53 protein-coding genes (1 of these 53 running past the window's edge) are annotated in these 56,447 nt (G+C 70.5%); 28 read left to right on the forward strand and 25 right to left on the reverse strand.

All coding sequences use genetic code 11. From position 1 onward, the window contains the following. Positions 1-18 precede the first annotated feature (18 nt). From IPI43_28475 to tmk, 9 genes are all read left to right on the forward strand, one after another. Positions 19-771, forward strand: coding sequence for a HEAT repeat domain-containing protein (locus IPI43_28475; protein ID MBK7778005.1), 753 nt, complete (start codon positions 19-21; stop codon positions 769-771). A 51-nt stretch (positions 772-822) separates the two neighbouring features. After that, positions 823-1,662 (forward strand): protein-glutamate O-methyltransferase CheR, encoded by an 840-nt coding sequence (locus IPI43_28480; protein MBK7778006.1) that lies wholly within the window; start codon positions 823-825, stop codon positions 1,660-1,662. Then, positions 1,659-2,711 (forward strand): chemotaxis-specific protein-glutamate methyltransferase CheB, encoded by a 1,053-nt coding sequence (gene cheB, locus IPI43_28485; protein MBK7778007.1) that lies wholly within the window; start codon positions 1,659-1,661, stop codon positions 2,709-2,711. Before IPI43_28480 ends, cheB begins: the two co-directional genes overlap by 4 nt. A gap of 86 nt (positions 2,712-2,797) precedes the next feature. Continuing rightward, on the forward strand, positions 2,798-3,682 hold the full coding sequence (locus IPI43_28490) for a GAF domain-containing protein (GenBank protein MBK7778008.1): 885 nt from the start codon (positions 2,798-2,800) through the stop codon (positions 3,680-3,682). A 2-nt stretch (positions 3,683-3,684) separates the two neighbouring features. Beyond that, a complete protein-coding gene (locus IPI43_28495) occupies positions 3,685-4,059 on the forward strand; it encodes a response regulator (protein MBK7778009.1) in 375 nt (124 codons plus the stop codon). Positions 4,060-4,103: 44 nt separating this feature from the next. Then, entirely contained in the window at positions 4,104-4,724 is a 621-nt protein-coding gene (locus IPI43_28500) for a hypothetical protein (GenBank protein ID MBK7778010.1), read from the forward strand. A gap of 56 nt (positions 4,725-4,780) precedes the next feature. Next, positions 4,781-6,664, forward strand: coding sequence for a PEGA domain-containing protein (locus IPI43_28505; protein MBK7778011.1), 1,884 nt, complete (start codon positions 4,781-4,783; stop codon positions 6,662-6,664). Continuing rightward, positions 6,661-7,137, forward strand: coding sequence for a hypothetical protein (locus tag IPI43_28510; GenBank protein ID MBK7778012.1), 477 nt, complete (start codon positions 6,661-6,663; stop codon positions 7,135-7,137). The genes IPI43_28505 and IPI43_28510 overlap by 4 nt, the downstream gene beginning before the upstream one ends. Further along, positions 7,134-7,787 (forward strand): dTMP kinase, encoded by a 654-nt coding sequence (tmk, locus tag IPI43_28515; protein ID MBK7778013.1) that lies wholly within the window; start codon positions 7,134-7,136, stop codon positions 7,785-7,787. The genes IPI43_28510 and tmk overlap by 4 nt, the downstream gene beginning before the upstream one ends. A 34-nt stretch (positions 7,788-7,821) precedes the next feature. On the opposite strand, the gene IPI43_28520 is transcribed toward tmk, so the two are convergent. The 5 genes from IPI43_28520 to IPI43_28540 all read right to left on the reverse strand — a co-directional run bounded on the left by IPI43_28520 (position 7,822) and on the right by IPI43_28540 (position 15,232). Continuing rightward, positions 7,822-12,111 carry a FecR domain-containing protein gene (locus tag IPI43_28520; protein ID MBK7778014.1) on the reverse strand — a complete coding sequence of 1,430 codons (4,290 nt, stop codon included), beginning with the start codon at positions 12,109-12,111 and terminating at the stop codon, positions 7,822-7,824. Beyond that, positions 12,108-12,653, reverse strand: coding sequence for an RNA polymerase sigma factor (locus IPI43_28525; protein ID MBK7778015.1), 546 nt, complete (start codon positions 12,651-12,653; stop codon positions 12,108-12,110). The genes IPI43_28520 and IPI43_28525 overlap by 4 nt, the downstream gene beginning before the upstream one ends. Positions 12,654-12,760: 107 nt before the next feature. Then, positions 12,761-13,996, reverse strand: coding sequence for a heavy metal-binding domain-containing protein (locus IPI43_28530; protein MBK7778016.1), 1,236 nt, complete (start codon positions 13,994-13,996; stop codon positions 12,761-12,763). Positions 13,997-14,075: 79 nt separating this feature from the next. Beyond that, a complete protein-coding gene (locus tag IPI43_28535; protein ID MBK7778017.1) occupies positions 14,076-14,999 on the reverse strand; it encodes an alpha/beta hydrolase in 924 nt (307 codons plus the stop codon). Positions 15,000-15,040: 41 nt separating this feature from the next. Next, a complete protein-coding gene (locus tag IPI43_28540) occupies positions 15,041-15,232 on the reverse strand; it encodes a TIGR04563 family protein (protein ID MBK7778018.1) in 192 nt (63 codons plus the stop codon). Positions 15,233-15,450: 218 nt separating this feature from the next. On the opposite strand from IPI43_28540, the gene IPI43_28545 reads away from it, so the two are divergent. Further along, positions 15,451-16,749: a S41 family peptidase gene (locus IPI43_28545; GenBank protein MBK7778019.1), complete on the forward strand. Its 1,299-nt coding sequence runs from the start codon at positions 15,451-15,453 to the stop codon at positions 16,747-16,749. 697 nt (positions 16,750-17,446) lie between these two features. Here IPI43_28545 and IPI43_28550 read toward each other — a convergent pair. From IPI43_28550 to IPI43_28565, 4 genes are read right to left on the reverse strand one after another with little or no spacing between them, the layout of a single operon-like run. After that, positions 17,447-17,962, reverse strand: a complete 516-nt coding sequence (locus IPI43_28550; GenBank protein ID MBK7778020.1) for a dihydrofolate reductase — start codon at positions 17,960-17,962, stop codon at positions 17,447-17,449. Positions 17,963-17,973: 11 nt separating this feature from the next. After that, a complete protein-coding gene (locus IPI43_28555; GenBank protein MBK7778021.1) occupies positions 17,974-18,816 on the reverse strand; it encodes a thymidylate synthase in 843 nt (280 codons plus the stop codon). Next, positions 18,813-20,018, reverse strand: coding sequence for an MCE family protein (locus IPI43_28560; GenBank protein MBK7778022.1), 1,206 nt, complete (start codon positions 20,016-20,018; stop codon positions 18,813-18,815). The genes IPI43_28555 and IPI43_28560 overlap by 4 nt, the downstream gene beginning before the upstream one ends. 1 nt (position 20,019) lies before the next feature. Continuing rightward, positions 20,020-20,868, reverse strand: coding sequence for an ABC transporter ATP-binding protein (locus tag IPI43_28565; GenBank protein ID MBK7778023.1), 849 nt, complete (start codon positions 20,866-20,868; stop codon positions 20,020-20,022). Between the two features lie 115 nt (positions 20,869-20,983). Here IPI43_28565 and IPI43_28570 point away from each other — a divergent pair, with 115 nt between their 5' ends. Continuing rightward, the gene (locus IPI43_28570) at positions 20,984-21,508 is read left to right on the forward strand and encodes a hypothetical protein (protein ID MBK7778024.1); all 525 of its coding nucleotides are present in this window, start codon (positions 20,984-20,986) and stop codon (positions 21,506-21,508) included. Between the two features lie 206 nt (positions 21,509-21,714). Here IPI43_28570 and IPI43_28575 read toward each other — a convergent pair whose 3' ends face one another. Together IPI43_28575 and IPI43_28580 are read right to left on the reverse strand one after the other, a co-directional pair. Then, positions 21,715-22,326 carry a pentapeptide repeat-containing protein gene (locus IPI43_28575; protein ID MBK7778025.1) on the reverse strand — a complete coding sequence of 204 codons (612 nt, stop codon included), beginning with the start codon at positions 22,324-22,326 and terminating at the stop codon, positions 21,715-21,717. A gap of 11 nt (positions 22,327-22,337) precedes the next feature. After that, positions 22,338-23,654: a serpin family protein gene (locus IPI43_28580; GenBank protein ID MBK7778026.1), complete on the reverse strand. Its 1,317-nt coding sequence runs from the start codon at positions 23,652-23,654 to the stop codon at positions 22,338-22,340. Positions 23,655-23,714: 60 nt separating this feature from the next. Here IPI43_28580 and IPI43_28585 point away from each other — a divergent pair, with 60 nt between their 5' ends. Continuing rightward, entirely contained in the window at positions 23,715-24,134 is a 420-nt protein-coding gene (locus IPI43_28585; protein ID MBK7778027.1) for an MAPEG family protein, read from the forward strand. 34 nt (positions 24,135-24,168) lie between these two features. Here IPI43_28585 and IPI43_28590 read toward each other — a convergent pair whose 3' ends face one another. The 3 genes from IPI43_28590 to IPI43_28600 form a co-directional block, all read right to left on the reverse strand. Further along, on the reverse strand, positions 24,169-25,734 hold the full coding sequence (locus IPI43_28590; GenBank protein ID MBK7778028.1) for a HAMP domain-containing protein: 1,566 nt from the start codon (positions 25,732-25,734) through the stop codon (positions 24,169-24,171). Positions 25,735-25,753: 19 nt separating this feature from the next. Further along, entirely contained in the window at positions 25,754-26,443 is a 690-nt protein-coding gene (locus IPI43_28595; GenBank protein MBK7778029.1) for a response regulator transcription factor, read from the reverse strand. 85 nt (positions 26,444-26,528) lie between these two features. Beyond that, complete coding sequence (locus tag IPI43_28600) at positions 26,529-27,974, reverse strand: hypothetical protein (protein MBK7778030.1); 1,446 nt, start codon at positions 27,972-27,974, stop codon at positions 26,529-26,531. A gap of 792 nt (positions 27,975-28,766) precedes the next feature. Between IPI43_28600 and nuoE the strand changes: the two genes are divergently transcribed. From nuoE to IPI43_28640, 8 genes are read left to right on the forward strand one after another with little or no spacing between them, the layout of a single operon-like run. Next, positions 28,767-29,726 carry an NADH-quinone oxidoreductase subunit NuoE gene (gene nuoE, locus IPI43_28605; GenBank protein ID MBK7778031.1) on the forward strand — a complete coding sequence of 320 codons (960 nt, stop codon included), beginning with the start codon at positions 28,767-28,769 and terminating at the stop codon, positions 29,724-29,726. 3 nt (positions 29,727-29,729) lie between these two features. Further along, entirely contained in the window at positions 29,730-31,109 is a 1,380-nt protein-coding gene (nuoF, locus tag IPI43_28610) for an NADH-quinone oxidoreductase subunit NuoF (GenBank protein ID MBK7778032.1), read from the forward strand. After that, the gene (locus tag IPI43_28615; protein MBK7778033.1) at positions 31,106-31,675 is read left to right on the forward strand and encodes an NADH-quinone oxidoreductase subunit J; all 570 of its coding nucleotides are present in this window, start codon (positions 31,106-31,108) and stop codon (positions 31,673-31,675) included. The genes nuoF and IPI43_28615 overlap by 4 nt, the downstream gene beginning before the upstream one ends. A gap of 1 nt (position 31,676) precedes the next feature. Next, positions 31,677-31,985, forward strand: a complete 309-nt coding sequence (nuoK, locus tag IPI43_28620) for an NADH-quinone oxidoreductase subunit NuoK (protein ID MBK7778034.1) — start codon at positions 31,677-31,679, stop codon at positions 31,983-31,985. A 10-nt stretch (positions 31,986-31,995) separates the two neighbouring features. After that, the gene (gene nuoL, locus IPI43_28625) at positions 31,996-34,806 is read left to right on the forward strand and encodes an NADH-quinone oxidoreductase subunit L (protein MBK7778035.1); all 2,811 of its coding nucleotides are present in this window, start codon (positions 31,996-31,998) and stop codon (positions 34,804-34,806) included. Beyond that, on the forward strand, positions 34,803-36,434 hold the full coding sequence (locus IPI43_28630; GenBank protein MBK7778036.1) for an NADH-quinone oxidoreductase subunit M: 1,632 nt from the start codon (positions 34,803-34,805) through the stop codon (positions 36,432-36,434). The genes nuoL and IPI43_28630 overlap by 4 nt, the downstream gene beginning before the upstream one ends. Beyond that, positions 36,434-37,903, forward strand: coding sequence for an NADH-quinone oxidoreductase subunit N (locus IPI43_28635; protein ID MBK7778037.1), 1,470 nt, complete (start codon positions 36,434-36,436; stop codon positions 37,901-37,903). The genes IPI43_28630 and IPI43_28635 overlap by 1 nt, the downstream gene beginning before the upstream one ends. 6 nt (positions 37,904-37,909) lie before the next feature. Next, positions 37,910-38,815: a hypothetical protein gene (locus tag IPI43_28640; GenBank protein ID MBK7778038.1), complete on the forward strand. Its 906-nt coding sequence runs from the start codon at positions 37,910-37,912 to the stop codon at positions 38,813-38,815. Between the two features lie 34 nt (positions 38,816-38,849). Here the strand turns inward: IPI43_28640 and tsaB are convergent, their stop codons facing one another. Then, positions 38,850-39,560 carry a tRNA (adenosine(37)-N6)-threonylcarbamoyltransferase complex dimerization subunit type 1 TsaB gene (gene tsaB, locus IPI43_28645; GenBank protein MBK7778039.1) on the reverse strand — a complete coding sequence of 237 codons (711 nt, stop codon included), beginning with the start codon at positions 39,558-39,560 and terminating at the stop codon, positions 38,850-38,852. 97 nt (positions 39,561-39,657) lie between these two features. On the opposite strand from tsaB, the gene IPI43_28650 reads away from it, so the two are divergent. The 3 genes from IPI43_28650 to IPI43_28660 all read left to right on the forward strand — a co-directional run bounded on the left by IPI43_28650 (position 39,658) and on the right by IPI43_28660 (position 42,470). Then, on the forward strand, positions 39,658-40,239 hold the full coding sequence (locus IPI43_28650) for a tRNA 2-methylthio-N6-isopentenyl adenosine(37) hydroxylase MiaE (GenBank protein ID MBK7778040.1): 582 nt from the start codon (positions 39,658-39,660) through the stop codon (positions 40,237-40,239). Between the two features lie 111 nt (positions 40,240-40,350). Beyond that, on the forward strand, positions 40,351-40,953 hold the full coding sequence (gene lepB, locus IPI43_28655; GenBank protein MBK7778041.1) for a signal peptidase I: 603 nt from the start codon (positions 40,351-40,353) through the stop codon (positions 40,951-40,953). Further along, entirely contained in the window at positions 40,950-42,470 is a 1,521-nt protein-coding gene (locus IPI43_28660) for a radical SAM protein (GenBank protein ID MBK7778042.1), read from the forward strand. Before lepB ends, IPI43_28660 begins: the two co-directional genes overlap by 4 nt. 421 nt (positions 42,471-42,891) lie before the next feature. On the opposite strand, the gene IPI43_28665 is transcribed toward IPI43_28660, so the two are convergent. The 3 genes from IPI43_28665 to IPI43_28675 are packed head-to-tail and all read right to left on the reverse strand — an operon-like array spanning position 42,892 to position 44,802. Beyond that, a complete protein-coding gene (locus IPI43_28665) occupies positions 42,892-43,458 on the reverse strand; it encodes a biopolymer transporter ExbD (protein MBK7778043.1) in 567 nt (188 codons plus the stop codon). A 35-nt stretch (positions 43,459-43,493) separates the two neighbouring features. Further along, entirely contained in the window at positions 43,494-43,835 is a 342-nt protein-coding gene (locus IPI43_28670; GenBank protein MBK7778044.1) for a hypothetical protein, read from the reverse strand. Then, positions 43,801-44,802, reverse strand: coding sequence for a glycogen/starch synthase (locus IPI43_28675; GenBank protein MBK7778045.1), 1,002 nt, complete (start codon positions 44,800-44,802; stop codon positions 43,801-43,803). The genes IPI43_28670 and IPI43_28675 overlap by 35 nt, the downstream gene beginning before the upstream one ends. A gap of 575 nt (positions 44,803-45,377) precedes the next feature. On the opposite strand from IPI43_28675, the gene IPI43_28680 reads away from it, so the two are divergent. From IPI43_28680 to IPI43_28700, 5 genes are read left to right on the forward strand one after another with little or no spacing between them, the layout of a single operon-like run. Next, positions 45,378-46,208 (forward strand): hypothetical protein, encoded by an 831-nt coding sequence (locus IPI43_28680; protein ID MBK7778046.1) that lies wholly within the window; start codon positions 45,378-45,380, stop codon positions 46,206-46,208. Positions 46,209-46,262: 54 nt separating this feature from the next. Beyond that, positions 46,263-47,192, forward strand: coding sequence for a TIGR01777 family protein (locus IPI43_28685; protein ID MBK7778047.1), 930 nt, complete (start codon positions 46,263-46,265; stop codon positions 47,190-47,192). A gap of 13 nt (positions 47,193-47,205) precedes the next feature. Beyond that, positions 47,206-48,198 carry a calcium/sodium antiporter gene (locus IPI43_28690; protein ID MBK7778048.1) on the forward strand — a complete coding sequence of 331 codons (993 nt, stop codon included), beginning with the start codon at positions 47,206-47,208 and terminating at the stop codon, positions 48,196-48,198. A gap of 4 nt (positions 48,199-48,202) precedes the next feature. Then, on the forward strand, positions 48,203-49,177 hold the full coding sequence (locus IPI43_28695; protein MBK7778049.1) for a bis-aminopropyl spermidine synthase family protein: 975 nt from the start codon (positions 48,203-48,205) through the stop codon (positions 49,175-49,177). Beyond that, positions 49,174-49,863, forward strand: coding sequence for an NUDIX hydrolase (locus tag IPI43_28700; protein ID MBK7778050.1), 690 nt, complete (start codon positions 49,174-49,176; stop codon positions 49,861-49,863). Before IPI43_28695 ends, IPI43_28700 begins: the two co-directional genes overlap by 4 nt. A gap of 18 nt (positions 49,864-49,881) precedes the next feature. On the opposite strand, the gene IPI43_28705 is transcribed toward IPI43_28700, so the two are convergent. The 7 genes from IPI43_28705 to IPI43_28735 form a co-directional block, all read right to left on the reverse strand. Next, the gene (locus IPI43_28705; protein MBK7778051.1) at positions 49,882-50,337 is read right to left on the reverse strand and encodes a cyanoglobin; all 456 of its coding nucleotides are present in this window, start codon (positions 50,335-50,337) and stop codon (positions 49,882-49,884) included. Then, positions 50,334-51,296 (reverse strand): ABC transporter substrate-binding protein, encoded by a 963-nt coding sequence (locus IPI43_28710; GenBank protein ID MBK7778052.1) that lies wholly within the window; start codon positions 51,294-51,296, stop codon positions 50,334-50,336. The genes IPI43_28705 and IPI43_28710 overlap by 4 nt, the downstream gene beginning before the upstream one ends. Then, positions 51,293-52,090 carry an ABC transporter ATP-binding protein gene (locus IPI43_28715; GenBank protein ID MBK7778053.1) on the reverse strand — a complete coding sequence of 266 codons (798 nt, stop codon included), beginning with the start codon at positions 52,088-52,090 and terminating at the stop codon, positions 51,293-51,295. Before IPI43_28715 ends, IPI43_28710 begins: the two co-directional genes overlap by 4 nt. Then, on the reverse strand, positions 52,087-53,076 hold the full coding sequence (locus IPI43_28720; protein ID MBK7778054.1) for an iron ABC transporter permease: 990 nt from the start codon (positions 53,074-53,076) through the stop codon (positions 52,087-52,089). Before IPI43_28720 ends, IPI43_28715 begins: the two co-directional genes overlap by 4 nt. 56 nt (positions 53,077-53,132) lie before the next feature. Beyond that, complete coding sequence (locus IPI43_28725) at positions 53,133-54,584, reverse strand: hypothetical protein (protein ID MBK7778055.1); 1,452 nt, start codon at positions 54,582-54,584, stop codon at positions 53,133-53,135. An 82-nt stretch (positions 54,585-54,666) separates the two neighbouring features. Continuing rightward, complete coding sequence (locus tag IPI43_28730; GenBank protein MBK7778056.1) at positions 54,667-55,485, reverse strand: SDR family oxidoreductase; 819 nt, start codon at positions 55,483-55,485, stop codon at positions 54,667-54,669. A gap of 24 nt (positions 55,486-55,509) precedes the next feature. Further along, positions 55,510-56,447 carry the 3' portion of an alpha/beta hydrolase gene (locus tag IPI43_28735; protein ID MBK7778057.1) on the reverse strand. 121 nt of this gene lie beyond the right edge of the window, so only the last 938 of its 1,059 coding nucleotides appear in the window; its start codon lies off the right edge, out of view; the stop codon is at positions 55,510-55,512.

Raw genomic sequence — 56,447 nt, forward strand, 5'->3', positions numbered from 1 at the left:
GAGGCTCACCCCGAGTCCGTGTCCGACTCCCTCGCGGGCCTGTCCTTCGACTGGCCGGGCGCGGCCGTGGTGTGCGAGCTCATGGCGGACATGAACCGCCCGGGCCGGCTCGAGGGGCTGCGCGCAGCACAGGCCTCGGCCAGCGCCCATGTGCGCCGTGCCGCCGTGCTCGCTCTGGCCAAGGTGCACGACGCCGAGTCGGCCGAGTGCGTGAGCCTGTCGCTCTCCGACGACGACGTGAACGTGCGCGTGGCGGCGGCCGAAGCGCTGGGCGTGCTCGGACGGGCCCTCGGCGTGGACGTGCTGCACGGCTCGCTGCGGGTGGCGCTCGAGGCCGAGGCTCCCGCCGTGGTGGCCGCGGCGGCTCGCGCGCTGGCCCTGGCCGGTGACCGCAGCGCCATCCCCACCCTGCGCGAGAAGCTCGGCAGCGAGCGGGCGGGCGTGGCGCTGGCCGCCCTCGAGGCCCTGCGCGTGCTGAAGGAGCCCCTCGAGGCGTTGCTCCCCATGCTGGCGCGGCACTCCGATGAAGAGGTCGTGAAGCAGGCGCTCGGGCTGGTGATCGGGAGCAGCTCCCAGGCAGCCCTGGCCTGCCTGCGCGACGCGCTCGAGCACCCCACGTGGCACGTTCGGGCGTTCGCGGTGACGGGCCTCGCTCGCACGCCGGAGGCCCTGCCGTGGCTGCGCGAGCGTGCCCGCGTGGAGGTCGACCCCAACGTCCAGCGCGCCCTCGAGCAAGCTCTCGAGCAGGCCGAAGCACGAGGGGAGGGCTGAGTGCCGCTGCTCTTCGACGAAGGCCCATCGCTGGCCGTCGAGGACTTCCGGATGATCCGGGATCTGATCAACCGCTTTTGCGGCATCCACTTCTCCGACGACGCGCGCACCATCGTGGCGCGTCGCCTGCGCGAGCGCCTCGAGGCCGTGGGTCTCAGCGACTACGGCGCCTACTACCAGTACCTGCGCTACCACCCCGACGCGTCCATGGAGCTCGAGAACGCGGTGGAGGTGCTGACCACCAACGAGACCTACTTCTTCCGCGAGGAGTACCAGCTGCGCGCGTTCCGCGACGAGATCCTGCCTCAGCTGAAGGACCGCGCCGAGGAGCGCGGCACCCGGCGCCTGGCGCTGTGGAGCGCGGGCTGCTCGAGCGGTGAGGAGGCCTACACGCTCGGCATCCTCATCGAAGACTCGGGGCTCTTCAAGGGCTGGGACGTGCGCATCTACGGCAACGACATCTCGCGCCGCGTGCTGCACAAGGCTCGGCGCGCCGTCTACACCGAGGCCAGCTTCCGCACCACCGACGACCGCTACCTCCAATACTTCGTGGACGTCCCCGAGGGCCGCCAGGTGCACCCGCGCATCCGAGCCATGTGCCACTTCGGCCACCTCAACCTCCTCGATCACAGCCGTACGGCGATCGTGGGGCGCGTGGACGCGGTATTCTGTCGCAACGTGCTGATCTACTTCGACCCCGACTCCCGCAAGAAGGCCATCGACACCTTCTATCACCGGCTCGTGGCCGGCGGGTACCTCTTGCTGGGTCACAGCGAGTCGTTGCTCAACGCCAGCACCGCCTTCGAGCTGGTGCACGTGTCCACCGATCTCGTCTATCGACGCCCCGCCCCGCATCTCTTTCGCACGCCGTCCGTAAGCGAGGGTTCATGAGACATCTCCGCGTCTTGGTGGTCGACGACTCGGCCTACAACCGTCGCACCATCACCGAGCTGCTGACCGCGCTGCCGGCCGTCGAGGTGATTGGAAAGGCCGGAGACGGCGATGAGGCGCTGCGCATGGTGGCCGAGCTCCAGCCGGACCTGATCACGCTGGACCTCGAGATGCCGCGCATGGACGGCTTCACGTTCCTGCGCCTGATGATGGCGCGTCGCCCCACGCCGGTCATCGTGGTCAGCGGCTACTCCGCCAAGGAGAACGTGTTCCGCGCCCTCGAGATGGGCGCCCTCGACTTCGTGGCCAAGCCCACGCGCACCGTCACCAGCGACCTCAGCGGCATCAGCGCCGAGCTGGCCGAGAAGGTGGAGGTGGTGCGTCAGCTCTCTCCCGCTGGCCTCGACATCGGGCGTCTGCGGGGCAGCAGCGACTTCTCCATGGCGCCGCGCCGCACGGGCGTGAGCGATCGCGAGCCCAGCCGGCTCATCGTCATCGGGTCGTCCACGGGTGGGCCCACCGCGCTGGTGGAGGTCTTCCGGCGCCTGCCCACGTCCACCACGGCTTCGGTGGTGGTCGCGCAGCACATGCCCGAGCGCTTCACCAAGACCTTCGCCGAACGGCTGGACAAGACCGGCGGCATGCGCGTGGTGGAGGCCAGCGACGTGCACGCGCTCACGGCCGGCACGGCCTTCATCTGCCCGGGCGGTCGCTGCATCGAGGTGGTGCAGCTTCAGCGGGGCTTGGGGGTGAAGGTGGTGCCGCCCGACTCCTCCGACCGCTACGTGCCGTCGGTGGACCGGCTCTTCGAGTCGGCCGCCAAGGCCTTCGGCGCCAGCACGGTGGGCGTGGTGCTCACCGGTATGGGGGACGACGGCGCCAAGGGCGTGGTGGCGCTGCGTGATGCGGGCGGCATCGTCATGGCCGAGGCGCCCGAGACCGCAGTCATCTACGGCATGCCGGGGGCGGCGGTGCGCACCGGGGCCGTGGACCGAAGCTTGCCACTGCGCGCCATGGCGGAGCGCCTGGCGGAACTCACCAGCGCGTGAACGCCCATGAATACGCCAACATCATGCGCTCTGCGTTCACCCTTCCAATCACGCGTGAACGTCTGATAGTCTGAGCACGGCCGACGATGAGCGATCCCGACTCCAACCGCGCGAGCGACCTCCCCATGGACCTGATCAAAGAGCGAGAGAGTTTCGTGCGTTCGTTCTTGAAGAAGGGGGTGGAGTACACGGAGCACTTGCTCCAAGAGAACGCTCAGCTGCGCGAGGACTACAGTCGGATTCAAGAGGACAACGCCCGCCTCCGCGCTCAGATCGCCAGCGACGACGCCATCCGTGACCTGCTGCGCACGGTGGAGAAGCTCGAGTCCGAGCGCAAGGCGCTGCTGGCGCGCAGCTCCGAGCTCGAGGAAAAGCGTATCGAGCACCAGGGCCGCCACGATGAGATCGAGCAAGAGGTCAATGACCTCGCCAATCTCTACATCGCTAGCTACCAGCTGGGTGCGTCTCTGTCCCTGCGTCGGGTGGTCCGTCATCTCCGCGACATGTGCGGCCAGCTCGTGGGCGCTCACGGCTTCGTCATCTACGTGCTCGACGAGGGCACACGCATCGCCTATCCCATCGCCCACGAGCAGCTGGACGAGGCGTCCATCGTGCCCGTTCCCGTGGGCGTGGGCCCGGTGGGCGAGGCCTGCCTCACGGGCATCCCGCGCATCCGCGAAGACGGCGCGGCACACTTCATTCAGGGTACGCACGAAGACCCGGTCGCCGTGATTCCGTTGATCTCCGATGGCAAGCCCGTGGGCGCCATCTCCGTCATCACCTTGCTCGAACAAAAGAGCCAGTGGATGAACGTGGACCGTGAGCTCTTTCAACTCCTTGGCGCTCAGGCTGGTACCGCCTTGATCGCCGCCAACCTGTACGCCGCCTCCGCTGGGCCGATTCAAGCCCTCGCCGGGGTTCGGCAGAAGCTCGCCGCTGCTGAGGCCGCGTCCTCCGAGAGTACCGACTGAACATGTCCGAATTTTCCTGTCTAGTCGTCGAAGATTCCCCCATGATGCGTCAGCTCTTGGTGTTCGCTCTCGCGCGCATCAAGAAGCTCAAGGTCACCGAGGCCGAGGACGGCGTCGATGGCCTCCGCAAGCTGGCGGGCGGCAAGTTCGACCTGGTCATCACGGACATCAACATGCCGATCATGGACGGCCTGAAGCTCGTGAAGCGCATCCGCAGCGACGAGACCCACAAGGACGTGCCGATCATCATCATCACGACCGAGGGCTCGACCGAAGATCGGCAGCGGGCCATGGCGCTCGGCGCCAACGCCTACATCACCAAGCCCATCCAGGCGCCGCAGGTCATCGCCAAGGTCAAAGAGCTCTTGGCGGTGTAGTTCGCGGCTGGCCGCTTCCTCGGAGAACAGCTAAAACAGGGGTCATGACGGTGAATGTCGACCCCCGCTGGCTCTTCGTGAAGACCTGTCAGGACCTCCTGGGCAAGTCGAAGTCACCCGACTACTACGAGAAGCTGCGCATGGCGGGGCTGGTGAGGCACCTCATCGTGGGGCCGCGCTCCCTCCTGAGCATGGTCAACCGTGAGTCCGAGCTGCCGCTCGAGTTCTGGTTCCGTGAGCCTGGTGAGGACGCCACCGCGTGGCAGGGTCCCATGGGCTTCGACGCGTCGCGCCGCGAGCTGGCCAGCGGCGTGGTGCAGCGCACGGGCCGGGAGGCCTTCCTCGCGTCGCGCGTGGTGCACTGTCACCAGTGGTTGAGCGTGGAGCAGCTGCTCACCACGGTGGCGCATGCCTACGGGGGCTTCCTCAGCGACGTGCCGCACGGCCTCTCGCGCGAGGCTATCGTGGCTGTTGACGTGGCCATCCAGGAGGGTGGGGCGGGCCCCATCTCCATCGCGCTCCAGGAGATCACCGGCGTGGTGCTGCGCGCGCTAATCCCTCTGGCCAACCCCAGCGGAGAGCCCAAGCCGCGGGTGCGCCCGGAGCCCACGGCGGCGGCTGCTGCGGCGCCAGGCTGCCCGTTCAGCGGCAAGCTGCCCACCTGAGCGTCCCCTCGGCGATCTTGCTGGGGAGAGCGCAAACACGCTACACCCAGAGCACGATGGCTCACTCGAACACGTTTGCGAGTCGCTCGGTGCTGCGCGCCGCGGTCCAGGCGCCGCTGGGCGCGCTGCTAGCCGTGCTGCTCACCTGTGGGCTGCCCAGCGCAGCGCTCGCTCAGCAGGCCCAGCTCGCGCTCACCGCCACCAACCCTCCGGCGCAGGGGGCCGCCGTGCGGGTGGATGGCGCCGACATGGGCAACCTGCCGGTCACGCTCGAGGTCGCGCCCGGACGTCACCTCGTGCAGGTGGGACGGCGCGGGTACATCACGTTCAACCTGTGGGTGGACCTGACACCCGGCCAGGTGCTGCAGCTCCCCGTCACGCTGCGCAGCCAGGGCGGCGAGATGGGCTCCATCTTGGTGGCGGGCGACGTGTCGGGCGCGCGCGTGCTGGTGGACAGCGTGGACCGTGGCGCCACGCCGCTGGTGGTGGAGGGCCTCAGCGTGGGGTCGCACCGCGTGCGCGTGCAGCCGCGCGACGCCAGCCTCACGCCCTACGAGACCACGGTGGACGTCCGCGTGGACGAGCGCACCACGGTGCACTTCACCATGCGCCCCACCGTGACGCCGGGCAGCCTGCACGTCGCCGCCAACGTCATGTCCGCGCGGCTCTTCCTCGACGGTGACCCCCTCGGCGTCGGCGGGCGCACCATGGAGAACCTCCCGCCGGGCGAGCACATCGTCGAGGCCGAGGCCACGGGGTACCAGACGGCGCGGCAGGTGGTGCGCGTGGAGGCGGGCCGCCGCGCGGCGGTGGTGCTGGTCATGGAGCCCGTGCCGCAGGAGCCCGGCACCATCGTGGTGCGCGCCAACGTGCGTGGGCAGGTGTTCGTGAACGGGCAGGACTTCGGCCCCGCGCCCGTGGTGCTCGAGGGGGCCGAGCCCGGCAACTACGCCATCCGCGTGGTGGCGGCGGGCCACAGCGAGTTCCGCGAGGTGTGCACCGTGCGCCTGGGCGAGACCTGCACCGTGAGCGCCACCCTGATCCCCGAGCAGGTGCTGCTGCGCGTCACCAGCAACACGCGTGGCGCCTTCTTGTATCTGGACGGGGAGTACCGCGGCCCCATCCCCTTCGAGGGGCTCTTCCCCGTGGGGGCGCACCGCGTGGAGGTGCGTGCGCAGGGTCACGTCACGCACACCGAGCAGCTCATGCTGGCGCCCGGCGGGCCGCGTGACGTGGCGGTGGACCTGCGCCGTGAGGGCGCCCAGACCGTGGAAGAGGAGGTCGAGGCCGAGCACACCGCCACCGAGGTGCAGCGGGGGCTGCGCAGTCATGCTGCGTCGCTCACCACCACGCGCCACTCGTACTTCGAGATCGCCACCGGCTTCCCCTTCCTGCTCGAGGCGCGCATGGGCGGCAGCGTGCACGAGTGGCTGGACATCGGCTTTGGCCTGCGCACCTTCTTCGGTCTCACGGAGTTCGAGGCGCGCCTGAAGACGGCCTACCGCGTGCTTCCGTCGCTGTCGTTCGGTGCGCAGCTGCGCGTGGGCGGCGGCTTCGGTCCCGCGCACGACTTCCTGGATGGCGCGGTCACGCGCGAGTCACCCACCAACACGTTCCTCTTCTCGGTCGAAGCGCTGACGTCGGTGCACTTCGCGCAGGCGGGCAGCGTGACCGTGGTGGTGGGCGTCGACGCGCACTCCGACCGCTACCGCTCGGCCAGCCGGCGCGGGGCGGGGCGCTTGCGCATCGGGGGCATCGCCGAGATCGTGCTCTCGGACGCCTGGAACCTCATGGTGCGCTTCGAGGGCATCGTGGCCGGGCGCTCGCGCCCCATCATGAGCAACCTGGTGGGTGCGGAGCTGATCGACAACGACCCGCGCCTGCTCGGTCAGGTGGGCTTCACCTACAAGTTCGGGCTGCCGTCATGGTCACGCGAATGAGCGGGCGTGGGCGCGCGGCCATCGCGTTCGTCATCGTGGTGGTGCTCGGGCTGGGGTTGGCGCTGCGTCCGCGCGCCACTGACACCTCGGAGGTGGCCACATTCGAGTCCACCGTGCACGGGGAGACGCTGCGCCGCGGAGGCTTCGAGCGAGGCGAGCGCGTGACCACGCCGGCGGGAGGGCGTGTGCTGGTGCAGACCCCTGGGGGCGCGCGGCTCAGCGTGGAGGAGCTCAGCGAAGCGCTCTTCGTGACCGTGGACCCGCTGGTGGTGGAGCTGGTGCGCGGGGGCCTCACGGCCCGCACGGACGAGGAACCGCTCACGCTCACGCGCGGTGAGCACCGCATCCAGCTGCGCGAGGGGGCGGCCGCCGAGCTGTTGGACGGCCCGCCGCGCCTGGTGGTGACTTCTGGCACGGTCACGTTGGATGGTCGGACGGTGACGGGGCAGCGTGTGCTACCGTCCGCGCCATGATCGAGGGCCTCCTCATTGCCATCGAGGGTATCGATGGTGCCGGAACGACCACCCAGACCCGCCTGCTAGCCGACGCGCTGGCCGCGCGCGGTCTCCCCATCCACACCACGCGTGAGCCCAGCGACGGCCCCATCGGCGTGCTCATCCGCCAGATGCTCACCGGCCGGGTGGTGGTGCCCGGGCTCGGCGGCCCGCGCGCGCCCCGCTGGACCACCATGGCGCTGCTCTTCGCGGCCGACCGCGTGGACCACCTGGACGCCGAGGTCATCCCCAACCTGATGGACGGAGTGACGGTCCTCACGGACCGCTACGACTACTCCTCGGTCGCCTATCAGTCGCTCACCGCGGGCGGCGACCGCGCGGACACCATCGCGTGGGTGCGCACGCTCAACGCCCAGGCGCGGCGCCCGGACCTGACCATCGTGCTGGACGTCAGCCCCGAGAACGCGTCGAGCCGGAGGCAGACGCGCTCCGGCACTCGCGAACTCTTCGAGGAAGACGACCTGCAGGCGCAGCTCGCCAACTTCTACCTGCGCATCGAAGACCACTTCCCCGGCGACAACATCGTCCACATCGAGGCCAACGACGGCATCGAGGCCACGGCCGCGCGGGTGCTGCACGCGGTGAAGGTCCTGCGGCGGGAAGCCTGAGCCGCCCGGTCCGCAGGACCTCTCCCGCGCTGCGTCAGCGCACCACCCAGCGGGTCACGATGTCCACGCGTCCCACCACCACGCGCTCGTCGGTCAGCGTGAACGGGATGGAGCGCGTCTCGCTCGGAGTGCGCACGCGGATCTCACCGCGCACGGGCTGCTGGTCGGCGCGCTGCACGCGGCTGACCTCGATGTAGTAGCTGCCCACCGCAGCGCGGCGCAGGCCCAGGCGCTCGCGGCCGGTGCGCGCGGCGTCGTCGCCCACCACGCTCGTGCGGCCGCCCATCCAGCTGAGGCGCGTGCCCTGCGGCGTGACCAGCGTGAGGTCCACGTCGTCGCTGCCGCTCCAGGTGGCGTCCAGCATCAGGTCACCACGCACCGCCTCGGGCGACGCCGGGCTGTCCACCGCGGAGCGCGCGGTCTCCTGGTTGCGCGGCGTGTCCATGCCGCTCAGCAGCCCCTCGGCGCCGGTGGCGTCGCCGAGCGCACGGCGGCAGCGGGCCGCGCTCGCCACGTGGGTGGCGTCGTCGCTCTCCACCTCGGCCAGCGCCACGCGGTGGGAGCAGGCTTGCTCGGTCTTCCCGGCGCGCTCGTAGGCCAGCGCCAGCCGCTCCTGCAGGCCCTCGTTCTCGGGGTTCAGGTCCACGATGCCCGAGAGGTAGCGCAGCGCGCGGTCGCGCTCGCCCCGGCGGCCAATCACGTCGGCCAGGTAGGTGAGCGCCTCGGTGTCGAGCGCGTCGCGGGTGATCCACTGACGGGCCACCTCTTCGGCGCGCACCAGCGAGCCGGCGCGGGAGAGGGCTCGCACCAGCTCACGGTGGCGGTCGCGGCTGTCGGGCTGCTCGCGCAGCGCGGCCTCGGCGGCGGTCACGGCGGCGGTGTCGCGCTCGCGCACGCCGGAGTCCGTGCGGATGTAGCCCTCGCGGATGGAGACCCGGCGCATGCGGCGCATGCTGCCGCCCCGGCCCCGGTCGAAGGGACCGTCGTCGAAGGCCGCCATCTCCATGGGCGCTGCCTCTGCAGACGGCGCCGAGGTGCGGGCAGGCGCCGCCGCGGGCCGACGCTGCGCCACGCCGCCCTCGCCGCCCATCATGTCTGCGTTGCTGGCCCCCATGCCACGCGCCATGGACGCGGAAGACAGGGCCGAGTCGAGGTCACCGAGTGAGCCCACGTCCACGACACCGCTGGAGGTGCCCTCCACGATCTCGCCCTCGCCCGTCCAGGCCAGCGCCGGCCGCGCCCGGTCCACATCGAACGCGCGGAACATGGCCTCGCTCTCCAGCACCAGCATGGAGGTCTGGCTCGAGAGCACCTGGAAGGCCTTGCTCAGCGCCACGATGCGCGCGTTGTCGCTGCCCTTGGCGGAGCGCTCCAGCTCCGTGATGGTGGTGCTCGCGTAGATGCGCGGCACGAACGCGTTGCCCGCCGACGTGGTGGGCGTGAGCGTCACGGGGTAGCGGTTCTCGAAGGGACGCCCGGCCACCGAGCCCGTCAGGCGCAGCTCGCCGGTGGTGGTGGCGCCGCTCGCCAAGCGACCGACCACCAGCACCTCTTGCCCGGCGCGCAGCGTGGGCAGCGACGTGGGTGACACGTCGGTGACGCCCGCGGGCACCTGCAGCGTGGGGTTGCGCAGCGACGCGCCGTAGGTGGCCTCGAGCACCGCGATGGCGGCCTCGGCGATGCGCTGCCCGGGGACGAAGGGCACGTACTGCCCGCCACCCGCTTGAGCGATGACCGAGAGCCCGGCGGCGTCGGCGTCCTGCCCGATGCCCAGCGTGTTGAACGAGACCCCCGTGCGGGCCAGCTCGGTGACCTGTCCGGAGACGAGGCCGGGGCGCCGGAAACCCGCGGAGCTGAGGCCGTCGCCCACGTACACCACGTGCACGTCACGGCCGTCTTGGCCGGTGGCCAGCGCGTCACGGCCGGCGCGCAGCGCCTCCACCACGTTGGTGGAGCCGGCCGGCTCGATCTTGGTGAGGAAGCGCTCGAGCTGCGCCACCGCGTCCGCCGTGGGCGTGGTGGGGTCGCCGAAGCTCTCGCAGCGCACGTCGCACGCCAGCACCGTGAAGCGGTCGCGGCGGTCCATCTCGGCCACCACGCGGCGCAGCAGCTGGCTGGCGCGCTCGAAGCGGTCACCCACCATGCTCTGGCTCGAGTCCACCACGAAGGCGTAGCTGCGCGCTCGCTGTTCCGCCCACGCCGGGAGCTCCGGACGCAGCGCGAACACCACGTAGGGGCGCGTGTCGGCGTGCACGGCTTGCTGCAGCAGAACGCTCTGGTCCTCGGCGCTCTGCCGGTCGCTGCGCGTGCTGTCCGAGCGGCTCGTGGAGCGGTCGCCGGGGGGCGTGGTCGCAGCGCCCTGGAAGGTCCAGTAGCGCACCTCGGCCTCACCACCGGGCAGCTGGTAGTCGATGATCAGGTCGCCCGCGGGGCGGAAGTTGTCGGACGAGAAGCGCAGCCGGTCCGCGCCCTCTTCACGCGTGCTGGCCACTTCATAGCCGCGCGCCTTCGCTTGCGTGCCTTCGCCGGCCACGCGCACGTCCACCTCGAAGTGGCCCACGCGGGTGGAGTCGTCGTCCGCCGCGCTGTGCGCCATGGGGTACACGTAGCGCCGCTCGCCACCCGCCGAGGGGCTGATGGTCTGCTCGTAGGTGATGCGCACGCGCCGCTCGCCATGCGCCGGGATGGGGAAGATGCGCAGCTCGAAGCGCCCGCCGCGCTGCCACTCGAGCAGGGCCGGGTCACGCCAGGGTCCGGGCACCCAGATCCACTCCTCTTGCTGCTGCTGACGCTGCTGCTCGGGGGTGGCGTTGCGGATCACGCCGCGCCAGATGGCCTGCGCGCGGTCACGCCCCACGATGGCGCCCTCTTCCCAGGTGCCGTCGATCAAGAGCTGCAGGCTGGCCACGCGCGCGTCGGGCGGCATGGGGAAGCGGTAGACGCCCTCGAGCGTGTCGTCGCCGTCGTTGCGGAAGGCCTCTTCCACTTCGGTGCGGGCCACGTTGCCCACGATGCGCACGGACACCTTGTGCTCCGAGATGGCGAGCGGGCGCTCCTGCGCCTGGCGCTCACCCGGGCGATGCGCGCGCAGCTCACCGATGCCCGGCACCGGCATGTCTTCGTCGCCGGCCACGTCGCCCAGTTCGCTCCAGCCCACCTGGGACGCGAGGTGCATGGCGGGGGTCACGGTGGCGGCCACGCTCGGGCGCAGGATGCCCTCTTGGCCGGCCTTCACTTCCACCGAGCCAGCGGCGCCGTGCGCACGCACCTCGCCGCGCAGCACCTGCACGCTGGCCATGGCCGCGTCGGTGGTGAGCAGGAACTTGGTGCCCAGCACCTCGATGTGCCCGTGCGCCGTGTAGAGGTTCGCATTGGGGCCCGCCGACAAGTGCGCCACCTCGGCCAGCAGCTCGCCACGCTCGAGGCGCAGGTTGCGTGGCCCGGTGGTCTCGAGGGTGACCTCGCTGTCGCGGTTGATGGTCAGCTGGGTGCCGTCGCTCAAGCGCAGCAGCGCCCGGGTGCGAGCGTCCGTGCGGAACGTGGCGCCAGCGGTCACCGTCACGCCCTGCGCCGCCGGCAGGAACGCAGTCGCTCCGGCCATGCGCACGCTCACGCCGCTCTCGGTGGACTCGTCGGCGGCGCGCAGAACGGTGACCACCTCGGCGTTCCAGCCCTGGGCCGCCACCACGGGCGCCTCGGGGTCACCGCCGAACATGTTGCCGCCCACGTAGGCCAGCGTGGCCACGGCGGCGATGGCGAACAGCGCGCCGCCGCCCACCACCAGCGCGAGGCCGGAGCGCCGCACCCCCGCGCGGGGGGCCGCCTCGGGAGCACGCTCGTTGGTGTCAGCCACCGCGCTGGGCCGCTTCTTCTCGGGCACGGTGTCCACCGCCGAGCCGAACGCGTCCGCCTTGTCCTTGCGACCGCCGGCCCACGGGCTGTCGAGCGGGTCGGGCGTGCCCACCTGCGTGCTCACGGGCGCTGCGGCCACCGCGGCCACCGGAGCGGGCTGCGTCGGCACCGAGGCCACCGCCACGGGCACGGGAGCAGCTGCGGGGGCAACCTGGGCCCCGCCACGCGCGTCGAGCGCGGCCAGCACGCGGGCCTCGAGGCCCGGCTGCGGCACGAAGTCACCGCCGGCGTCGCCCACGCGGCTCGCCACGCGCTTCGCGTCGAAGAGCAGGTCGCGGGCCTCGTCCGACTCGGCCAGCAGGTCCGCCGCCGCCTGCAGTGCGTCGGCGTCGCCATCCACGGCGGCCGAGAGGTCGTCCAGGAAGCGCGCGTGAACGTCGCTGATGGGTCGCTTGTCGTCATGGCTGGTCATCGCATCACCTCGTCGGTCAGGGTCGTACGGAGCTGGAGGAGCGCACGGCTCACGCGCTTGCGGGCGGCCGGCTCGTCGATCGCCATCAGCTCGGCGATCTCGCGATACGGCAGCCCGCTCTCGTAGCGCAGCACCACCGCCTCGCGTTCGCTGGGCTTCAGCGCCTCGAGCGCGTCGCGCACCCGCATGGCCCGACGCCGTCGATCGAGGAGATCGGCGGGCGTCTGAGACTCGGGGCTCGCGTCGTGCACCAGCTGCAGCCGCCGCTCACGTCGCACCAGCGTCGTGAGCCGCTTCGCGCACAGGCGCCGGGCGATCCCGAACAGAAAGCCGCGCACGCTGCCCTCACCCCGATACTGGGGAAAGGCATCGAACGCGGCGATCAGCGTCTCTTGGGTGGTCTCTTCGGCTTCTGCGGCGTCCCCCAAGAGGGCCATGCAGAAGCGCCCGAGAGCGATTCCGTGGTGACGAGCGGAGAGTGCCACCGCGTCGCGATAGGCCCCTTGGCGAATCGCATCAGCGATGGGATCAGGCTCGTTCATGATTGTTGCGTGCGCCTCCATCGAAGAGAGGTGCCCATGAGCCCCCGCTTCGTGACCAACTATTTTCGATGACCCTGACGAACCTCATTGTTGCGCCAGGAACGGAATCAGCCCCGAGAGGCAGCAGCTGAACAGCAGCGCCCCAGGAGCCCGATGATCAGCCCGATGGCTCGTGACCCGGCGGAGTTGCCCGCCTGGTGAGCCCGCGCCATGGGCCCGCCCAGCGGTGCCCCCAGCCCGGTCACGCTCTCGTCCGGCTTGCGGGTGCTCTTGTCCACGATGACCGCCTGCGGGATCAGGTGAGGCGTCGCGGGCCGCATGCCCTCGGGGGCGCGCTTCACCGCTGTGCCCAGCGCCACCACCTCCACCAGGCCCGAGCCGATCTCGCGGATCTGCAGCCGGTTGCCGATCACGCGGTCCGCGCCGATGGCCTGCGCCTCCTTGCGAACCAGCTCGAGCGCGTTCTCGCGCGCCTGATAGATGAGCTGCGTGACCTCGGGCAGCTCGCCGCGCTGGATGCTGCGGAACAGCGCGCCGATGCTGGCCGCGACGCCCAGCGAATACACGCTGGTGGCCATCACCAGCTGATGCGGGACATACCCCATGGCGGCCAGGTTCCAGAGCTCCTCGCCGCTCAGCTCGCTGGTGACCACCTGGTGCTGCGGCACGGGACCACTCGACAGCAGGGGGTGGTGCGAGGCCGTCCCCGTGAGCAGCAGCTCCACCGTGCCGGGGCCGTAGGGCAGCATGCGCACCTGCACGTCCACCACGGCGTTGGCGCCCGCCGCGGCTGCCTCACGCCGCAGGCGCTCGAGCGCGGTGTGGCGGATCTCGTTGTACATGGAGGAGAACTCTTTCACCTCGCCACGCGCCAGCGTGCGCACGCTGCCGGTCAGGCCGCGCCCGATGCCGAGCGCGTAGGCGATGTTGCCCATCACGAACTTCACCGGCTGGTAGCCCGCGTCGAGGTGGCAGTAGAGCTCGATGCCGCTGGCCGCCGACGAGAAGAACGGGACCCCGCGGTCCGTGTGCACCGCCGTGCCCTGCGAGAAGAACTCGGTGAAGCCCGCCAGCGTGCCGAGCGTGGTCTCCACCCCGGTGATGCCCTGCGCGCCGCTGCGCTGCGCCTCTTGTTCCATGCGCGAGATGGCCGAGTGCCGGCCGTCGCTGATCATCTCCGTGATCTGCCGGATCTCACCGCCGGACACGCTGCGCCCAATGGCCCCGAGCGCGCCGCCGAGGCCCATGGAGTAGACGCTGTTGCCGACCGCGATCTCGCCGGGAGAGAAGCCCTTCTGCGCCAGGCAGTAGATCTCGTTCCCCGACATTCCGCTGATGAACATGCGCGCGCTCCGTTCGTGTCCGAGCCGAGGGGGACCCACCCGCTCGGTGCTCGCCGTGAGCGTACCGCAATGCGCGCCGTCAGGTCGCGCTGGTCGTGTGGGCGGGCGGCGCTGCCGTGAGCTCCACGCGCTCGCGCAGGAACTTCTCGATGCGCAGCTGGATCTCGACCGGGTGCTCCACGGGCGCGCCGTGGCTGGCGGCCCGCACCAGGAAGTGCTCGGCGCCCGGGATGCGGTCGGCCATCTGCTTGGCCAGCTCCGGCGGCGTGAAGGTGTCGCCGTCGGCGGCCACCACCAGCGTGGGGGCGGTGATGTTCGGCAAGAGGTCCTCGGCGCTGTGGCTGCCTGCGGCATCCAGCAGCGTCAGGAAGCGGTCCGGGTCCATGGTGGCGATGTGGTCCCAGTAGCGCTCGAAGTCGGCCAGCCGGAACGTGCGCTTGTCGATCTCGCCCGAGAGGGTGCCCAGCCGGTAGGCCACGCTCGCGGGGATGCGACCGAACACGCCGCGCGCGGCGCTCCGGTTGCGGGCCACCAGGGTGCTCACGGTGGGCAGCACGCGGTGCAGCATGTCGCCGCCGTGGAAGGTGTGCGTGATGCGCCCCGAGCTGCCGCACAGCAGCACCAGCCCGGCCACCCGGTCGGGCGCGAGGCGGTAGGCCTCGAGGGCCACCTGCGTGCCCATGGAGTGGCCCAGCAGCACCGCGCGTTCGAGGTGCAGGCCGTCCATCACGCGCACCATGTCTTCGGCGAGCGCGGGCAGCGTCAGCCGCGAGAGGCTGGCGCCGCTGCCGCTGCGCCCGTGCGAGCGATAGTTCCAGTGCACCACGGGGTGACGCTCGGCCAGCATGGGCATCAGGTGACGCCACGCGAAGCCGTCACAGCCGATGCCGTCGTTCAACACCAGCGGGATGCCCGCTGTGCCCACGCCCGCGCGACCATAGAAGAGCGGCACCCCATCGATGGCCGGCAGGGTGCCGTGTTGCTCGTAGAGCTCGAGGTCCATCGCGCTCACACTGACGCGTCCCGCGCCGAGGCGCGAGCGGATCAGTCGTCCGAGTCGGCGTCGTCGATGTCGTTGACGGACGGCAGCTTGCGAATCTCGGACAGGCCGATCTTCACGCAGCGCTGCACGATCCAGGAGAGGGAGCGGTCGAGCCGCGCGGCCTCGTGCTGGATGTCATCCAGCATCGACTCCGGAAAGTAGAGACTTTGCTTACGCTTATCTGACCCAGACATGTACCTGCCTCCAACGAGCGCACCTGCGCTTCGGGTGTGGTAATTCCCGTCCTACCTGTAGGATGGCCTGTATGTCAATGCGCATCGCACCCACCTCGTCGCCTTCGTCCCCCCCGCACGGACCTGGCCCCACACGCCGCAGTGCAAGAATCGCACTATGGGCAAGGGGTTTCCGACGTGTTTCGGGGTATCTGGCGGCCGCGATCTTGGGTGGCCTGGTGGCCATCGCGGCGGTGCCTTTTGCGTCTGCAAACAGATCGTCAGCAGACGGAAGCGAGCCGAGCCCCTTCGCCAACCTGGGCATCTTCGCCCGCGCGCTGGCCCACGTGGAGGTCAGCTACGTGGAGCCCGTGGACAGCGAGCGCCTGGTCCAGGGGGCCATCCGCGGCATGCTGGGCAGCCTCGATCCGCACACCACGTACCTGGACCCCGAGGAGTTCGCCATGCTGCGCAACGACGCCGAGGGGCGCTTCGCGGGCATCGGCGTGGAGGTGGGCGTGCGGGACGGCTGGCTCATCGTGCTGGGCGTGCTGCCCGAGAGCCCGGCGGAGCGAGCGGGCTTGCTGCCGGGGGACCGCTTCCTCGTGATCGAGGGGCGGGACGCGCGCGACATGCGGCTCCCCGACGCCATCCGGCTGATGCGCGGCGAGGTGGGCACGCTGGTGCGCGTGACGCTGCGGCGCGAGGGCGAGGCCGCCGACGTGCGCGTGGAGCTGCGCCGGGGCTACGTGGAGGTGGACGCCGTCACCTCGCTGCTGCTGCCCGACGGGGTGCTCTACGTGCGCCTCTACACCTTCTCGGACAACACCACGCCAGCGCTGCGCGAGGCCATCGACACGGCCCTGGCGGCGCGCCCCGAGGGGCTGCGCGGGGTGGTGCTGGACCTGCGCAACAACGGCGGCGGGCTCCTGCACCAGGCCGTGCTGGTGAGCGACGAGTTCCTCGACAGTGGAGTCATCGTGACCACCCGTGGGCGCGGAGGCGTGCTGCTGCAGGAGAGCACCGCGCACACCGCCGGGACGCGCCCGCGCTGGCCCATGGTGGTGCTGGTGAACGGCCTCACGGCGAGCGCCTCCGAGATCGTGGCGGGCGCGCTGCGCGACCACCAGCGCGCGCTCATCGTGGGGACGCGCACGTTCGGCAAGGGCAGCGTCCAGAACGTGGTCGAGCTCCCCGACGGCAGCGCCATGAAGCTGACCGTGGCGCGCTACTACACGCCCAGCGGGCGCTCCATCCAGGCGGAGGGCATCGCGCCGGACATCGAGGTGGCGCAGGTGCCGTCGTCGGTGCTGCGCCTGGTGGGCGGGTCGTCGTTCAGCGAGCGCTCGCTCGAGGGCCACCTCGACGGGCAGGACGCCACCGTCGAGCCCGAGGGCGCGTCTCCGGCACGAGGCGCGGAGCGTGAGGGCGGTCAAGGCGAGCGGGCGCCCAGCTTCGAGCACGACGTCCAGGCTCGCACCGCCCTCGACACGCTGCGGGCGCTCATCCGTGCCGAGGCGGCCGCGGCTCCGCGCTGAGCTGCGGTTGGGTTCCACCACGCCACCATCCGAAAGCACGACGGCAACGTCCCACGGCCAGCTGCCGCCCGTGGAGGGCCAAAAAGTCGCAAAGGAACCTGACAAGTTGGCAGTCCGTGCCACAATCCGCGCATGCGACAGACGGGACTATGGGCCGCGCTAGCGCTTTCGCTGGCGTTCTATGGGTGTGGTGAGGAGGACTCCTCCGCCGACTCTGGTGTGGTGGCTGACGGCTCTGTTGACGTCGGGGTCGCCCCGGACACGGGCACTCCGGTGGACGTGGGTACCCCCGTGGATACCGGCACACCTGTGGACACGGGAACTCAGGTGGACGATTCGGTGCCCTGCGACTGCACTCCCGGGGACGTGTGCTGCGACCCATCGTGTCGATTCCGCCCCGACGAGTTCCAGTGTACGCAGACCCTCACCTATTCGTGTCAGGGCGGCGGCGGTTGCGGCGCGACGCTCGAGCTCAACTCGAACCAGACCTCGTGCAGCGGCAGCTCCGCGCAGTGCAACGGCGCAAACACGTCCAGTCCGCCCATTACTCTGAACTGCGGAGCGGGCAGTCGGTGCGTTCCGCAGACCATCACCAACGGGGACACGAGCGGGTTCGGCACCACCTTCGGCTGCGTCCCCGACGGCTCCTGTTGACGCCAACCCAGGTGCCCCAACGGTGCTATGGGTCGGCGGCGAGCTAGCCGGCCCAGCCCACCAGCGTGGTGGGCACCCGCTCGAGGAACACGAAGGTCACCCCGGGCGTCTCGCCGGCGCGCGTGTCCACCACGCGGAAGTCGTCCTCGGGGTAGGTGAAGAACGTGTCTGCGCCCTCGGCCTCGCGGTCCACCTCGGTGACCACCAGCCAGGTCACCCGCGGCAGCGCCTGCGCGTAGAGGTCGCCGCCGCCGATCAGGTACGGCATGGCCGCCTCGCCGCTCACCGCCGCGAGCGCCTCCTCCAGGCTGTGGGCCACCGTGACCCCCTCGGCGTGGAACTCGGGGTTGCGCGTGATGACCACGTTGGTGCGGCCGGGCAGCGGCTTGCCGATGCTCTCGAACGTCTTGCGGCCCATGAGCACCGGGTGCCCCATGGTCTCGCGCTTGAAGTGCTGGAGGTCTTCCTTGATGCGGAAGACCAGCTGGTTGTCGCGGCCGATGGCCCCGTTGTGCTTGGCGCGCGCCACGATGAGACCGAGCGGCGCGAGCGTGCCCATGCCGTCCGCGCTCATACCGCGACCGGCGCCTTGATGCCCGGGTGCGGGTCGTAGTCCAGCAGCTGCACGTGCTCGGCGGTGAAGTCCTCGAGGCGCGTGACGCTGGGGTCGAGGCGCAGCGTGGGCAGCGGGCGCGGCGCACGCGAGAGCTGCAGCGCGGCCTGCTCCACGTGGTTGTTGTAGAGGTGCACGTCGCCGAAGGTGTGCACGAAGTCCCCCACGCCGAGGCCCGTGACCTGCGCGATCATCATGGTGAGCAGCGCGTAGCTCGCGATGTTGAAGGGCACGCCCAGGAACACGTCGGCGCTGCGCTGGTAGAGCTGGCAGCTGAGCTTCCCGTCGTCCACGTAGAACTGGAAGAGCGTGTGGCAGGGCGGCAGGGCCACCTGGTCGGCCTCGCCGGGGTGCCAGCCGCTCACGATCAGGCGCCGGCTCTCGGGGTTGCGCCGAATCTCGGCCACCACGTTGGCCAGCTGGTCCACGCCGTCGCGCGCGTAGCTTCCATCGGGCAGGCGCGTGGCCCCGAAGTTGCGCCACTGGTGGCCGTAGACGGGGCCCAGGTCGCCCGCTTCCCGGCCGAAGCGGGCCGTCTGCTCGGGCGTGGCCCACTCGTCCCAGATGGTGACGCCGCGCTGCTGGAGCCACTCCACGTGCGTCTCGCCGTGGATGAACCAGAGCAGCTCGTTGACGATGCTCTTGAGGTGCACCTTCTTGGTGGTGAGCAGCGGGAAGCCCTCGGCGAGGTCCACGCGCAGCTGGTAGCCGAACACCGAGCGGGTGCCGGTGCCGGTGCGGTCGCCCCGTGGCTTGCCGCGCTCCACCACGTGCTGGAGCAGCTCGAGGTAGGCCTTCACGGGTTCTCGTCCACGGCCTCGATGGCCTCTTCGAGCGGCGACACGGGGGAGGGCTCGGGCGGAGAGCCCGACTCGCCGATGGGCACGGCCCGCACGGGGCGACGGGCTTCGTCGCGGCGCACCGAGTAGCGCACCAGCGCGCGCAGGATCTCGTTGCGCTCGAGGTCGCCCACCAGGCGCTTGATGTCCTCGTAGATGCTGGGGTCCTGCAGCAGGCCGCCGATGGTCCCGCGGCCGGCGCGCACGTCCGCCGTGATGGCCGCGATGTCGTCGCTCGCGCGCGTGAGGTTGGCGATCAGCTCCTCGCCGGCGTTGCCGTAGATCACGTCGTGCGCGGTGCCATCGCCGGTGCGCACGGCCTCGAGCAGCGTGGCCACCTCGTCGGTGGCGCGCCCGATGTTCACGAGCGCCACGCGCCCCTCGTCGCCGTAGATCAGCGCGTGGGCCGTGCCGTCGCCGCGCTCGATCTCCTCGGCGATGCGCCGGATGCTGCGCGAGGTGCGGGCGAACTCGTCGCTGGTGGCGCGCAGGTTCCCGAGCGTGGCGTCCAGCTCGGCCGCGGTGGCCTCGTCGGTGAGCAGGTGCTGCACGGCGCCGTTGCCGTCGGCCATCATGTCGGTGATGCGCGCCACGTTGGCGGCCACGCGCGCCACGTCGCGGCTGAAGACCTGGTCGCGGAACGGGTCGGTCGCTAGGCGCAGGTTCTCGGCGGTGCCCTGCACCTCGGCCATGGCGTTGCTGGCCGCCGTCATCAGGTCGCCCGAGGTGGAGGCGGGCAGCGGCTGCTCGGGGTCCCACAAGGGCAGGGCGCGCAGGCCCACCGTGATCTGCATGAGCTTGTCGCCCAGCATGCCCTTGCTGCCGATGGAGACCTGGCTGGTCCCCTCTTCGTAGGTGCCCGCCGTCGCGCCCGCGCGGCCCCGAATGAGCGCGGCGGCGTCGTTCACCACGCTGAAGCGGACCTCGATGCGCCCGTCGTCCATGAACTCCACGGAGTCGATGGAGCCCACGTTCACGCCTGCCACCGTGACCACGCTGCCCGGCCGCAGGCCGTCCACGGTCTCGAAGATGGCCACGAACTCGGTCTTGCGCGTGAACAGGTTCTGCTGGGCGCCGACCACGAACGCCAAGAAGGCGATGAGGGCCAGCGCGAACGTCACGAAGAGCCCGACGCGGAGCTGAGTCTTGGAGTTGGGTTGCATATCAGATGGCGTTTCCGGACTGGGCCGCGCGCGGCGGCTCCTCGACGGCGTTTCCCTCGATGAAGTCCTTCACCATCGGGTCCTGGCAGGTGACGATGGCGCGGATGTCCCCGCTGAAGATGATGCCGCCGTTGTTGATCATGGCGATGCGGTTGCTGACGCGGATGGCGGTGTGCATGTCGTGGGTGACCACCACGGACGTGATGTTCAGCGTGCGCTGGAGGTGCAGGATCAGGTCGATGATGCGGTTGATGTTGACTGGGTCGAGGCCCGTGGTGGGCTCGTCGTAGAGCAGTACTTCCGGACGCATCGCGATGGCCCTGGCCAGCCCGACACGCTTCTTCATACCGCTCGAGAGGCCCCCGGGCCACAGGTCCTGTTTGCCCTCGAGGCCCACGTAGCTGAGGCTCTCGGCCACGCGCTCGCGGATCTCCGGGTCACTCAGCTCGCCCACGGAGCGCAGGCCGTAGGCCACGTTCTCGCCCACCGTCATGGAGTCGAACAGCGCGGCGGCCTGGAACAGCATGGCGATGCGGCGCCGGATGGGCAGGTACTCCCGCTCGCTCAGCCCCGAGATGCGCTTCCCGTCGAACACGATCTCCCCGCCGTCGATGCCGAGCAGGCCGATGAGCATGCGCAGCATGACGCTCTTGCCCTGGCCCGACCCGCCGATGATGGTGAGCGCCTCCCCGGCCTCGATCTGGAGATCGAGGCCACGGTAGATGACCTTTGGGCCGAAGGCCTTCTTCACGCCGCGAAACTCGATGAGCGCCACGCGCGGGAGTCTAGCAGCTGGGGCGCGGGGGTCGCGCTCCTCCTTCCTCCATGGCGGGACGGTGGCGTCATCGATCGGAGGGCGACGGGCATCGCTCGCGCTGGCGGGGGCTCGGCTGCGCTCACCGGAGCGGGTGGGGCCGGTGGGGGCGGGGTGGTGCCGGTGATCGGGATGGGATAGGTTGCTGGCGGTGAGCGAGCTCGAGACGGCGGCGCGGGCTGTTCCCCGGGTTGCCCGCGGGGTGGCGGCGGCGCTGGCCCTGCTGGGGCTGGCTTGTGGGGAGCCGGCGGAGGACTCCTCGCGGGTGTTGCGGTCGCGGGCCGAGCCTCACCTGCGCGAGTTCGAGACCTTCGATGCGTGGGCGCGGCGCAGCCTGGACGCCGATCTCGCCCTTCGGGATGAGCGGGCGCTCGAGGAGACGGTCTTCGCGCCCATCCGCCGGGAGCCCCACATCGTGGCCGCCTGGGTGGAGCGCGCAGGCGCGGACCCGCGCAGGGTAGGGCTGCGGACCGAGGCACCCCTCACGTTCGACTGGGTCGAGCTGCGCGGGGTCCCCATGCTGGCTCGTCTCGAGGCCGCCGACGCGGAGCTGCCGGACGCCCGCTCCCCCCAGGGGCCGCCGGTGCGTGTGCTGGTCTTGTCGCGGGAGGCCGACTCGGCGCGTGGCGGTGGCGACGTGCGCGTGACCGTCGCGTTCGAAGCGCCCGCCGAATGACCCCCGCCACCCGGCTGGGGGCGAGGGCTGCGACGCGAACGACGTCTATCCACCGAGCGCGCCCGCCGCGGATGGGGCCTACCACGCGTGCGTCGACTACTCCGACGGCCGCGTGATCTCTGCGCACTGCACCGCCAATGGCGACTCGCGCGCGCTCCGCTACGAGCTCGCGGTGGGGCGTCAAGAGGCGCCGTAACGCGCGCTCGCTAGACGATGATGCCGAGCGTGGCCAGCGCGTCGAGCCCCGCCTCCATGGAGAAGCGTGTCTTCTTCAGGGTGTTCTCGCCGGGGTGGATGCGGTAGCCGTGCGCGGTCGAGAGGTCCGCCTTCACCAGCTTCGTGCGCGAGAAGACCGCGTCGCGCAGGTCGCTCCCGCGGAAGCTGGCCTCGCTCAGGTCGGCCCCCGTGAAGTCCGCCTCGTGAGCGACGCAGTCCACCACCTCCACCTTGCGCATCTTGCGCCCGGCGAACACGCCGTAGCTCAGCACGCAGCCCTCGAAGCTCACGTCGAAGAGCAGGTCGCGCGCCACCGACCAGTCCACGCCCATCAGCTTGGTGTGCTCGAAGCGCACGTCGCGGAAGCTGCACTCCGCCACCTTGGCCATGGTGAGGTCGCAGCGCACGAACACGCACTCGTCCAGGATCACCGCCTGCAGCTGAGCCTCGTTCATGGCCACGGCCTCGAAGCGGCAGCGCGCGAAGCGCTTGCGACGCAGGTCGATCCCCGGCAGCGCGCCACCCGTGAAGACCTCGTCCTCGAAGTCGTTCTCGCCCAGCAGCCGCTGCCGCAGCGCGGTCGTGTCTCGGTCGTCGCCCATGGCCGCCTCCCTCAGCGCGGGTCGCTGACGCGGCCCAGGAAGAGCACGGCGCCCGTCTGGCGGTCCATCAACAGGAACAGGAACGGGTGGTCCGCGATGAAGCGCGGCGGCTCGGGGCGGGGACGCGCGCTGCGTGTGACCATGACCACCGCGGTCGCTGCCGCCGCCTCGGTGCCCTCTTCGTTCACCTCGATGAACGCCTTGTGATAGACCTCGGAGATGTAGAGGCCCCCTGGCAGCGTGGCGATGCCACCGAAGTCGGCCTGCGCGTCGAACGCGAGCGGCATGCCCAGGGCTTCGAGGTGGTCGGAGAGACGCGCGGTGGGGGGCTCCATCCGGAAGCGCGGGATCTGCACCTGCACCTCCACCTCTTGGAGCGCGCTGCGCCAGCGCGAGAGGCTCGCTTGCGAGAGCTGGGCCTCCACGGCCGGAAGGGCTGCTGCGCCCGTGCGCTCGGCGGGCAAGACGAACACCATGCTGAGATCGCCACCTGCGTACGGCATCTCCAGCACGCGCACTCCGTCGGGGTGGTTGGCCCACGCAAAGCGTCCCTGCAGCGTCATCGCGGGCACGTCGACTTCCGTGCGTCCATCCACCTGGAAGCGCCGCGGCAAGGTGTCACTCGGGGCGAACTGGGTCTGCCACGTGCCCTTGAAGTAGATGGCGTTGGCCAACACCATGCGCGTGAGCGGAGAGATCGACCCCCTCGGAAGCAGGTCGGCGATGCGGTCTTCGGTGCGCTGCTCCACCCACTGGTTGATGGTGAGGCGCGAGGGGTCTGGAGCGCCCACGAAGTCCAGTCGCTCGAGGGGCGCGCCGTAGCGTTGGCCCGTGAGCCTCACGAAGCTGTCCTCCACCGGCACGCTGCGGTCCGCGAAGATGCGGTTGGCCACGCGCAGCGTGGCGGGGCTCCGGCTGTTCCAGCTCCGTAGCGCAGCGCCATAGGCCGCGCCCAGGTCATCCACGGTGGGCCCCACGTGCAGCACAGAGGCCATCTGGGAGGCGGTCTCGCCGCGCGCTCCGGCGTACGTCATCGACAACGCGAGGTGCACGCTGGCGGGCGACATCACCAGGTTTCCGGGGGTCCCCCGCATGCGCGCGTACAGGTCGAAGCCGAGCTGATTTGCGCTCGCGAGCGCCTCACGCACGTCCTGGCTGTCGGCGGCTGGTCCGGTGCCGTCATCGACGGGCGGTTGCTCGATGGGCGGTTGCTCGACGGGCGGTTCCTCCACCGCCGCGCTCGGCTCCGTGGTGGCGGGGGGCTCGCTCGGCTGCGACCCACCACAGCCAACGAGGAGGACGAGCGAAAGGAATAGGAGGCGTGTCACCGCGACACCATAGCGCCCGCGGTGGTTCCCCTTCAATGCTTCACGTAAGCTGCTCGCGTCATGCCCGCACCCATCCTCGCGTCCGTGCTCGCCCTCGCTCTCTGGACCCACGTCATGTGGTCGTGGATGTACGTCACCCGGCTCCCCGCCATCGGCGCGTCCAAGATGAAGCTGGACCCCAACGCGCCGCGCGGTGAGCAGATGGCCACGCTGCCCGCGCGCGTCCGTTGGAAGGCGGACAACTACAACCACTTGATGGAGCAGCCCACCGTGTTCTACGCGGTGGCGCTCGTGACCGCGGTGGTGGCGCCGACCGACTCCGTGGCGGTCATCATGGCGTGGGTGTACGTGGCGCTGCGCGTCGCGCACAGCCTGCTGCAGGCGCTGGTGAACATCATCCCCTTGCGCTTCGCGCTGTTCGCGCTGTCCAGCATCGCGTTGATCGCGCTCACGGTTCGCACGGCCATCGCATTCTTCTGAAGCGGGCGCGCGGTCGGGCGGCCCCGACCACACCTCACCGAGCCGCGAGCGTGAGCAGGAAGCACGCGCCCCAGGGGCCCCCACTCTCGGGTGGCTCGGTCTCGAGCGTCAGCGCCCCGCCGTGGGCCACGGCCACTGCGCTCGCGATGGCGAGGCCCAGCCCCGTCCCTTCGCGCTCGGCGTCGGTGGTGAAGAAGCGGTCGAAGATGCGCGCGCGGTGGGCCTCCGGCACGCCTGGCCCGTGGTCACACACACGGATCTGCGCGGCGCGCGGGCCGAGATCCACGCTGACGCACACCTCGGCTCCTGGCGGCGAGAAGCGCACCGCGTTGTCGCACAGGTTGAGCAGCGCGGTGACCACGTCGGCCTCACGCGCGGGCACACGCACGCTCTCGGGCGCCCGCACCAGGCGCACGGCCACCTCGGGCGTGCTGGCGCGACGCGCCACGTCGTGGGCGAGCGGCACCAAGTCCACCTCCACCTTGCCGTCCTGACTCGCCTCGATGCGGCTCAGCTCCAACAGCCGCGACACCAGGCGATCGAGGCGCAGTACGTCCAGCTCGATGTTCCTCAGGAAGCGCTGACGCGCGTCGGGGTCTTCGGCGGCGCCCTCGCCCAGCAGCTCGGCCGCGCCACGAATGGACGTCAGCGGCGACTTGAACTCGTGCGCCACGTCGGCGGCGAAGTCCGAGATGTAGCGCATGCGGGCGTCCAGCTCGCGCGTCATGGTCGCGAACGACTCGCTGAGCTCGCGGATCTCCCCGCTGCCCACCAGCGGCACGGGCACGTCGCGCTCACCCCGCGCGATGCGCTGCGCCGCGCGGGACAAGCGCGAGAGCGGCCGCGAGATGGTCCAACCGAGCGCGAGGCTGACCAGGGCGGTGAAGACGATGGCCACCGACAGCACGGAGATCAGGCCCTGCCGAATCCGGTAGAGCTCCAGCAGCACGGGCTGGGTGCTGCGCACCACGTAGACCACGGCGACCACACGGCGCGCTTCCATGACCGGCTCGGCGACGAATAGCAGCACCTCGGGTGAGCGCTCGCGCACGCGGGTGTAGCTGGCGCGCTCCCCCGCAAACGCCCTGCGCACCTCTTGCCTCGCGGCCAGCGCGGGCCAGCGCTCGTCTGGGCCCTCGCTCCATGCGGCGCGTCCCCCGTCGCGAGGGCGGCTCGCATCGGCGCGATATGCGCGCGACGTGGGGTCACCCGCGCCCTGCGTGCTCGTGGGCAGCAGCGAAGGCACGCCGGGCTCGGGGCCCTCGGGCGGGCCATCTCGATGCGAGTCCAGCAGCACCTCACCGGTGCGCGTGACCACGCGGATGCGTGCGCGGGTGTCGGCGGCCGCTCGCACCAGCACGTCTTGGTGGAACGCGACGTCCAACGCATCACCGGCGGCGGAGGAGGCCTCCACCATGCGCCTCACCAGCACGGCCTGGTGGCGCATGTCGCGCTCGAGCGCGCCCAGCAGCTGGCGCTCGTACAAGCGCGCGAACTCGAGCCCGGCCACGGGCACCAAGAGCACCACCAGGTTGACGATCAGCAGGCGCAGCCCGATGCGCCCGAGCGTGCGTCGCACCCTCAGCAGCCAGTGGCTCACGGTGCCTCGCGGGGGCACCTCACGCGCCCGCCGCCTTGTAGCCCACGCCGTGCACGGTCTCGATGGGATCGCGCCCCAGCTCGCGGAACTTGGCGCGGATGCGGCGCACGTGTGTGTCGAGCGTGCGCTCGGTCACCAGGTTGTCGAAGGGGTAGGCGCGCTGCATCAGCTGCGCGCGGGAGAGCACCACGCCGGGACGCTCGAAGAGAGCCACGAGCACGCCGAACTCGGTGGCCGTGAGGCGCAACACGGTGTCGCCGCAGCGCACCTCGTGTCGCTCGAGATCGATGCGCACGCCGTCGTGTGTGAGCGTCTCGTTGGCGCTGGCCGTGGGCTGGGCCGCGCTGCCGCCCCGGCGCAGCAGCGCCTTCACGCGGGCCACCAGCTCGCGCGTCCCGAAGGGCTTGGTCAGGTAGTCGTCGCCGCCCAGCTCGAGGCCGATCACGCGGTCGATCTCCTCGCCGCGCGACGAGAGGAACAGCACCGGCGTGGCCGAGTCGCGGCGCAGCTCGCGGCACACATCGAGCCCGTCCAGCTCGGGCATCATGACGTCGAGCACCACCAGATCCACGTCGCCTTGCCGGGCCCGATCGAGCGCGGCCCGTCCGTTGGTCACCAGCGTGACGCGATAGCCCTGGCGCTCGAGGGCGTATTGCACCACCTCGCGAATGCGAGCTTCGTCATCGGCCACGAGGATGTGCGCTGCCATCGCGCGAAGTGTACACGTGCGCGCGGCTTTTAAACGAGGAGAGCGCCCCGAAGGACGCTCTCTGCTCAGGTTGGCCCGTGTTGGGCTACTGGAACTGGGCCGGGTTCTCCATGTGCACGATCACGCCGTTGCACATGATGATCTTGCCCGTGCCGCAGGTGAGCGTGCTGCAAGTGGTGGGGTCGAGACCCAGCGGTGCAGCGCGACCTTCGTCGGAGGCGGTGATGGTGGAGCGAGCGCCGTCCTGAGCGACGGTGGCTGCCGTGGCCGGGACCTGACAGACGATGCTCTGGTAGGTGGCGAAGACGTTCGGGTGGAACGAGCCCGCCGCAGCCGCACCCGACGGGTCGTAGGCGCAGGTGCTGGTGATGGACGAGAGGTGCCCGCTGATGGCCAAGCGGTTCATGCCGCCCATGAGGCCATCGCCGCCGGTGGCTTCGTCCACCATCTGGTTGGCCTTCCACCACAGGTACCCACCCGTGCCGCAGCTGATGAGGAGGATGAGCAAGCAGCAGCCACCCAGGATGAGCGGCAGCTTGCTCTTGGGCTTCTCGCCCTCGGGCGCCATGGGCGCGCCGCCGAAGCCGCCGCTGGGCTGGCTGTCACCGAAGCCGCCGCTCGGAGCTGCTCCGGCCGGAGCGCCGAAGCCACCGGCCGCCGGCGCACCGAAGCCGCCGCCAGCCGGCGCGCCACCTGCGGGAGCGCCGAAGCCACCCGACGAGGGCGGGGGCGAGCCGAAGCCGCCCGCGGACTCGGGCATGGTGGCGCCGAAGCCGGACACCGCGCCGGCCGCCGGTGCACCGAAGCCGCCATCCGAGGGAGGGGGAGCGCCGAAGCCGCCACCCTGAGGGGCGGGCGCGCCGAAGCCGCCACCCTGCGGGGCGGGCGCACCGAAGCCGCCACCCTGCGGGGCGGGCGCACCGAAGCCGCCACCCTGCGGGGCGGGCGCACCGAAACCGCCACCCTGCGGGGCGGGAGCGCCGAAGCCGCCACCCTGCGGAGCGGGAGCGCCGAAGCCGCCACCCTGCGGGGCGGGAGCGCCGAAGCCGCCACCCTGCGGGGCGGGCGCCGGAGCGCCGAAGCCACCGCCCTGCGGAGCGGGAGCACCGAAGCCACCGCCCTGCGGAGCCGCCGCGGGGGCGCCGAAGCCGCCACCCTGAGGGGCGGGAGCGCCGAAGCCCTGCGGGGCCTGTGCCGGAGGCGGAGCGCCGAACGGCGCGGGCGCGCCAGCCGGAGGAGCCATGCCGGGAGGCGCCGTCATGGGCCCCAGCATGGTCTTCTGGAACGCGAGGTCCTTCTTTGCGGCCGGGGGCTGAGACGCACCGGGGGCTGCGGCAGGCGGAGCTGCGGGCGGAGGCGCAGAGGGCGGAGCCGCTCCAGCAGGTGCACCCGGCAGCGCGCCGGGGCCGCTCATCATCATGGTGCCCTTGAAGCGCGCAGCCTTCTTCTTGGCCAGCTCGGTTCCGCAGCTGATGCAGTTGCTCGCTTCGTCAGTGTTCGGTTTTCCGCACGAGGGACAGTAAATGGTCACTCTAGAAACCCCTCCGCCCGTGGGCGGTCATGGACGCAGTTGCGGCCGGATATGGAGGGCCGCGAGGGCGGCCAGAACGTGTTTGCAGAACGTGGTGGATACTCGGTCGCGGCAAGCTTTGGACCCACCGCGCCACGAGCGAGGCACTGCGCACCCCGCTCTCGGCCCGGCTACCCTACCGGGTTGTTGTCGGTCTGCAAAGTACAAATCTCGCGCCCAACCACAGTTCCCACCTCCGCAACCCGCCGGAAACCCACCGTTCTCGGAACGCAGAGAGCTGGCGTCCCCGGACGTCGATACCCACCTCGCGCTGGCTGCCCGTCCCCCCATTCTGCTCGTCGAGCCCCAGCAGATCGCCGTCGGATCCAGTCGAGCCCCAATCGCGCCCCATCGTGTCGGATCTCCGGGCCCCTCCCAGGTCGGACCCGAGACGTTGGCAGCAGCCGGGACGGGGCGGGGGTCAGCAAGGGCGTGGGGGGGACCCAGAAAGCAAACGCAGCGCAGCGAAGTGCCGCTTTCAGGGAGGACCAGACAGGACGCGCCAGCGCGTCCGTGCCCGCCGCGACCCCCGCCCCGCCCCGGCGGATCGATCACGCCTCCGATTCACCACCTCGCACAGCCTGGACATCCTTGACACGGGCCCCCCCGCGGCCTAGCGTCCCCCCGCCCAAGGCCCTTCCCAGGATCCTTCCCCCGATCTCACGGGGGGCCTTCGGAACCCCTGCTGCGTGTTGAGTTTCAACCGCCCGGATGGGCACGTACAGCGGCCCGCTAGGCAAGCCCGAGAGCACTATGGCCTTCGCCCTCACGCCCGAGCGAGAACAACAAGTCGACGACATCATCACCCGCTACCCCACTCGGCGTGCGGCCCTGATCCCGGTCCTCTGGGTGTGTCAGAAGCAGAACAGCTGGATCAGCCCGGACGTCATCGACTACGTCTCGGCCCGGCTCGACATCTCGGCGGCCGCCGTGAAGGGCGTCGTCACGTTCTACACGATGTTCCACGAGCACGAGGTCGGCGAGAACGTCGTGTGGGTCTGCCGCACGTTGTCTTGCGATCTGCGCGGCGCAAAGGCGGTCCAGGAGCACCTCGAGGAGCGCTTCGGCTGCCACGCGGGTGGCACATCCACCAACGGGAAGTTCAGCCTCTTCAAGGCCGAGTGCCTCGCGGCGTGTGGCCAGGGGCCCATGATTCAGATCAACGATCGCTACTTCGAGAATCTGGACCTCACGAAGCTCGACGAGATCCTGAACGCGTACGAGAAGGACGGCGTGGACGCCGCCGAGAAGCGCTACGCGGATACGGCCATCTACAACGGCCACGTGCCGCCCCCCGGCATGGAGCCGCCGCCCCCGCGTGCGTCGCTGCCGCCCGCCGCCACGCGCCCTGCCGCGCCCGCGGTCCCCCGCCGCCTGGCTGCGCGCCGCCCGGTGGCACCGCCTGCGGGTCCGGCCTCGGCGTCTCCCCGCGCCGCCTCGATAGCACCCCCAGCGCGCCCGGCGTCGGTGGCACAGCCCACGGGTCCGGCCGCGGCGGAACCACCCGCCCAGCCGGTCTCGGCGCCACCGCCCGCATCCAGCCCGCCGCCCGTCTCGGTCGCTCCGCCGGCTGCGCGCCCCGCGCCCAAGGCCACGTTGGTGGGCATGCCCGCCGTCACCGCGACGCCCACACCCAGCAATCCACCGCCCGCCGAGACCAGCTCGGCGAGCGCGCCCCCCAGCGACGATGACGCCAAGAAGGGCGAGGAGTAGGACATGGCCGAACCCCAGAAGCTCCTGACCGCGCGCTACGATCTGCCCGAGAGCTGGACGCTCGCCGTGGCCGAGAAGCACGGCGCCTACAAGATCGCGCGCCGCGCGCTGACCATGATGCAGCCGCAGCAGATCAAGGACGAGGTCAAGGTGGCCGCCATCCGTGGTCGTGGCGGCGCTGGCTTCCCGGCCGGCATGAAGTGGAGCTTCCTCGCGCCGAAGCCCACCGACCAGGTCTACCTGGTGGTGAACGGCGACGAGTCGGAGCCCGGCACCTTCAAGGACCGCTCCATCATGGAGCTGGACCCGCATCGCCTCATCGAGGGCTGCATCGTCACCTGCTACGCCACCGGCGCCCACGTGGCCTACATCTACGTGCGCGGTGAGCTCGGCTTCTCCATTCAGCGCCTCGAGGCCGCCGTGCAGGAGGCCCGCAAGGCCGGCTACCTGGGCGAGCGCCCCTTCGGCAAGGCCTACCCGGTGCAGGTGCACATCCACTCGGGCGCGGGCGCGTACATCTGCGGCGAAGAGACGGCGCTCCTGAACTCGCTCGAGGGCAAGCGCGGCGAGCCTCGCCTCAAGCCACCGTTCCCGGCCAACAGCGGCGCGTTCGGCATGCCCACCGTGGTGAACAACGTCGAGACCATCGCGGCCATCCCGGACATCCTCGAGCTGGGCGGAGAGCGTTGGTGCAAGCTCGGCAAGCTTCCCGGCGACGGCGGTCTGCGCTTGTACGGCGTGAGCGGCCACGTGAAGCGCCCCGGCATCTACGAGGCGCCCGTGGGCATCACCATGCGTGAGCTCATCGACCACTACGCGGGCGGCATGCTCAACGATCGTCCGCTGAAGGCGGTCATCCCCGGCGGCTCCAGCACCCCGGTGCTGCGCCCCGATTGGAAGGTGGACGCCCCCGCCGCAGACCATCCGCTGCACGCTTGGCACGGCATGAGCGAGATCGACGTCCCCATGGGCGTGGACACCTACCGCGCGCTCGGCACCATGCTGGGCACCTGCTGCGCCATCGTCATGGACGACAGCGTCAACATGCTGGACGTCACGCGCAACCTGATGCGCTTCTACAAGCACGAGAGCTGCGGCCAGTGCACGCCCTGCCGCGAGGGCAGCGGCTGGTTCGTGGACATCCTCGAGAACCTCTGCGACGGCAAGGGCAAGGTCGAGGACGTGGAGACCATCGCAGGCATCGCGAACAACGTCATGGGCAACACCATCTGCGCGTTCGCCGACGGCATGGCCATGCCGCTGCTCGGGTTGGTCCGGAAGTTCCGCGAGGAGTTCGTGGCCGCCGCCGAGGCGGGTGGCCTCCCCGCTGGCACGCGGCACGACAACCCCACGAGGGCGCTGGTCGAGGGCAAAGCAGCATGAGCACCGCAGGTTTCCTACTCTTCGTTTTCAGCGCGGCGCTCGCCATCATCGGCGCCGTGATCACGGTGGCGTCGCAGCGCCCTCTCCGCGCGGCCATGGGTCTGCTGGTCCATGTGGTGGCGCTCTCGGCGCTCTACCTCACGCTGAACGCGCACCTCTTGGCGGTGCTCCAGCTGCTCATCTACGCGGGCGCGGTCGTCGTGCTCTTCGTGTTCGTCATCCTCTTGCTGGGCCCGGCGGGTCACTTCGAGGGCAACGCCGAGAAGATCGTCGGGCGCGTCATGGCGGGCTGCACGGCTGGCGCCGTGCTGCTGCTCACCGCGTTCTCGCTCTCGCGCCACGACGCCGAATTCGGGCCGGTGTCCGTCGACTACGGCACCGTCGAGGGTCTCGGAAACGCTCTCTATCGGGGGGCCATGGCGCCCTTCGAGATGGTCTCCATCACGCTGCTGGTCGCCGTCGTCGGCGCTGTCGCCATCTCCCGCGTGCGCACCGCCCGTGAGAAGGCCGCGGACGCCGAGGACGCCGAGGCGCGCAAGCTGGCCAACGCCGGGGGGAACAACTGACATGGACGTCGGCATCGGCGAATACTTGGCGCTCTGCTCGGTCCTCTTCGGGATCGGCGCCATCGGCTTCCTCACGCGGCGGAACATGCTGATTCAGCTCATGACCATCGAGGTCATGCTGAACTCGGTGGTGTTCATGCTGCTCGCGTTCAACCGGGTCCACACCGGCACGCAAACGGGTCAGGTCTTCGGCTTCTTCGTGATCGCCATCGCCGCGGCCGAGGCGGCCGTGGGGCTCGCCATCCTGATCAGCTACTTCCGCATCAAGAACTCCGTCGAGACCGATAAGGCCGACCTGCTCAAGCACTGAAGGCGCAACGATGTTGTCGAACGAATCCGCCCTGCTCTTGATCGTGGTGTTGCCTATCTTGGGCGCCCTGATCAATGGCCTCTGGCTGCGTCCCGAAGACAAGAAGTACGTCAGCATCATCGGCCCCGGGTTGGTGGGGCTGTCGTTCGTCTTGGCGCTCTACAACTTCATCCACCTGCTGGGGCTGAAGAGCGACGGGGTCGAAGACCCGCGCATCACGCTGCACCTCTACGAGTGGTTCTCGTTGCAGCTCCCGGGTGGCAGCGAGCTCCCCGTGAACGTGACCTTCGCCATGGACTCGCTCAGCGGGCTCATGACGCTGGTGGTCACCGGCATCGGCACGCTCATCCACATCTACAGCCTCGGCTACATGAGCGAGGAGAAGTCGTACAGCCGCTTCTTCGCGTACCTGAACCTGTTCACGGCGTCCATGCTCATCCTGGTGCTGGCCAGCAACCTGGTGCTCATGTTCGTGGGCTGGGAAGGCGTGGGCCTCTGCTCCTACCTGCTCATCGGCTTCTGGTTCGAGAACAAGAGCTACGCCGCCGCCGGCCGCAAGGCCTTCGTGGCCAACCGCGTGGGTGACCTGGGCGTCATCATGGGCATGTTCACGCTGGTCATCGCCACGGGCTCGTTCGAGTTCGAGTCCATCAACGCGCTCGCCACCAGCAACAGCTCCGCGTTCATTCGCCCGTTCCCCATCGAGGGGCTCAGCATCTCGCTGGCCACCGTGGCCTGCCTCTTCCTCTTCCTGGGCGTGACCGGCAAGTCCGCGCAGGTGCCGCTCTACATCTGGCTGCCGGACGCCATGGCGGGCCCGACGCCCGTCTCGGCGCTCATCCACGCGGCCACCATGGTCACGGCGGGCGTGTACCTGATGTGCCGCCTCTCGCCGGTGTTCCTGCACAGCGACACGGCCATGATGGTCATCGCGGTGGTGGGCACCATCACGGCGCTGCTCGCTGCCAGCATCGCCGTGGTGCAGCACGAGATGAAGAAGATCCTGGCCTACTCCACCGTGAGCCAGCTGGGCTTCATGGTGGCGGCCTGCGGTGTGGGCGCCTTCAGCGCCGGCTTCTTCCACGTGTTCACGCACGCGTTCTTCAAGGCCTGCCTCTTCTTGGGCGCCGGCTCGGTCATGCACGCAGTGCACGCCCATGGCGATGCCGACATCTTCAAGCTGGGCGGCATGAAGAAGTACCTCAAGATCACGCACTGGACCTTCCTGGTCAGCTGCTTGGCCATCGCGGGCATCCCCGGCTTCTCGGGCTTCTTCTCGAAGGACGAGATCCTCTATGGCGCTTCCGCCATGGCCATGTCCGACCACGGTGACGGGCTCTCCACGGGCATCGGCTGGTTCGTGCTGGTGGGGCTCAGCCTGGCGGCCTTCATGACCGCCTTCTACATGTTCCGGCTCTACTTCCTGACGTTCACGGGCACCTACCGGAGCGGGGACCACGGGCACGACGAGGGTCATGGTCATGACGACCACGGTCACGGGCACGACGACCACGGCTACGATCCGCACCCGCACGACGGAGGCTGGGAGATCAACCTGCCGCTCGCGGTGCTGGGCGTAGGCGCCGTCGTCGTCGGCTGGCTCGGGCTGCCGCACGCGTTCCACCTGCCCAACTGGTGGGGTGGCTGGATGGACGCCTCCATCGCGCACATGCCAGGTCACGGTCCGCACGACGAGATCACCAACATGACGCCCGTCTACGTGGCCATGGGCCTCGGCACCATCGCGGGCGTCGGCGGTGTGGGCCTCGCGTTCGTCCTCTACAACAACAAGGAAGAGGACACGTTCACCACGAAGCTGCCCAAGGGCCTCTTCGCGCTCATGTTCGACAAGTGGCGCATCGACGAGCTCTACGGCGCCGTCATCATTCGCCCCATCCGCGGGCTCGCGCGCGTCGTCGGCAACGTGGACCAGACCTTCGTGGACGGCCTCATCGCGGGCCTCACGTCGCGGGTGGTGTCCGTGGCCGGCTGGCTGAGCACGCGCGTTCAGACCGGCAGCGTGCACGTCTACGGCTTCGGCATGACGCTGGGTGTCCTGGGTCTGCTGCTGTGGGCGGTGACCCCCTGCGCCGAGCTGACCGGCGAAGCCAGCGCCGAGAACGCCGACGTCATGCTGCGCGCCACTCCGGGCTTGGGCTACACCTACGCGTTCGACGGTGACAGCGACAACGTGGGCTCGCGCACGCTCATCAACCCCATCGAAGCGGCCGACCGGGACTTCTCGGCGGACCCCAACTTCACCGCGCTCTACAACGAGGCCGACTATGTCCGCTTCGTGCTGGGTGTGCGCACCGAGCATCCGCAGCTTCCCGAGCAGATCGACGTGGGCGAGGGCTGGCAGGTGCTGGACTTCCCCGGTCTCGACTGGCGCACGGACTCCGTGGCACCTGGCGAAGACGAGGTGGCCGGTGCTCTCTGGGACTTCGCGGGCCGTCAGCAAGACGTGCTCATCCGCAGCACCGAGCACGGCATCGAGCTCCGTGCCAACGGCGCCGACGTCAGCGTGGATGGCCACGCGGTGCGCTCGCCCGATGCCGCGGCTCATGGCCAAGCGGACGCCGAAGCCGACGCCAACGACCCGCAGGACGACGGCATCATCACCGTCCAAGCCGGCCAGACCGTCACCGTGGGCCACGTGGACTTCCTGGTCCAAGGCGTGGTCCGCGCCACCCTCCATGTCCGCAACGCCTTCGGCAACGTCTCCACCACCTCGGTGGAGGTCGTCCTCGAGCGCGCCGCTCGGCCCCTTGAAGCCCCCGCCCCGCACGCGGCCCTGACCGTGACGGAGCCAGTTCGATGAACGAGCAACTTCTCACCATCCTCCTCTTCCTCCCTCTGCTGGGCGCGCTCACCGTGGCGTTCCTGCCGCGGCAGTGGGTGCAGTCCATCCGTGGCATTTCGCTCGGCTTCATGGCGGTGGAGTTCCTGCTCAGCCTGCGCCTGCTGGAGGGTGACTTCAGCACCGGCGCCTACCAGTTCGAGGTGAACGTCCCGTGGGTGGAGGCCGTGGGCATCCACTACCACCTGGGCGTGGACGGCATCTCCCTCTGGTTGGTGCTGCTCACCACCGCGCTCACGCCGGTGGCGCTCTTCGCCTCGTGGACCAGCGTGTCCACCAAGGTGAAGGAGTACGCGGTCGCCTTCCTGATGCTGCAGATGGGCATGCTGGGTGCGTTCTTCGCCCTCGACGTGTTCCTCTTCTACATCTTCTGGGAGCTGATGCTGGTGCCCATGTACCTGATCGTCGGCGTCTGGGGCGGCCCCAACCGCGTCTACGCGGCGCTCAAGTTCTTCCTCTTCACCATGGTGGGCAGCTTGCTCATGCTGGTGGCCATCCTGTACGTGGTCTCCACCTACAAGGAGCTCGCGGGGCACTACAGCTTCGACCTGGCCGAGCTCACGCGCGTGGCCCTGCCGCGCACCACGCAGTGCTGGCTGTTCGCGGCCTTCGCGCTGGCCTTCGCCATCAAGGTGCCCATGTTCCCCTTCCACACGTGGTTGCCCGACGCCCACGTGCAGGCGCCCACGGGCGGCTCGGTCATCCTGGCCGCGGTCATGCTCAAGCTGGGCACCTACGGCTTCCTGCGCTTCGCCATGCCGATGTTCCCGCTGGGCAGCCAGTTCCTCGGGCCCACCATCGCGCTCTTGGGCGTGGTCGGCATCATCTACGGCGCCTGGGCGGCGTGGGTGCAGAAGGACGTGAAGAAGCTGGTGGCCTACAGCTCGGTCAGCCACATGGGCTTCATCGCCCTCGGCATCTTCGCCATGACGCGCCACGGCATCAGCGGCGCGCTCCTGCAGATGCTCAACCACGGCGTCTCCACCGGCGCGCTCTTCATCTTGGTGGGCTTCCTCTACGAGCGTCGCCACACGCGTGACTTCGAAGAGTTCGGCGGCATTGCCAAGGTCATGCCGGTCTACACGCTGCTCTTCGTCATCGTGACCATGAGCTCGGTGGGCCTGCCCGGCACCAACGGCTTCGTGGGCGAGTTCATGATCATGAGCGGCGCTTTCCTCTCGCGCGGCGAGATCGGCCTCGGCGAGTACTGGTTCTCCATGACCCTCTTCTCGGCCACCGGCGTCATCTTCGCTGCGGTCTACATGCTGCACGCGGTCCTCAAGATCTTCTTCGGTCCCATCACCAAGGACGTGAACAAGAAGCTGGTGGACCTCACGGGGCGCGAGAAGCTCACGCTGGCTCCGCTCATCGTCCTCATCTTCTGGATCGGCCTCTACCCCTCGGCCTTCCTCTCGCGCATGGACCCCACGGTCGAGGCGTTCCAGGACGACTTCAACTCCCGCTACCGCGCCCAGGTGAGCCTCACCGAGGCGACCCTGATGCCCGCGTCCGCTGCCACGGCAGCCAACGACCTCGCGCCCGCCACTGACCTGCACGCGGCGCTCGCTCCCGAGGGAGTCGAACAATGATGGAACTGCTCCCCGTCGCATCGCTGCTGATGCTCGTCTCGGCCGGCCTGGCCATCATGCTCCTCGACGTGTTCGCCAAGGGGCGCGCCGAGCTGCCCTTCGTGACCACCACCGCGCTGCTGGCGGCGGCGGCCATCAGCGCCGCGGGCCTGTTCTCGCCCACGCCTTCGGACGTGCCCGCGTTCATCACCGACTACCTCTCGGTGGACAAGTACGGCCTCTTCTTCGACGTGGTCATCGCGCTCGGCGCGGCCCTCGCCACGCTGTTGGCGGGTGGGTACCTGCGCGAGCACAGCATGGAGCGCGGCGAGTTCTACGTCCTCGTGCTCTTCAGCGCGCTCGGCGCCATGGTCTTGGCGCGCGCCGTGGACCTGCTCACGCTGTTCGTGGGCCTCGAGACGCTCTCGCTCGGGGTCTACTCGCTGGTGGCGTATCGCCGCACCAGCGCGCGTGCCACCGAGGCGGCCGTGAAGTACTTCCTGCTGGGGTCCTTCGCGTCGGCCATCTTCCTCTTCGGCGCAGCGCTCATCTACGGCGCCACCGGGCACACGGGCTTCGTGGGCATCGGTGAGTCCATCGGCGGTGGCCACGCCCCCGTCATGCTGGTGGTCATGGGCTTGGCCATGCTGGTGGCGGGCCTGGGCTTCAAGGTCAGCGCCGTGCCCTTCCACATGTGGACCCCCGACGCCTACGAGGGCGCGCCCACCCCGACCACCGCGTTCATGTCCGTGGTCGTCAAGACCGCGGCCTTCGCCGTGTTCGTGCGGCTCCTGCTCATGGGCTTCGGCGACCGCCTCAGCGCCAGCCCCAACGGCTGGCCCGCCATCGTGTCCGGCCTCGCGGCCATCACCATGGTCTATGGCAACCTCGCCGCCGTGGGCCAGACCAGCGTCAAGCGCATGCTGGCGTACTCGTCCATCGCCCACGCCGGGTACTTGCTGCTCGGCCTCGCCGCCGTGGCCAAGGTGCCCACCGAGGCCATCAGCGCCATCCTCTACTACCTGGCGGCCTACACCGTCAGCAACGCGCTGGTCCTCGGCGCGCTCATCTGGTCGGGCAGCCACGGCAAGGAGGCCTCCTCCTACGCCGACCTCGCGGGCCTCGGCCGGCGCCACCCGGCGGTCGGCCTGGCGTTCATCGTCGGCATCCTGTCGCTCATGGGCTTCCCGCCCACGGCCGGCTTCTTCGGCAAGTGGTACGTGCTGAGCGCGGCTGTGCAGGCCGACATGGTGGGGCTCACCATCCTGGCGGTGCTCTCGAGCGCGGTCGGCGCCTTCTACTACCTGAAGGTGCTGGTCTACCTCTACATGAAGTCGCCGGAAGAGGGCGCGCCCGTCGCTGTGCCCATGAAGTCGAGCTACGTGGTGGCCGCGCTCGTGCTGGCCTCGTACTTCGTCATGAAGATGGGCCTCACGCCCGCGCGCTATCTGGACGCTGCCATCGAAGCGGCGTCCGGCTTGATGGGCTGAGCCAGCATGGCCTCGGTCGCGCGGTTCACCACGCTCTCCGTCGCGCTGGCCATGCTCACCGTCGGTGCGGGCTGTGGCTCGCGTGACGAGGCCGTTGGTCCAGCGGCGGCTGGCTCCACCGCCGCACCCGAGGGCACGGTCGCTGACACCGAGGCGCCTCGCGCTGGCGCTGTGCCGCAGGGCATGGTGCGCGTCCGTGGCATGGTGCGCCTCGCCGAAGGCTCCGAGCTGCCCGGCTATACCGATGAAGAGATTGGTCGCACTGCGGACCGTCCCGAGGTCCCCGAGGGGTGCTCCCCGGCACGGGCCAGCGACACCCGCCCCATGCGGCTCAGCGACCAGCGCGGCGTGGGCGGCATCCTGGTGACGGCCACGGGCAACCTCGAGCACTTCCGCCAGCTCCCTGCGGTGGCGCCACGCACCATTCCGCTGGGCATCCGAGACTGCCGCCTCGAACCGACGTTGATCGTGGCGGCGGTGGGCGACGTCATCGACCTGACCAACCACTCACCGCGCGCGTTCCTCACCAGCTTCACCACCGACCCGATCAACGAGGCGCAAGCCACGGGTCGCTCGCGTCAGCTCGAGGTCATTCGCCCTGGCGTGCAGCGGGTGGAGTGCACCATCGCCGCAGGCTGTGGCCGCACCGAGGTGGTGGTGCTGGCGCACCGCGTGGCCGTGGTGACCGACCGAGAGGGCCGCTTCGAGCTGGACGTGCCCGCCGGCGCCGAGGTCACGCTGCATGCCTGGCACCCGCTCATGCGGCGTCGCGAGGGCGAGGCGCGCCTCACCATCGATCAGGCCGTCGCCGGGGAGACCCGCACGCTGGACATCCCGCTGTCGCTGACGCCCGTTCCCGAGAACCCCCCCGTGCCGCAGAGCCCGCCTCTCCCGGGCGTGCAGCTCGAGTAAGACGCGTCACGCGCCGCGCCTGGTCGTCGGGCGCTCAGCGCGCCTTCGGCAGCGCGGCGTCGGGAGGCTTCAGGTACTCCGGCTCGAGGGTGGCCAGGTCGCGCGCTCGCTCCGCCACGACCTCGTCGAGCAGCGCGGCAGCGAGCGCTGCGGGCGTCAGCACCTGCAGCCCGGGGGCGAGCGCAATGAACTGCTCGGGGACCGTGAACGACTCGGGATACAGCGCGGCCCCGTCGCCCAGCAACCCCACTGGGCCCACACCGGCGTCTGCAGCGGCCGCCGTCAACCGCAGCGCGGCCGCGGCAGGCGTGGCGTGAAACGGCGCGAGCAGCTCGAGCAGCCCACCGGCCCCCGGTGCATAGAGCGCGGCGTAGACCTCTCCGCGGTAGGCCCGCGTGACCACCCCGATGGCCCCCGCGGGTGACGCGCTCGACAGCACTCCAAAGGCCAGCGCGCGCAGCGACGACACCCCATAGAGCGCGCGCCCCCGACCCAGGCACAGCCCCTTGGCGGTGGCCAGCCCCACGCGCACGCTGGTGAAGCCTCCCGGCCCCAGGGTCACCCCCACGGCGTCGAGGTTGGCGCGGTCCAGCTGGGCCTCGGCCAGCAGCTCCCCGAGCTCGGGCAGGAGCACCTCGGCGTGCTGACCACCGGTGTCACACACGCGCCCCACCAGCGGCTGGCCAGGGCGCACGAGCGCCAGCACCAAGGCTGGGCTGGTGGTGTCGATGCAGAGCAGGTTCATGGCATTCTGGGGGGCTCCCGGCGCTTCCGGGGCGGGCCAGCTTCCTTGACGGGGCAGGGCCGCCACATTACTACGCTTCATCGCTGCGGCCCGCCTGATGTTGAACCTACTGGAACCGACCCCGCCGCATTGGGTGGAACACGCCGCAGCGGATCTGCCCCGGCTGCTGTCGGACCACGCCCACTGCGAGCTCAAGGCCGCGCAGAGCGCGCTCAGCCTGGTGGGCCGCTTTGCGGGCGAGGCGCCGGAGCTGGTGGAGCCCTTGGTGGCCCTCGCCAAGGAAGAGACGCAGCACTACCAGCTGGTGCACCAGCGCATCGTGGCGCGCGGCGAGAGCATGGCGCTGCCGGCCTCGGACAAGTACGTGCGCAGCCTGCGTGACGCGGCCCGCGAAGACCACCGCGAGGCGCCTGCGCTCCTGGACCGCCTGTTGGTGTGTGCGTTCATCGAGGCGCGCAGCTGCGAGCGCTTCAAGCTGCTTTCCGAGCACCTGGCCGACACGGACCTGGCCCAGTTCTATGGCGCGCTCATGGTCAGCGAGGCGCGCCACTACGCTCTCTTCAGCGGGCTGGCCGAGGCACGCTACGGCCGCGACGCACGGCAGCGCATGCAGCGCCTGGCCGAGCGCGAGGCCGCCATCGCCGCCCACCTCCCCCTCGGCCCCACGGTGCACGGATGAGCGAAGATCAGAAGCCCGAGAAGCGCCGCGCGCCGCCCGAGGACGACAGCCTGGCGGCCAACGTCAAGACCATCGCCGGGCGCCATCGCGCTGGCGCTCTTCATCCGCATCGTGTTCTTCGAGGCCTTCGCCATCGACGGGCCCTCCATGGAGCCCTCGCTGCTCAACGGCGACCGCGTGGTGGTGGCCAAGTACCCCTACGGCCTGTTCCTGCCATTCTCGCGCGAAGCCATCCTGACGTGGGGCTCGCCCGAGGTGGGCGACGTGGTCATCGTGAAGAGCCCGCAGGACGAAGAGGACATCGTGAAGCGCGTCATCGGTGTGGCCGGCGACACCGTCTCCATGGTGGACGGGCAGGTGTTCCGCAACGGCGAGGCCGTTCCCACCGTGGAGGTGGGCGTCTGCGAAGAAGACTCGCAGAAGGTGGTGGACCCGGAGTGCCGCGTCTACGAAGAGACGGTGGGCGACCGCTCGTGGCGCACCAGCCACGCGGACCTCGGGTTCGCGAGCCGCGACCTCGCCAACTGGGCGCCGGTCACCGTGCCCGACGGGCACATCGTGGTGTTGGGCGATCACCGCGATCAGTCCAACGACAGCCGCCGCATCGGCCTCATCCCGCTGAGCCGCGTGAAGGGTCACGCGCTCTTCATCTATTGGTCCAACGACCCCGGCCGCGAGCATCGCTGGGGGCGCATGTTCCAGGGGATCCGTTGAGTCACGGCGCGGACGTCGAGGCGATCCGCGCGCGCCTGCGCGACGAGCTGGGCACCCTGGTGGTGGACGCCCCCGAGAGCGTCGCGTTCGTGTACCCGAGCCCCTACCACACGGGCATGTCGTCGCTGGGCTTCCAGACGCTGTATCGGGCCATCAACCAGCAGCCGAGCCGCGCCGCGCACCGCGCGTTCCTGCCGGACGACGTGGCGGCCGCGCGTCAGAGCCGGGCTCCGCTGATCACCTACGAGGCGCTGCGCCCAGTCAGCAGCTACACGGTGATCGCGCTCTCGGTGGCCTACGAGCTGGAGCTCGCCGGGGTGGTGGAGTGCCTCGAGCTGGCCGGGCTGCCGCCGCTCGCGGAAGACCGCAACGCGAGCCACCCCATCGTCATTGCGGGCGGGCCGCTCACGTTCTCGAACCCGCTGCCGCTCGCGCCCTTCGTGGACGTCATCCTCATGGGCGAGGCCGACGAGACCATCCACGAGGCGCTCGACATCGTGTTTGCCGAGGGCGACCGCGCGGCCGTGCTGCGCGCGCTGGCCGACCGCATCCCCTCGGCCTTCGTGCCGGCGCTGCACGGCGACGCCATGCCGCCCGTGGCCAAGTCGAACGACGCGTGCCTGCCGGCGTACTCGCAGATCCTCACGCCTCACACCGAGCTGCGCGAGATGTTCTTGGTGGAGCCCGAGCGGGGCTGCCACCGCGGCTGCGAGTACTGCGTGATGCGCCGCTCCACCAACGACGGCATGCGCACGTTCGACATCCAGAAGGTGCTCTCGCTGGTGCCCGAGCAGGCTCGCCGCGTGGGCTTGGTGGGCGCCGCCACCACCGACCACCCGCACATCGCCGAGCTGGTGGAGCGGCTGTGCGACACCGGCCGCGAGGTGGGGCTGTCCTCGCTGCGCGCCGACCGCCTGAACGACCGCCTGTGCGCGGCGCTGCGGCGCGGCGGGCAGACCGTGCTCACCACCGCCAGCGACGGTGCCAGCCAGCGCATGCGCGACCGCATCCAGCGCCGTGCCCCCGAGAGCGTGCTGGTGAGCGCCGCCGAGTTCGCGCGCGCGCACGGCTTCAAGCGCCTCAAGCTCTACATGATGCTGGGCCTGCCGGGCGAGAACGACGACGACGTGGACGAGCTCATCGCGTTCAGCGTGCGCCTCAGCCAGATCGTGCCGCTCTCGCTGGGCATCGCGCCCTTCGTGGCCAAGCGCAACACACCCCTCGACGGCGCGGGCTTCGCGGGCATCAAGCTGGTGGACGGGCGCCTCGACCGCTTGCGCAAGGGCGTGCGCGGCAAGGTGGACGTGCGCGGCACCAGCGCGCGTTGGGCCTGGGTGGAGTACGTGCTGGCGCAGGGCGGTCAGGCCGAGGGGCGCGCCGTGCTCGACGCGGTGCACAACGGCGGCGCGTTCCGTGCCTGGAAAGACGCCTTCGATGCGCTGCCGGCCGAGCGTCCCACGCGCGCGTTGGTGCGCCCGGGCAACAAGCTGGGCAGGGCGCTGCAGGTGCTGGGGTAGCCTGCGGCTGAAGCGCCGAAGCCTGAGGATTCTACACATCTCGCAGGCGGCCGATTCACCTGCTGCAAGGCACTATGGGCACCCCGGACTGAAGTCCGGGGCAGCATCCCGGGCGCGGACTGCGTCTTTGAAGGTCGGATGGGCGTGCATCATTCACGGCGGGGAGCTCACGTTCCCTGCGGAACCGCCCAGTCCGGGCCGTTAGGGGCTGGACTTCCGCGTCGGTCAGGGCGAGGATGCCTGGCTTTCAAGCCGGGGTGCCAAAGTCCCTTGAAACATGACCGATTCATGCTGACCGGAGCCTGCCAAGACTTGTGTTGAATCCTCAGGCTGAAGCTGTGGGTGCCGACCGTGCCTTCCGGCGAATCGAATCGGCCTCCTCGCGAGCTGCATCGGTTCTTCAGGTTTCAACCTGGAGCTCTCAGCGAGCCGTGCCCGGCGCGATCCAGCGCACGTCCGGGAACAGTGGCGCGCTGACCGGCCCGCGCAGGGCGTCCATCGCGTGGATGACCTCGTCGTAGGGCGTGTCTCCGGTGGCGGAGAGGTCCACGCGCTGCCCGGCCGCGAGCGAGCCTCGCAGTGCCGTCGCGCAGCTCCGCAGCCCGAGCCAGTCGTGCTGGCCACCGACCAGCGGAACGGTCACGGCACCATCGCCTTCCGCCGTGCACCCGGGAGCCAGCCGCTGGCCATCCAGAAACACGTGCACGCCGTCATGCCCGAGGTGCACCAACGGCGGAGCGGGAGGCACGGGCGCGCGCGGGGAGACGCCCGACCCGCGCGTCTCGGGCACCTCGCTCGGCACCTGCGCGAGGGCGAGCGTGGCGGTCACCGTCATCAAGAGGAACATGATGAGGTTCACCACCACGTCCAGGAACGGGACGATGTTGAGCTCACCGTCGGCGCTCTCGGCGCCGGCTTCGGCGCTGGCGCGCAGCTGATGGTCGACCTTGCGGAGCAGCCGGCGCTGCCGGAACGTGAGTGTGCGCATGGCGATAGGACACCGCGCACCCCATTTGGTTCCGGCTACGCGGCTTCTTCTTCGCGGACCGGCAGGGCGCTCTTGTAGGCGCGCACGAAGCCGTGGGCGGCCTTGGCCCAGCTGTTGTCCAGCTCCATCACGCGGCGCTGCAGCGGCAGGAAGGCGTCACGCTGCAGGTACGCGGCGATGGCGCGCTGCGTGGTGGCCAGCAGCGACGGGGCGTCCAGCGCGTCCGCCAGGAACACGTTGCCGCTGCTCAGTGTGCCGTCGCAGTCCACGAGGGCGTCGGCCACGGGAGCCGAGCGCGCGAGGATGGGCAGGGTGCCGTAGCGCTGCGCTTCGCGCGCCAGGTCACCCATGGCCGAGAGCGAGAGCAAGAGGTCCACCGAGCCCACGATGGCGTGCGTGAGCGCGCGCTCGCTGCCGGTGCGGATCTGGAGGCGGTCCGGGAAAGCGGTCCCAGAGGTCCTCGAGGCTGGCCACGACTTCGCCGCTGCCGTCGGCCTGCACCACGATCTGCACGTCGTTGCGCAACAGCTCGGCGGCGGCGGACACGAACGCGGCGAGCGCGCCGGTGTCGCGGGCGCTAGCCACGACGCCGATGAGCGGCACTTCGGGGCGCACGGGCAGGGACAGCTCACGCTGCAGGCCGGCCTTGCTGCGCGCCTTGCCGCTGCGGTCGATGGGGTCGAAGCGCGACGAGAGGTGCGAGTCGGTGAGCGGGTTCCAGAGGCTGGTGTCCACGCCGGTGGCCACCACGCGCACGGACTTGCCGGCGCGGTCGTCCACGTGACGCTCGGCCAGCACGCCCAGCACGGCCTCGGCTTCCGATGCTGTGGACGCGATCAGCGTGGAGGCGAGGTCCAGCGAGCGCGCCAGCACGTCGGCGTCGGCGCTGAGCACGCGCGGCGTGGGGTGGTCCATCTCGGCCAGCTCACGCAGCGCCGCGGTGCCGCCGGCCCCGAGGCCATGCACGATCTCGGCGCTGATGGTGATGTCGTCCCGCACGAACGCAGCGGCGGCCTGAGCGAACACCGCGACACGGCGACGCACGGTGGCCTCGTCGCCGTCCGTGAGGTCGGCCGCCTTCGCGAAGATCTCCGGGTGGCCGATGTAGACCTGCTCCACCCCGTGGATGTTGCGCCCCGTGTACAGCTCGCAGGCGAACCGCTCACCGTCTACTTCGGCGCTGAGCTTGACGAGCCGTCGAGCCAGCGCGCGCTGGTTGGGGTCGATGCTCTTGTAGAGCGGGGAGAGCGTGGTGACGCGGTGATCGAGGGTCCGCAGAGACTTGGTGAGCGCTGCGGTGAAGGGGTCTTCCTCGAGTCCGCCCGTTAGGACGAGGATATTCATCAGGCCGCCACCATACACCGGGTTGTCGCGGGTCACCACCCGACTGCTCCCGTTGCTGTGAGGGAGGCGTGATCGATCCGCCGGGGCGGGGCGGGGGTCGCGGCGGGCACGGACGCGCTGGCGCGTCCTGTCGGGTCCTCCCTGAAAAACTGCACTTCGCTGCGCTGCGTTTGTTTTTGGGGGTCCTCCCCACGCCCTTGCTGACCCCCGCCCCGCCCCGGCGGTGGCTGACGTCTCGCGCTCGCGCGGGGAATCCGTCGGGGGATGCGCCGCTCCTGCGGTACAGGGGCTCGACTGAGCTCAGCGGGGGAGGCACGCCCCCGTCACGCCATCGTGACCAGTCTGTGCCGTGAGGTGGTTGGGCAGCGTGGCTCGATACACCGGGTCGTCGGGTCACCACCCGACCGCCACTCCTGCCGTGTGGGACGGGTCGCGGCCCAGGGGACCGATGGGCTTCTGCCCTCGCCCGTAGTAGTCAGCACCATGCGCCTGACTCCAGTCACCCCTTCGAATCGCTCGTGGTCTGCGCTTGTCCACCCCCTCGCGCTCGTGCTCGTGGGCTGCGCCGCCGCGGCGTGACGCCCACGACGCCCTCGGTCGTCACGAGCGACGTCATGCCGCGGCCCGTGCGTGCGGACTTCTCCTTTCCCTACGACGGCTTCACGGGCATCTCGTGGTGCGCTGTAGGGGAGCGGTACGAGCCGTGCGGCGAGCCCGCAGCGGACGGAAGCGAGCGCGTCCTCGGGGCACTCGTCGCCCCGCTGCTCGGTGACACCAGCATCGATGCGCCGATGCACCGGTCGGAGGTGGAAGTGTGGGTGCTGGAACGGAGGGGGATCGCGCGACGGGACTACGGGACTGCGCATCACTCCGGGGACGAAGAGGGGGTTGCGATCACGGACTACGTGCATCTCGATGCGCTGCCGAGCGGGGGAGAGGCCTTGCGCCTCGTCACCATCACGTGCTCGCCCGAAGCGCTCGAGGCTGATGCAGAGGGTGATCTGGACATCGACGATGAAGACCCCGATGCCTGTCGTGGCTGCCAAGACACCGCGCAGACGCGGTACGTCTATGCGGCCGACGGTAGGCTCATCCACCGTCAGGAGTTCTCGGAGAGCTGCGAGTGCGTCGACAGCCGCTTCACAGACACCGAGTTCCAGTATGAAGCGGGTATGGTCTCCGGAGTCCGGCACGTGGACTACGTGCACCCGACCTGCGTTGAGTTCGGTGAGGGATGGGACGTCGCCCAGATGCGCTACGCCAACGGGAGTCTGCCGGCGGAGGACCACTGGCTCGAGTGCCCCCTGACGCGTGACCATTCTACGCGCCCGCTCGAGCTCAGCTGCCGAAGCGATCTATCGGGCACCGAGACGTGGGGCCGTGTGGTGTTCCACTACGCCGACTGAGACGGCCGATGGGGCGAGGCCAGCCTCTCACCGCGATTTGTGGCAGGGTGGGTGATGACCGAGAACGTGCGTGAACCTTCGACCGTCGTGATCACCGGAGCCTCGGGCATGGTGGGGCGCGCGCTGTCGCGCTCGCTCCAGCAGGATGGCGTGCGGGTGGTGCGGCTGGTGCGGGGCCGCGGCGAGGTCGGGGCCGACGCCCGCTTCTGGGCTCCGGGCGACGGCGTGCTGGACCCGGCGCACCTGGCCGACGCCGATGCGGTGGTGCACCTGGCTGGGGCCAACATCGGTGACAAGCGCTGGACCGCCGCCGTGAAGCGTGACGTGCTCGAGAGCCGCGTGCAGGGCACGCGCTTGATCGCCCAGACGCTCGCGGGCATGACGGGCGCGCGGCCGGCGGCGCTGATCTCGGCGTCGGCCGTGGGCTACTACGGCGACACGGGGGCGCGCACGGTGGACGAGGGGGGGCCGCTCGGGACCGGGTTCTTGGCCGAGGTGTGCGAGGCGTGGGAGGGCGCGCTCGCTCCCGCGCGGGACGCGGGCGTGCGCGTCGCGGTGGCCCGCCTGGGGGTGATCCTGGACGGTCAGGGCGGTGCGCTCAGCAAGATGATCACGCCGTTCAAGCTGGGCGTCGGCGGCGTGGTGGGCTCGGGCAGGCAGGGCTTCCCGTGGGTGTCCCTGCACGACGTGGTGCGCGCCTTTCGCTTCTTGCTGGCGCACCCGAAGCTGCGCGGGCCGTTCAACGTGGTGGGCCCCGAGCTGCTCGACAACGCGGGCTTCACGCGCACGCTGGGGGCGTTGCTGCACCGGCCCACGGTGCTGCCGCTGCCGGGCTTCCTGGCGCGCGCGGGGCTGGGCGGCGAGATGGCCACCGAGCTGCTGCTGCAAGGCCAGCTCGTCACGCCCACGGCGCTGCTCGATGCGGGCTTCGTGTTCGACGACGCGGAGCTGCGCGCGGCCCTCACCCGGGCCCTGGCGAAGTGAGGCGGTCCACCCCATGACGTTTCCTCCTCTCGTGCTCGAAGGCCTCTCCATCCTGGGCGGCATCGCCTTTCTGGTGTGGGGCGCCGACCGCTTCGTGCTGGGTGCGTCCGCGCTCGCCAACAACATGGGCGTCTCGCCGCTGTTGATCGGCCTGACCATCGTGGGCTTCGGCACGTCGGCGCCGGAGATGCTGGTGTCGGCCGTGGCGGCGTCGCAGGGCTCTTCGGGCATCGCCATCGGCAACGCGGTGGGCTCCAACATCACCAACGCGGCGCTGGTGCTGGGCGCCTCCGCGCTGGTGGGTCCGCTGGCCGTGCACAGCAAGGTCATCCGTCGCGAGCTCCCGGTGCTGTTGCTCGTGTCGCTCGGCGCCTACGCGCTCATGTGGGACCGCCACCTCGGACGCGGCGACGGAATCGCCCTGCTGCTGTGTCTCATCGGCATGGTCAGCTGGGTGGTGCGCGAGGCGCGCATGGAGGGCAGCGAGGTCAGCCCCGACGCGCTGAGCGTGGAGATGGAGGACGAGATCCCGAGGGACATGTCCACGCCCGTCGCGCTCTTCTGGGTGGTCTTCGGGCTCGCGATCCTCATGGCCAGCAGCGACCGCTTGGTGTGGGGTGCCACGGGCGTGGCCCGCCACTTCAACGTCCCCGATCTGCTCATCGGGCTCACGGTGGTGGCCGTGGGCACCAGCTTGCCCGAGCTGGCCGCGTCGGTTGCGGCCTCCCGGCGTGGTGAAGACGACATCGCCATCGGCAACGTGGTGGGCAGCAACATCTTCAACCTGCTGGGCGTGCTGGCGCTCCCGGGCATCATCGCACCGGGTGGCTTCGACGAAGCGGTGCTGCGCTTCGACTTCCCCGTCATGATCGGGCTGACCGTGCTGGTGCTGGTGCTGGCGCGCGGCTTTCGCAACGAGCGACGGCTGACCCGTGCGCATGGCGCGCTGCTGGTCGCGTGCTTCGTGGCGTACAACGTCTATCTCTTCACCCAACACGCAGGCTGAGCCCATGCACGAAGGTGCCTTTCGAATTCTGCGCGCGCTTGGCGACCGGCAACGCAAGCGGCGGCCCGGCTTGGCCCGCTCCGCCGGGGAGGCCGAGTCGGTGGTGCGCGAGCTGCTGGAGCGCTACCCCAAGTGGTTCGACGAGGACCCTGACGGGGTGCGTGCCACGGACGTGGGCCTCGCGGCGCTGGCGACCGAGTTTGCCGCGCGCCGGCCAGCGGCACTCGACGCCGCCCAGACGGATCAAGACGCCACGGCGTTCGGGGCACTCGCCGAGGGCCGCGCGCCCCTGCGCCCCGAGCTCGATCAGGTGTGGGCCACCCCGGCCTCGGTGCTGGCCCGCGCACGCCACCTGATCACGGCGGGCGAGGTGCAGCGCGGGCTGGTGCTGCTGGGGGACGACGACCTCACCAGCTTGGCGCTGGGGCAGCTCGGGGCATCACGCGGCGTGCACGTGCTGGACGTGGACGACGCGCTGCTGGGCTTCCTGCGCGCACGCAGCGCGCAGCAGGGCTTCGCCGTCGAGACCACGCATCTCGACGCGCGGGAGCCTCTCCCGGCCGCGCTGCGCGGGCGCTTCGGCGCGCTGTTCACCGACCCCCCGTATGCCGAGGAGGGCTTCGCGCTGTTCCTGAGCCGCGCCATCGAGCTCACGCGCCCCGACGCGCGGCTGTACGTGTGCTTCGGCTCGAGCCGCCGCGCGCCCGAGCGGGGCCTGCAGAAGCAGCGCCTGATCGCCGAGGCGGGCCTGCTCATCACGGCCGTGCTCCCCGACTTCCACGAGTACGAGGGGGCGGAGAGCATCGGCTCGCGCAGCGCGCTCTACGTGCTGGAGAAGACGCCGCAGACGCGCGCGCTGCTGGCGGCCGACGCAGGCGCGGGCAGCGGCCCGCTCTACACGCGGCGCACGCCCAACCCCGAGGGCACCAAGCAGGCGCGCTCGAAGTTCAAGCAGCGCCCGCGCGGAGGTGGCGCGTGAGCGAGCCCGTCATCGCCCAGCCCTCGGCCACCGTGGTGCTGTTGCGTGACGCTCCGTCTCCGGACGGTGGCGTGGAGGTCTTGCTCGGCCAGCGCGGCGCGGAGCTCGACTTCCACGGTGGCGAGTGGGTCTTCCCGGGGGGCCGCGTGGACCCCGAGGACTGCCTCGGCGGCTGCGCCCGTGACTCGCGCGAGGCGGCGCTGCAGGCCGCGGTGCGCGAGTGCATGGAGGAGGTGGGCGTGGCCGTGTCGCGCTCCGCGCTGGCCGCGTGGTCGCACTGGACTACCCCGCTCGACCGCCGCAAGCGCTTTGCCACGTGGTTCTTCCTGGCGCCGTTCGAGGGCGGTGAGCTGCGCGCGGACGGCGCCGAGATGCAGTCGTGTCGCTTCATGAGCCCACGCGAAGCGCTCGCCGCTCAGGCCGCAGGCGAGCTCGGGCTGCCGCCGCCCACGTACGTGACGCTGGCCGAGCTGCTGCCGTTCGGGAGCGTGACCGAAGCGCTCGCGGCCGCCTCGGTGCGCACGCTTCCGGTCATCCTGCCGCGCCCACAGCAGGTGCCCGACGGGATGGTCTCGCTCTACCCGGGCGACGCGGGCTACGCGAGCGACCTGCTGGAGCACGACGGTCCGCAGCACCGGCTGATCATGCGCACCAGCGGCTGGCGCTACGTGTGCGACCTGGGCTGAGGGCGCAGCGTTCGTGCGTCAGCCCTCGATGTTGCGCAGGAAGTTGGCCACGTGCGCGAAGCGCTCGTCCAAGAACGCGCGCAGCTCCCCCGTGACGCCGCAGTCGGTGAGCGCCTGGTCCATGCAGCGCAGCCACGCGTCGCGCATGGCGAGATCGATGGGCACGCGGGCATGGCGCATGCGCAGGCGCGGGTGGCCATGGCGCGCCTCGTACTCCGCCGGGCCACCCAGCCAGCCCAGCAAGAACAGCGAGAAGCGCTCGCGGCTGCCGGCGTCCACCTTGCCGCGCTCGTCGCGCGCGTGCAGCAGGGCCAGCGCGGGCTCGCGCTCCTCCATCACGTCGTAGAAGCGCTGAGCGATCTGGTCCACGCGGGCGCGGCCCGAAGCCAGGTCGCCGCCCGCGGAGAGGGCCAGCACGTCGAAGGGGGTGAGCTCGGCGCTCTCGTCGTGGCTCGGGTCTGTGGGGCTGCTCATTCGGGTCTCGGCTCCTGAGAAGGCGAAAAGGTGGGTGCGCCGTGCACCAAGGCCCGCAGCCGCTCCGCGCACGGCAGCATGCCCAGACCCGGGTCGTTCAAGAGGCCGCTGGGCAGCTCCACCACGCGCGCGCCTCCTTCCCGCTGACACGCGCGCAGCGTGCGCAGGCCATCGCGCTCGCACAAGAGCCGCCCCGTGCCCTCGTGCACCACCACCACGTCGGGGTCCAGCTCCAGCACCTGCTCGGGCGTGAGCTCGGGCCAGCTGTCGAGGTGCGCCACCGCGTCGCGCAGGCCCGCCGCTTCGAGGACATCGTGGTAGCTGGTGTGGTTCGCGCCGCCGTACAGGCCCCGCCCGATGACGCCCAAGTAGAGCCCGCGCGGGCGTGCAGTCTGCGGCACGTCGGCCGCCACCATGCGCATGCGCTGCGCCAGCCGTTGACCCAGGGCTTCACCCACTGGGCCCTCGCCCACCAGCCGCGCGATGTCGTGCGCGTCCTGCAGGAAGCTCTCGATGCCGCGCATCTCGCCCATGACGAAGACCTGCACCCCTGCGTCGCGCAGCTGCGCTACCTGGCCCCCGGCGGACATCCCACTCACGATGACCAGGTCGGGACCGAGCGCCAGCACCTGCTCCACGCTCGCACCGTCCACGCTGTGCAGCGACTCGAAGCGGTGCGGACCGAGGCCGTCGCGCATGCTCCCGGAGACACCCACCACGCGCCACGCGGCGATGGTCTCGAGCAGGATGGCGTCGGCGATGGGCGACATCGAAGCGACGCGACGGTAGGCGTGCACCGGCACGGCGGTCCCTTCGGCGTCGCGGACTTCGCGCGCCGCCGCGTTGGGGTCAGGCGTCGAAGGCGGCGTGGGGGCGTCCGTCAGCGCGATGGCCACGCACGCGCCCACGGCCATCAGCAACGCGGTGCCGTTCAGCACGTGCGTGCGCGCCACGGTCATGGCTCGGCCCCCGCGCGGCCCGCGCTCTCCACGGGCAGCGTGAAGCGCAGGCCGGCGCGCTCTTCGGTCTCCACGCCGTACACTCGCCGAATGGTCTCGCGCGACAGCACCTCGCGCGACACGCCCAGCTGGTCCACGCGGCCGTCGTGCAGCAGCAGCGTCCGGTCGGTGTGGCGAATGACGTCGTCGAGCGCGTGCAGCACCACCACGATGGCGTAGCCCTCGCCCGCCAGGCGCTGCAGCAGCTCCAGCAGGCGCAGGCTCTGCTCGAGGTCGAGCGCCGCCGTGGGCTCGTCCAGCAGCAGCACGCGCGCACCCGTGGCCAGCGCACGCGCCATCAGCACCCGTCGCTGCTCGCCGTAGCTCAGCGCCGTGAACGGCCGCGCCCGCAGCGCGCTCGCGCCCGCCTGCTCGAGCGCCGCGTCGATGTGCTGGCGGTCTTCGCGCCCCAGCCGGCCGAGCGCGTCGCGGTAGACGTGGCGGCCCTGCTCCACCACGCGCGCCACCGGCAGCGCGGCGCTCAGGCTCGAGCGCTGCGGCACGTAGGCCACCTCGCGAGCCCGCAGGTGCGCCGGCGCGCTGGCCGAGACCCCGCCCACCTGCAGCTGCCCCGTGAACGGCCCCAGGCCCGCGATGGCGCGCAGCAGCGTGGTCTTGCCGGCGCCGTTGCGCCCTGCGATGCACAGCACTTCGCCGTGGTGGGCCGTGAAGCTCACGTCGCGCACGATGTCGCGCGCGCCGAGGCGCAGCGTGACGCCGGCCGCCGTCACCGCGGCTTCGCGAGCCGGGCTCACGCGTCGCGCTCCATGCGCCGCTGGCGCAGCAGGAGCCACAAGAACACGGGCGCCCCCAAGAGCCCCGTGACCACGCCCAGCGGCACTTCGGCGCGGGTGGGGAACGAGCGCGCCGCCACGTCGCACAGCACCGCGAACGCGCCACCCAGGAGCGCGGCTGCCGGCACCAGGCTGCGGTGGGTGCTGCCCACGATGGGGCGCAGCACGTGCGGCACGATCAGCCCCACGAACGCGATGCTGCCGGCCAGCGTGACCGCCGCCGCGGTGAGCACGGACACCCAGATGACCACCCACGAGCGCGTGGCGCGCACGTCCACGCCCAGCGTCTTGGCCTCCTCTTCGCCCGACAGCAGCACGTCCAGCGTGCGTCCCCATGCAAACGCCATGAGCGTGCCCACCAGCACCAGCGGCGTGCACAGCGCGATGACCCGCAGCGACGTGCCCGTCACGCTGCCGAGCGCGAAGGCCACCACCGCGCGGCCCACCTCCCAGGACTCCTGCGCGATGCTGGTCACGAAGCTGGCCACGCTCAGGAACAGCGACCCGAGGATGAAGCCCACCAGCAGCAACACCACCGAGTCCGAGTCCTGCCGCACGAAGACCAACAGCAGCGCCAGCGACAGCGCAGCGCCCACCAGGCAGCCCAGCGGCAACAGCACGTCCGCCGACAGCGTCCCCGAGCTGGCCACCAGCAGCGGCTGGAACGCCAGGATGGCGAGCCGCCCGCCGAGGTTGGCGCCCGCGGTGGTGCCCAGCAGGTCCGGGCTGGCCAGCGTGTTGCGAAACAGCCCCTGCACCAGCACGCCCGCCACGCCGAGAGCGCTCCCCGCCAGCATGCAGGCCAGCGCGCGCGCCCCGCGCAGAGACAAGAACACGTCGCGCAGGGCTGCGTCGCTCAAGTCACCCGCGCCCACCCACAGCGACAGACCGAAGGCCAGCGCGGTGAGCAGGGTGAGGGTGATGTAGACGGTCGCGCGGCGCGCCATGTGCGGGGGGTGTCAGGCCTGCGCAGCCAGCGCAAGCCGGGGCGCGCCCAGCACGCTCACTCGAAGATGATGGTGCCGCAGGGGAAGTTGATGTCCAGCTCCGACTCGCCGTCCTTCCACGTGTCGCAGGCGTCGCCGTTCAGCCGGATGGTGGTCGGGTTCAGCAGGATCCAACCGTTGCCGTTCTCGTCGGCGTCGAGCGGCAGCGTCTGGTTGCCGCCGGGCGCCTGGAGGATGACCGTCCCCGTGTCTTCCTCTCCGGCCGGCACCGAGCCGTTCAGGGTCACGTCGCAGGAGATGCGGTCGCGCAGGATGCCCGAGAGGGCCGTGTTCAGCGCCGTGACATCGTTGGCCGAGAAGAACTGCGCCCGCGTGGCCATGGGCTCGTTGCGCGCCAACCCCTGGCCCACGTTGGCCAGCTCTTGGAAGTGCCCGGAGCTGATGCCCACGCCGATGACGAAGGTGGGGATGCCCGCAGTGAAGGCGGCCTCCACGGCCAGCAGCGACTCCTCCTGCCCGTTCTGCGGGTTGGGCTGCGAGCACGTGTCGGGCTCGCCGTCGGTGGCCAGGATGATGAAGGTGTCCTGGTCGGGCAGGGGCGGGATGACGTTCTGCACCACGTGGTTGACGCTGGCGCCGGTGGGCGTCTCGTCCGCCCACGTGGTGGCCTCGTAGGCCGTGGTCAGCGCGCCGAGGCCGCCCGAGATGGGGAAGTTCACGATCTGCGGGCAGGTCGCCGTGGCGTCGCCAGGGTGCTCACCGGTGGTGTTGCAGACGCCGTCCGTGCAGAGCGGGATGGCAGCGCTGCTGCCACCTTGCGCCCGCGCCGTGTAGAGCGAGAGCACGAAGTTGATGCGGTTGCCCAGCGAGGGGAACAGGCCCGTGCTCATGTCGCGCCCGTTGGCCATGTTGGTGGTGCGCACGCCCAGGATCGCGTCGCGCACGGCGTCCCAGCGGTTGGGCACGCCCTCGCAGTCGCCGTCCGAGCACGTGAAGCCCGCCGGGCACTGGGCGTTGGTGGTGCAGTTCACGGCGCACCCCGCCGGTTGACCGCCGCCCGTGCAGGGGTTCGTCCCGAAGTCGGCGTTCATGCTGCCCGACTGGTCCACCAGCACCACCACGTTGGGCACCACGCGGTCGGCCATCACCGTCTCGTCCACGCAGCCGCCCATGTCCACCACGGGGCCCAGGTCGGGCACCGGTCCGTTGTCCGGGCGGGGCCCGAGGTCGGTGCTGTCGCTCGGCACACATTGCCCGGTGCTCGAGCACATCTCGTTGGCGCGGCACTGGTCGCCGGCGGGCGTGCAGTCGGCTTCGCACACGCCGTCGTCGTCGCAGTAGAGGCCGGCCCCGCAAGGGCTGCCCGCGCCACACGCTTCGCCGCACCCGGTCAGCGAGAGCGTGTCGCAGATGCCGCGCGTGGGGCCGTCACTGCTGCAGCTGCAGCCTGGGGAGAACGCACTCAAGAGGATCATGAACGCGGGGACCCAGGGCTTTACGCATGTCATGCGGGCCAGGATAGCAACGACCTCAATCCACTGACAACGGAATCGCAGATCATGCCGTATTCTGGCTGTCTACGGGCTGCTGCTACGCGCCACTCGCGGGCGGCGCCTTCTCCACCGCGCTGCTCATGCTCAGCTCGATGACGCGGGGCAGCCAAGCGCGCGGGATGAAGCGCAGCATCCACACGCTGAACGCGTTCATGAAGCCCGTGACCACGCTGCGGCGGCCGCGCAGCATCTTGTCCACCGCGATGGCGGCGCAGGCCTCGGCGGTCATCATGGCGAACTCGCCGGACTTCTTGAGCACCTGCCCGCCGCGCTCCAGGAACTCGGTGCGTGTGCCGCCGGGGCTCACCGAGATGGCGCGCACGCCGGTGTTGCGCAGCTCGTAGTCCAGCGCCTCGGTCAGGTTGCGCACGTAGGCCTTGCTGGCCGCGTAGCTGGCGAAGTTGGGGCAGGGCGCGAAGGCCCCCGTGGACGCGATGTTCATGATGCGGCCGCGCTTGCGCGGGATCATGGCCTTGGCGAACAGGTGCGACAGGTGGGTGAGCGCGATGACGTTCACCTGCAGCATGCGCTGGTGCTTCAGCCAGTCGATGCGCACGAAGTCGTCGTAGAAGGCGAAGCCCGCGCAGTTCACCAGCACGTCCACGGCCTTGCCCGCGCCCTCGGTGGCGTCGAACAGCTGCTGCGGTGCCGCGGGGTCTTCGAGGTCGCTCTGCAACGCCTCCACCGTGACGCCGTGCTCGGTGCGCAGCTGCTCGGCCAGCGTCTCTAGCCGGTCGAGGCGGCGCGCGGTGAGGATCACGCTGGCCCCTTCCGCGGCCAGCTTGCGCGCGATCTCCTGGCCGATGCCGCTGCTGGCGCCGGTGACGAGGGCGCGTTGGCCTGCGAGTCGCTTCATGGTTCGAACTTTCTACGAGGCGCGCTACGCCCAGCGCCGGCGCGGGGCCAGCATGGGCTTGCCGCGCAGGAAGCGCAGCAGCACGCGGTTGTACTCGCGGCCTCGCTCCTGGTTGGGCGAGTGCGCGGCGTTGGCGATGACGTGCAGCCGCGCGCGCGCACCGGCGCGGGCCCGCAGGCGCTTGGCCACCGGCACGGTGAACACGCGGTCGTGCTCGCCCCACAGCAGGAGCACGTCTTTGTCGATGGCGCGGCCTTCCCACTCGGGCGCCTCGATGCGCGCCACCAGCTGCCGCATGGTCTCGGCCTTCTCTTCACGGTGCGTGGTGAACATCTGCTGGTAGGCCTCCACCAGCGCGAAGTGCGGCACGGGCGGCGGGCGGTGCCAGGCCACGGAGAGCAGGCGCCGGATCTCCTCCGGGTGCTGCGGCAGCAGCAGCTCGTTCATGTCGCTCACGCCGAAGTGGTCGAGCGTGGCCTGGTGATCTTCACGCAGGTACTCGGGCCCCGAGCTGTTGGAGAGCACCACGCGCTCCACGCGCTCGGGGTGGCTGGACGCCATCTCGCAGGCCACCAGCCCACCGAACGAGATGCCCACCGCGTGCGCGCGCTCGACGCCGTAGCGGTCCAGCAGGTCTAGGCAGGTCTGCACCTGGCACTCGAGCGAGAAGTCGTCGCCGTGGCCCACGCTCTGCCCGAAGTAGAGCAAGTCTGGGACGAACAGGCGGAAGTGGCGGCTGAGCGCGACCACCTGCGGGTGCCACTGCCACATGGCGTCGCTGCCGAAGCCGTGCAGCAAGAGCAGCGCGGGCTTGCCCGGAGGGCCCACCCACACGTGCATCTGGCCGAGCGGCAAGGTCACCACCTCGGCCTCGAGCTTGGCGCGGCGCATCTGCCAGCGGATCCACTGCTCGGGCACGAACAGCGGGCGCGTCACCTCACGCATGGCCGCGCGGGCGCGGT

The sequence above is a fragment of the Sandaracinaceae bacterium genome, assembly GCA_016706685.1.
In the GTDB taxonomy this organism is placed as follows: Bacteria; Myxococcota_A; Polyangia; order Polyangiales; family Houyiibacteriaceae; genus JADJJE01.

Bases quoted from the DNA above. Each gene is read 5' to 3' on its own strand.
- IPI43_28480 (MBK7778006.1), top strand. From the start codon at position 823: ATGATCCGGGATCTGATCAACCGCTTTTGCGGCATCCACTTCTCCGAC.
- cheB (MBK7778007.1), top strand. From the start codon at position 1,659: ATGAGACATCTCCGCGTCTTGGTGGTCGACGACTCGGCCTACAACCGT.
- IPI43_28490 (MBK7778008.1), top strand. From the start codon at position 2,798: ATGAGCGATCCCGACTCCAACCGCGCGAGCGACCTCCCCATGGACCTG.
- IPI43_28495 (MBK7778009.1), top strand. From the start codon at position 3,685: ATGTCCGAATTTTCCTGTCTAGTCGTCGAAGATTCCCCCATGATGCGT.
- IPI43_28500 (MBK7778010.1), top strand. From the start codon at position 4,104: ATGACGGTGAATGTCGACCCCCGCTGGCTCTTCGTGAAGACCTGTCAG.
- IPI43_28505 (MBK7778011.1), top strand. From the start codon at position 4,781: ATGGCTCACTCGAACACGTTTGCGAGTCGCTCGGTGCTGCGCGCCGCG.
- IPI43_28510 (MBK7778012.1), top strand. From the start codon at position 6,661: ATGAGCGGGCGTGGGCGCGCGGCCATCGCGTTCGTCATCGTGGTGGTG.
- tmk (MBK7778013.1), top strand. From the start codon at position 7,134: ATGATCGAGGGCCTCCTCATTGCCATCGAGGGTATCGATGGTGCCGGA.
- IPI43_28520 (MBK7778014.1), bottom strand. From the start codon at position 12,111: ATGACCAGCCATGACGACAAGCGACCCATCAGCGACGTTCACGCGCGC.
- IPI43_28525 (MBK7778015.1), bottom strand. From the start codon at position 12,653: ATGAACGAGCCTGATCCCATCGCTGATGCGATTCGCCAAGGGGCCTAT.
- IPI43_28530 (MBK7778016.1), bottom strand. From the start codon at position 13,996: ATGTTCATCAGCGGAATGTCGGGGAACGAGATCTACTGCCTGGCGCAG.
- IPI43_28535 (MBK7778017.1), bottom strand. From the start codon at position 14,999: ATGGACCTCGAGCTCTACGAGCAACACGGCACCCTGCCGGCCATCGAT.
- IPI43_28540 (MBK7778018.1), bottom strand. From the start codon at position 15,232: ATGTCTGGGTCAGATAAGCGTAAGCAAAGTCTCTACTTTCCGGAGTCG.
- IPI43_28550 (MBK7778020.1), bottom strand. From the start codon at position 17,962: ATGGGCACGCTCGCGCCGCTCGGTCTCATCGTGGCGCGCGCCAAGCAC.
- IPI43_28560 (MBK7778022.1), bottom strand. From the start codon at position 20,018: ATGCAACCCAACTCCAAGACTCAGCTCCGCGTCGGGCTCTTCGTGACG.
- IPI43_28575 (MBK7778025.1), bottom strand. From the start codon at position 22,326: ATGGGCGACGACCGAGACACGACCGCGCTGCGGCAGCGGCTGCTGGGC.
- IPI43_28585 (MBK7778027.1), top strand. From the start codon at position 23,715: ATGCCCGCACCCATCCTCGCGTCCGTGCTCGCCCTCGCTCTCTGGACC.
- IPI43_28595 (MBK7778029.1), bottom strand. From the start codon at position 26,443: ATGGCAGCGCACATCCTCGTGGCCGATGACGAAGCTCGCATTCGCGAG.
- nuoE (MBK7778031.1), top strand. From the start codon at position 28,767: ATGGCCTTCGCCCTCACGCCCGAGCGAGAACAACAAGTCGACGACATC.
- nuoF (MBK7778032.1), top strand. From the start codon at position 29,730: ATGGCCGAACCCCAGAAGCTCCTGACCGCGCGCTACGATCTGCCCGAG.
- IPI43_28615 (MBK7778033.1), top strand. From the start codon at position 31,106: ATGAGCACCGCAGGTTTCCTACTCTTCGTTTTCAGCGCGGCGCTCGCC.
- nuoK (MBK7778034.1), top strand. From the start codon at position 31,677: ATGGACGTCGGCATCGGCGAATACTTGGCGCTCTGCTCGGTCCTCTTC.
- nuoL (MBK7778035.1), top strand. From the start codon at position 31,996: ATGTTGTCGAACGAATCCGCCCTGCTCTTGATCGTGGTGTTGCCTATC.
- IPI43_28630 (MBK7778036.1), top strand. From the start codon at position 34,803: ATGAACGAGCAACTTCTCACCATCCTCCTCTTCCTCCCTCTGCTGGGC.
- IPI43_28635 (MBK7778037.1), top strand. From the start codon at position 36,434: ATGGAACTGCTCCCCGTCGCATCGCTGCTGATGCTCGTCTCGGCCGGC.
- IPI43_28640 (MBK7778038.1), top strand. From the start codon at position 37,910: ATGGCCTCGGTCGCGCGGTTCACCACGCTCTCCGTCGCGCTGGCCATG.
- tsaB (MBK7778039.1), bottom strand. From the start codon at position 39,560: ATGAACCTGCTCTGCATCGACACCACCAGCCCAGCCTTGGTGCTGGCG.
- IPI43_28650 (MBK7778040.1), top strand. From the start codon at position 39,658: ATGTTGAACCTACTGGAACCGACCCCGCCGCATTGGGTGGAACACGCC.
- IPI43_28665 (MBK7778043.1), bottom strand. From the start codon at position 43,458: ATGCGCACACTCACGTTCCGGCAGCGCCGGCTGCTCCGCAAGGTCGAC.
- IPI43_28675 (MBK7778045.1), bottom strand. From the start codon at position 44,802: ATGAATATCCTCGTCCTAACGGGCGGACTCGAGGAAGACCCCTTCACC.
- IPI43_28685 (MBK7778047.1), top strand. From the start codon at position 46,263: ATGACCGAGAACGTGCGTGAACCTTCGACCGTCGTGATCACCGGAGCC.
- IPI43_28690 (MBK7778048.1), top strand. From the start codon at position 47,206: ATGACGTTTCCTCCTCTCGTGCTCGAAGGCCTCTCCATCCTGGGCGGC.
- IPI43_28695 (MBK7778049.1), top strand. From the start codon at position 48,203: ATGCACGAAGGTGCCTTTCGAATTCTGCGCGCGCTTGGCGACCGGCAA.
- IPI43_28705 (MBK7778051.1), bottom strand. From the start codon at position 50,337: ATGAGCAGCCCCACAGACCCGAGCCACGACGAGAGCGCCGAGCTCACC.
- IPI43_28710 (MBK7778052.1), bottom strand. From the start codon at position 51,296: ATGACCGTGGCGCGCACGCACGTGCTGAACGGCACCGCGTTGCTGATG.
- IPI43_28720 (MBK7778054.1), bottom strand. From the start codon at position 53,076: ATGGCGCGCCGCGCGACCGTCTACATCACCCTCACCCTGCTCACCGCG.
- IPI43_28725 (MBK7778055.1), bottom strand. From the start codon at position 54,584: ATGACATGCGTAAAGCCCTGGGTCCCCGCGTTCATGATCCTCTTGAGT.
- IPI43_28730 (MBK7778056.1), bottom strand. From the start codon at position 55,485: ATGAAGCGACTCGCAGGCCAACGCGCCCTCGTCACCGGCGCCAGCAGC.